This window comes from Pseudoalteromonas sp. CO342X, assembly GCF_004208915.1.
Classification (GTDB): Bacteria; Pseudomonadota; Gammaproteobacteria; order Enterobacterales; family Alteromonadaceae; genus Pseudoalteromonas; species Pseudoalteromonas maricaloris.
Genome location: NZ_SGPH01000007.1, coordinates 1 through 56,976, shown reverse-complemented (window position 1 = coordinate 56,976; position 56,976 = coordinate 1). Strand labels below are relative to the sequence as shown.

The window sequence follows — 56,976 nt, the reverse complement described above, 5'->3', positions numbered from 1 at the left end:
ATCAAGAATTTTAGCTGCTAGCTTAGATTTATTCCCCGCATAGCTGTCCGAATTAATTTGGATATTTGGTCCTATCCCTTTGCTCTTTCCAGGCTTATGCTGCATCGCTGGATTGAGCAACTGATTTAATTGCCCGATTTTCATGGTATGCCCTCCAATATATTAGTTAGATTATCGGCATATTTGCGCAAAGCTAAAGTATAATGATTAAAAAAACAGCAAACCAGACGCATCAGTGATGCTAGACTGGACAAATTAGCAACGCTCCCTAAAATAGCGCCTCTTAATTCAACATAGATGGTTTTAGCATGGCAGTAATAAAAATTGATGATTCAGCATACGAGCAACAGTTAGCAGATAAAGCTGAGCGTATCACAACACAATTTGCACAGTTTGATGCACCTGCACTTGAAGTGTATGAATCTGCAACTCGCCATTACCGCCAGCGCTGTGAATTTAGAGTATGGCATGAGGGTGAAGATCTGTTTCACATCATGTTTGACCAGCAAACAAAAGAAAAGATCCGTGTTGATAGCTTTGATCCTGGTGCGCCGCTTGTCAATGAAATGATGCAGGTGATGATACATCAGCTGAAAGGCAACGAGATATTGCGTCGTAAACTGTTTCAGATCGACTATCTCACGACGCTGAGCGGTGAAATACTGATCAGCTTACTTTATCACAAGCAGTTAGATGAAGCGTGGCAAACTGCCATGCAGACATTAAGAGCCGAATTGCAACAAACCTATAAAGTTGATTTTATCGGTCGTGCTAGAAAACAAAAGGTTGTGTTTGGCAACGACTATGTAACTGAAAAACTAAGCGTTAACGGTAAAGAATATATTTATCAGCAGGTTGAGAACAGCTTTACGCAACCGAATGCGGAAGTGAATCAGAAAATGCTAGCTTGGGCGCAGTCCATTAGTGAACCGCTAAGCAACGACCTATTAGAGCTTTATTGTGGTAACGGTAACTTTTCAATCGCATTGGCAGGCTCATTCAATAAAGTGCTGGCTACTGAGATCTCTAAATCATCAGTAAAGTCTGCACAATTTAATATTGCAGCAAATAAAGTCGATAACTTAGATATTATTCGCATGTCGAGTGAAGAGTTTACACAAGCCATGAAAGGGCAGAAGTTTTCTCGATTAGATGGTATTGATTTACAGTCCTATGATTGCCAAACGATCCTTGTCGACCCGCCTCGTGCTGGCATGGATGAATTGACTTGTCGCTTAGTCAGCAACTACGACAACATTATTTATATCTCATGTAATCCAGACACGTTAGAGCGTGACTTAGCCTTGTTATGTGAAACACATAAAATCGCACGTATGGCGATTTTCGATCAGTTCCCTTATACCCATCATATTGAATCTGGCGTTTACTTAGTGAGAAAGTGATCTCTAACGATTAACGACTGGCTGCCATCGCTGTGATAAGTGCTGGCAGCTGAGTTTCGCTAAATACTTGAATACCGGATTGCTGTAATAAAGACGCAGTCAGCCCCTGCCCTACTATTTTTTTACCGGTATGACTACCATCGTAAATCAGATTGCTGCCGCAAGACGGACTGGACTCTTTTAACAACGCAAACTTTATATCGTGCTGAAGGCAAGCCGCTAGCGCTTTTTTAGCACCGAGTTCAAACGCGGTGGTAAAATCATCCCCTTGTTTACTCAAAACTTTACCATCTGCTATTTCAGCCGATGGGCGAGGTGTTGGTAAACCACCAGATACTTCGGGGCATAGCGGTAAGACCCAATTTTTTTGCCGCCAATACTGTAATGTATTGTCTTGAAGGCTTTGTGAAGAGGCGTCATACCTCACCGGATAGCCCAATAAACAGCTAGAAACTAAAATTTTAAACATAAAAAAGCCCCGCAATAATTGCAGGGCTAGTCTAATACAAATTAGATTTTATTTCTTTGCTAAATAATTCACCAAAGCAGCAATTTGCTCAGGCTTAGTCGTACCAGACTCACGAAGTAATAGCTTGTATTTACCGTTCACCACGAACATTGGTACCCCTGTTAGCGCGCCTTTATCAGAAAGAGTCTTCTGCATACGTTGCATTTTTGAAGCTTTAGTACGAACAGAGAAACTGGCATAAAGTTTATCAAACTTCTCTTCTTCAACACCTTGCGCAATAAAGATATCTTTTACATCAGCAAGTTCATTGATTTTTGCACGCTTGCCATGGATATGATTAAACATGGCTGCAACTATCTTGTCTTTTTGTGGCAGCACTTCAGCAGTTGCAAGTGCTTGTGCCAACACCTGTTGGATCTCAGGCTCTCTTGGACCAACAAAATCTATATGGCTTTTTTTAAACTTAACGCCCTCGTCCAACTTTGGTTTAACGTCAACGATTAAATTTTCCATTGCGTTACAGGCTGGACAATAAAAAGAAAAATACTCCATTACCTCAGGCTTTTTCGTGCCACGCTCAGCAATAACTTCATAATGTACACCTTCTTCAAATGGCGCAGCCTGAGCAAGAAGAGGAAGCATTAGTGCAACCGCTAAGCCTTTTAATACTTTCAACATACTAACTTTCTCCAGTCCTTATTTTTTTAATAGATATGCGATCAATTCATCAAGCTGCTCTTGACTCTTGATACCTTTCATTTCGATTCTGTATTTGTCGTTTACGATAAAAGTTGGAACGCCTGTAAGCGCACCCGCTTCAGAAAACTTTTCTTGTGCTTTAAGCATGTTATTTTCCGCACTCACTACTGGCATGCTCGTTACAGCCTGATCAAACTTTTCAGCAGAAATCCCATTTAACTCCATTAGCGTTTTCAAATCTTTAATGTCTAACAGTTTGTTTCTTTCAACATGAATAGCATTAAAAATCTTCTCGGCAATCACATCCGCTTTGCCTGCTTGATCAGCAATAATATAGGCATAGCTTAGGTTGCTCTGCGTTTCTGTAGGAACGCCTCGCAGGAAGTTCACATGGCTTTTTTCAAAGTACGCCCCCTCAGGTAAGTTCTTTTCAATCGCTTTTGCAATTGGCTCAAAGCGGAAACAGTGAGGACAGTAAAAAGAGAAAAACTCAGTAACTTTCTCTGAGTTACTCTGTTCGGTTGTTAAGGTTGTGTAGTGTTCACCTTCGGTAAAGTCTGAAGCCATCGCAGCAATGGGCAAAAGTAATGCAATAAGTGCGATTTTTAATTTTTTTAGCATGTTACTCTCTCTAATTTTAAGGAAATAGGCTCAAACTTGGTTCATCTAATGCAGCAAATTGCTCTTTTAACGCTAGGATCTGTTGTTCCCAGTATTTGTCTGTCGCAAACCAAGAAAAGTTCCGCTCGAATGCAGGATCCTGCCAGCGCTGTGCCAACCAAGCCATATAATTCACCATTCTCATGGCACGTAGCGGCTCAATTAACGCAAGCTCTTTTGAATCAAACGGCATAAATTCTTCGTAACCCATAAGCAGGGTGTCTAACTGTACCAATTGCTCGTTGCGGTCGCCATTTAACATCATCCACAAGTCTTGTATTGCAGGGCCTTGCTGACAATCGTCAAGATCCACCAACATCAATTGATCTCTAGACCACAATAGATTTCCAGCATGACAATCCCCATGAAGCCGAAGTGTTTTGGCAACTTGATACTTTGAGGTTGCTTTGTTAATAACTTGCTCAAGAATAGTAACAAATGGAGTGTGTAGATGACTAGGCACTAACTGGCTTTTTAGCAGTGTTTGTTGCGCATCAACCAAAAAACGCTGGGTATTGAGCTGTGGTCTATGCTCGAATGCTCGCTCAGCCGACAGACAATGCAAGCGCCCTAGGTAGCGACCTAAAATTTCTAAGTGATCTAGATTATCGAGCTCGAACTGGCGTCCACCAACGCTTGGAAACAACGTATAGCGATAACCTTCATAAAAATGCAGACTACGCCCAGCAATAAGTAAAGGTGCTACAACAGGCACTTCAGCTTCTTTCGCTGCCAGTGCGAATTCATGCTCTTCTAGAATTTGTTCATCCGTCCAACGCGCTGGGCGGTAAAACTTCACCACATAACGCTTGCCGTCCTCAGCACCAAATTGATAAACACGGTTTTCATAGCTGTTTAAGGCCAATAATCCCGTTGTCGGATATATCTCAAGTGCCTCAATCGCATCTAAAATTAGATCCGGTGTCAACGCGTTAAAACTAAAATCGTTCATAATGTTTATAAAAAAGCGAGGTTTTATACCTCGCTTTTACCTTGTTATCTTCCTTTGAAGAAATTGGTCGGCTGCGCCAGCCGTTCTTCAGGATCGTCTTGGTTAATAAGCACAAACTCAAATTCAGTGACTGGCTTTTTCAAATCATATGGATCAATCACAACAGAGAGTGGCACATCTAATGTCGTGCCTGCTGCTAAGTGCACCTCTTGCTTACCGATCACCTGATAATTACTTAGACCTGTTATTGCAATAGAAAATTTCTGCTCAACTTGCGCTTTGTTTATCACTTTCAAGGTATAGGTATTTTCTACCAATCCCTCAATATTGACACGATAAAGCTGATTTCTATCCCGAATAATATCAAGATCCATCGGCTTACGCATCGCAATGTTCGCAACTAATGCACCAGTGATAACGACCAGAATCATTAAATAACCGATTAATTTACCACGTACTGGTTTGGTCTTTTCGCTGGATGATTCTAAATTGCGCTCTGTAGTGTAAGCAATCAATCCGCGCGGGTAGTTCATCTTATCCATAACACCATCGCAGGCATCAATACACGCACCACAGTTGATGCATTCATATTGCAAGCCATTACGAATATCGATACCGGTAGGACACACCTGAACGCACAGGTTGCAATCGATACAATCTCCAAGCCCTAGCGCTTTTGGATCTTGCTTGCGTCCTCGAGGACCTCGACTTTCACCTCGTTCGCTATCATAGGCGACGGTAAATGTGTCCTTATCAAACATGGCTGATTGGAAACGAGAGTAAGGACAGATGTGTAAACACATGATTTCCCTCATCCAACCGGCATTACCATAAGTACAAATGGTAAACACGATAATGCTAATGACGGAATAAAATCCTGCAGAAAAAGTAAGTAAATCAGGGATCAACGAGCGGATTGGGGTAAAGTAACCAACAAAAGTGATTGCGGTATACAGTGAAAAGAGTATCCAGCTACCATGTTTTGCCGTTTTTCGCCAAAACTTGTCAAAATCCATCGCTCTCTGATCTAGCTTTTTCCGTTGGTTTGCCGTTCCTTCAAACTTTTCTTCAAACCAAATAAAGATAAACGTCCAAACGGTTTGCGGGCAGGTGTAGCCGCACCATACTCGGCCATAGAAGGTGGTCACCAAGAACAGAGCAAATGCCGCTATCATCAGAATAAAAGCAAAGATAGTCAGATCTTGTGGCCATAGTGTCATGCCAAAAATATTAAACTTCTGCTCAAAAATATCGAACAACACCGCTTGATGGCCGTGAAAATTTAACCAAGGTAAAGCCATAAATGCCAACATACCAATAAAGCCGATACGCCTTCTTAGCAGTTGATGTAGGCCAGACACCGCCCGGACATATATGCGATTACGAGGATTAAAACGATCGGGCGTAGAGCTATTGAGCGATTTCCCTTCAGTGCCACCTATTGGCTTTTGAATTTTTACTTCAGACGGTATGTTTTTAACCTTGATTCTTTCGTTCTCCATGGAAGCTCCTTAGTGCTTTGGAACGAGATGCACTTGCTACAGTGACCTTGAAAAATACAGGCTAAACTATTGCAATGTGCCCCATGACATAGTTTAGCGCTTACTATTATACGCTTTGAAACTCTATGATTAATAGTAAGTTGAGCTAAAACCCACCATAAATGATGAGAGACTTGTTGCGACCTGACAGACAAGTTTATTACACTAGGAACAAGATTTTTGTTAGCTAGATCAAATCAGCGTCAGATTATGAAAAAATTCTTAGTATTAGCCATTATAGTCGTTGCTCTGTTTACTGTGGATCATCCATTGATTAAAGAGCCAAGAGATAGATTACTCGGTCAAGGCGTTGAAGTGCTAAGCGAGTCCAGCAAAGTACAACGCAGTACGGCCGCAAGGATCGCCAGAGCCAACGTCGTAAAAGCAATTACCATGACAGATGACGAAAAGCGCTATATTGACGAAGCCTTGGCAACAGATGAAAAAGTAAGGCTTTTCCACCTCAAGTATTGTAAAGAAAACGACTATAACTTGTATTTTTACGGCCCCGATCTCGTCAAAATCTGTGAAATTGCAGAGCAAGCCATTCATGAAGCGAAGGGATTATAATGGACTTTAGTCAATTAAATAAAAAGTCGGCAAAATCCTTTAATGATCAAAAAGCACTCATCAAAAAGCTTAGCCAGGGACGTGTTGTCAATTGCCCAAGCTGTCAGCAACCCATTGTACTCAGTTTAAGCCAATCGACATCAAATAGAGCTGTAGCACAATGCCAACAGGGTTGCACATTTATCGAATTAGATCTCGCGTAAAGCATTTTCGATTAATCAAATAGTCCGCTATTCACTGCGGCAACTTCGACTAACTCAGCGTAGGAAGCAGCAAACTCATCAGCTAATTGCGCTTGAGTTAGTTGAAACTCGGTCAGTGACTGTCCCACTTTGTCACAGTAAATCGTTAACTGTTGCTCACCAAGTGCAAAAAGCCCCAGTTGTTCTGTGCTCACTTGCAAAGCTTGTTTAATATCGTCGGCGAGCGGACTGGACATCAATTGCTCATAAAAGGGCGTCGCCGCCATTAAAAACCCTTCGGCCCAATTAATTTTTTGCTCAAGTGGTGTTTCACCATTCCAAGGCAATTGAAATTCAGTTTCGTATACCTGCTCAGAAATCTCATGATGTAAAGCCATCAATGCAAATGCAATACTCTCATCTAGTTCGGGATCTGCGTTGGTTAAAGTCTTAAGCCACTTATCTACCTCGATACCGTTTGGGTCTATACAGGTAGCAAATAAATATCCTTGTAAAAAAGCAATATCAATAGAAAGTTTGCGCGCAGAAAAGTAGTTTTCTAAATTCAGCTGATCAGCTGCAGTAAAAGAGAAGTCGTGCATAGTGTTGCCTTGAACTTAGGCGCCGTATCAGCGCCTACAAAAATGCTTTTATATTAATAACTAACCTGAGATTAGATTAATACCAATTAGTCTTAATACTTGCTCAATTTGAAGGAGCAAATCTGACGCTAACTGCGTTAAAAATTTCTCATTTAGAACCACTAAATAGCAAAGTTTTCGCCTTGTTATCGACAAGATTTTCTCGCCTCAAAATAGGTCACTTAATTAAGCAAATTGGTATAACTAAAGTCTGATGTGACAGAAGTATATTATAAATTTACTGGGTAGCGACCTTCGCCATCCGGTCTCCCCAAAAACTTAACCGCATCGTGTACTTCTTTCGGTAGACTTGCATCTGGTTTGATATTACCAGATACGCGAAACTGGAAGTTGGCAGCAAGTGTCGCATCAGCCTGTAAGCCCAAGCGGTTTTCAGGGTCAACAACCACGGCAATATCTCCTGATTTACAATCGAGCTGACCACTAAGGTCGCCGATACTAAACCAGCCATTCATGCCTTTAACATCAATATTTGGACTACTTATCTCACCATTTAGCCCTTCGCAATACGGTGCACCACTTTGGTACTCCTTCACATTAACAATAACGCGCCCTTTGGCATCAACCGGCAATGGCAGAGTTACTTGGTCCATAGCCTGTTCAACACTGAAACGAAGTGAGGCATTATTTACCGTCATGGATTTACTTACTAAATTCGATGAGAAATTAGCTTTTCCTGAGATCTCATTTTTATCTCTCGCATTACCAAACTGTACATTGCCTGCCAACTCACCGAGTAGTAATGACGACGGTTCAAGCTCCCACTTAACCTGATTCAATTGAATGTTATTGAATCTCACACCGCTCACTTGACCATGCCAAACAGAACCATTTACTGCACCTAGCTGCAAATTAGCTGGTAATTGGCCTTTAAAAACTTGCAGCAACACCGCTGCTGGCATAGTAAAAGCACTAAAAATAATAAATGCGAGTAAAAATATAATGAGTAGAGATAGTGTTTTTTTCATAATTATTTCTCTAAAACCAAGCGACTAACACGCACAAAGCCAGGTAAATTCCCTTGTGTAAGGTCTAGGTTTTCTACTTTTACTCCATGCTTATTTGTCAGTTCATCTATCCAAGCAACAAGTTTATTAAATTCCACATCATCGATGGTTAAACGCAAGCTTTCGCCACTAGGTTGCATTTTGCTGATATCAATTTGAAAACGGCCACGGGTGTTATTGACTATCTGGCTGATATTACCGCCGCTGATCACCTGTGCGGGACTGCTAGATTTCAGCTTACTCACGCTTTGACCAACCCAATTTACGAGTTCGTGATTACGTTTTAGCTTAGCTTCGGCATCGCTGACAGCCTGATTCAAAGGTTTGAATATACCCATTATTAGAACAAAAACGATAAAAATAACGCCAGCAACAATCAACAGTTTTTGTTCTTGCTCTTTTAAACCACGCCAATAGTTCACTACTTGCTGCTTCATGCTGCACCTCGAATGCGAATTTCACCCACCACAAAGTCACCATCATTGTTCAGGGCGCCCTGTTCAACACTTACACCGCGTTGCTCTAAAATTGCTTTGACCTGACCAAATACCTGAAACTCTTTTGCGCGTGCTCTAATTCTAAGCTCATTCCTACGTTTATCATAACGCAGCGTTTCAGGAGCGAAAGCATCGATCTCTTCATAAATGGCCACAAAGTGATTAGTTAATTCGAGCAAACCACCTTGTTCCGTGCCAGATAACGCATCAAGCTCATTTTGGATCTGTTTTTTCAATAAGTGCGGACGCACTACTTTATTTGGAAATGCCTGTTGATACATAGCGACTGCTTGGGTTTCTAGCTGATTAGCTTGATGGCTTATCACATACAGCTGAGTGCCTTTAATTGCGATAAAGCTCACTACTGCCACGCTCGCCGCTATTAGGCCACTGCGCCAGTCACGCCACCATTGCGGCTGCTTTTTCTTCGCAGCGAATCGACCTTGACGCAAATTAAAATCAATATTTGATAGTGATTTCGCGAAGATGGCTAAAGGTAAATCGTAATCTTGTTGTTGCGCAGTAAGCGTTATCGTTTCCGAGAAATCGCTTGCCGGGCTAAAATGCGCCAGCTGCTTAACACCCGCAATGGTGAGGTACTCGTTGACCCAGCTAAGTTCTGCTGTGCCAACTTGCCAAGCATTGTGTTTGAATAGCCATTGCTGGCCTAACTGCACGGCACTAGTCATCTCTTCATGAAGCGGCAAACATAAAGCATCCGGTAGCGCTTTATTTACACTGATCCCTGCATCATCGAAGGCACTAAACCAGCTTTGTAGCCAACTGCTATCACAAATCGCAACATCGATAGTATGTGTGTCGGCTTTCATGCCCGGCTTACCAATTGCGATAAATAGCGCATCGATGTCGGTCGCGACATTTTCCTCAAGCATAAACGGTAAGGCTTGCTCTAGTTTCCTATTCCATTTTGCTGGTAATTCTAGCGTGCGTAATTGCACCGCAGTCGCTGGTAGTAACAAAATAACCGGTCTCGTTTGCGCTTTTTCGGCAAGGCTACTAAGCTGTTCACTCCCTTCTAGTTCACCACTGGCAATAATTTGTTGTTGTTCTGTTGACCACACTAACCAGTGTATTGTCGCCTGGTGTGACTGATCCACACGGACCAATAATTGTTCTGTCACTCTACGCCTCCAAATTTACGAGCAAGCACGTACGCTTTACCATCTTTTGTTTCTATAATTGATGTGAGAGAAAAGCGTCGCTCATCAAACACAGCTGTTGCTCGCAACTGAAAATAATTGCTGTTAATCGTAAAAATTTTGGAAGTCTTGTTAGGGTCTTTGACCCCTTGATTCGCGACTTCCGTGTAAAATTCATTAATATCGGTAAAACCTTTTTTTGGTCTTGCTGAAATAATAGCTTCAGCACCTGACTTCGATAAACCAGGTATAAGCGCACTGAGTAGAAGCGCTTGTTCTGGCAATATCGTATTGACGTTTACCGCGAGTTCCTCACTTCCGGGGATCACGCAAACATAAGGCTTAATCTTTTCCATCACCAGCGGGTTAAAGCCCTTAATCACGCGTAGCTCACTGACAGACGCCATCAAATTATTAGCCGTTAAATAAGGCGTCTGATTAGACATATACTCGTCTTCTTCTGCCCCTGAGCGGTAAGTAATGCTGTCTTCGTCAAGCCAATCGTAGACACTATCAGCAAGGGCTTCCTCGCTTTCGTTACTCGGCAAATCCTCAATATTCTTCAAAAGTTCCAATAGCGCAGCATGGGCTGGGTTTGTATTCTTTCCACCAATCTGCCGGCCACCTTGGTCATTTCCATTTGTTTGTGACTTTGCTCTCAAGGCATTCAGGTTTAGGCATGCCTGTAAGTCTGTCACTTTACCGCTCAACGTACCATGATCGACAGGGTAAGGCACTTCTTCACGAGCCCAAGGCTGGTCTAGATTAACGCTATCAGGATCATCTTTTTTCGCTTGTATCAACGCTCTTTTGACTAATTCCTCAGCACCATAGCTATACCACTTGGCTTGTTGCTGAGTTTGAATATTCGAGGCCTTTTGTACCTGCACCATTAAACTACTCGCCATTTCAGCGGCAATTGTCGCTGCCAACGCAACGATGAAAAGTACGATAACAAGCGCCGCACCTTGCTGCTTCATGGCTGTTGCCCCTTATCATCAGCGACACCACTGCCTGGCGTCAAAAATAAACGGCTTATTGGATCCGAGTCTTTTCTTTGCAACGTCACTTTGACCGCTTTAGGTAACGATTTCGATTTCCAATCAGCTTGCCATTTTAGTTTGTCGTCCAAAAATTCAAACTTTAACTCTTCTACATCTTCCAAGATGACCTGCGCTCGGGGCTCTGTACCATCAAGCTGGTCAACATATACTCGATAAATACGCTCCAGCTTGTCATCGATAACTCGATAGCCCACAGCCTGCAGTTCAGAACGTGGCAATAAACTAATAGGGTTAGTCCAACCATCACGAACAAAAGCGATACCATCATATTGGCTCTCAAGCTCATAACGGCCATGGATGATATAAGTTGGGCTAAAATCCCCAGCTTCATTTCTGACTTCTCGCTTAGTGATCTGATTAAAATCCTGATCCATCAAGCGGAAAGTCGTTTGTAGACCTTCAATTTCGGCAATTTTTTCCGCTGAAGCCGCTTGGGCCTTCAACGTTGAATCTAAAATTTGATGAGTCGCCGTCACCACCACCGCTAAAATAGCCAGTGCCAACAATACTTCTATTAGCGTGAAACCACGCTGAGGTGTATGCACTGTCACTACTTACTCCGGTACATAAAAGTGGTGATGTCATACACTGAGTTTTTGAGTTCAGGTTCGCGGAAAACGTGTACGGTGAGCTTTACAAAGCTAGGATCTGCGGTTTGTTGGATATGCTGTTGCCAATACCAAGTGACCCCGGCCATTTCCTCTTCGCCTTTGTTACCATTCTTCCCATGCCAGTCATCGCCTTGCGCGCGCAAAAATACCAAGCGATTTTCTGCCACCCACGACGCATAGGTCTGCTCTTCAAGTGAGCTGATATGATTTATATGTTCGCTTGTTGCTTGCATTGCAGCAATACCAGCGACAGCACAAATACTTAGCGCAACCATGACTTCAAGTAAGGTAAAGCCTACGCTTTTTCTAGCGTTCATTCTTCAGGTTCCCGCTTCAGCCCTACCGGCGCCATAAATTCGCCTTCGACAAAATAAATTGGCTCTTGCAGTTCTTTATTTTCCACACTTAATCTAAATGCGCTGACTTCACCGGAAGATAAAATAAGTACTTGCGGGATCTTGAGCTTTTTAAGTTCAAGTAAATTGTCGTCGTCGCCGCCACTCATCAACTCTCGCCAATTTGCTTGCTCAAGTAAGTTATCTTGAGACCACGGCAGATCTTCTAAGATCAATTCCACTTTGTACTGCTCAGGCAGCTCAATAGGTTTGTAGATATCGTCGGCTTCGAAAGTTCGCCACTTCTCACCGTCAAAAACCAAAAACTCAATCACACCTTTATCTAAGTGAAAACCAAGTTCAACCTGATTTAGTACTGCAAATTCTGACGCAAGATTAATCGTCCCCTGCACACGCATAGCCATGGTTTCGAGCTCTTCTTCATCACTATCACTGACGGTATAAGTAATGAGGTTTACTGAAAAGGCAATGATCACCAAGACAATAAGGACTTCAAGTAAACTGAAGCCCTTTACCTTAGCTAATGCCGGTTTATGCAGAGGTGCTAACATAGATTAACGTTCGTCTTCCGTATCCCAGTTACCGATATCATCATCAGTGCCAACTTCGCCATCCGGACCCATTGAAAAGATATCGATTTGGCTCATTTCGCCAGGGCTTACTAATTGGTAAGGATTACCCCATGGATCTTCTGGAAGCTTAGAAATAAAGCCACCTTCAGGGAAACGTTTTGGTACCGGATCAATATTGGTTTGCGTTACCAAAGCTTCTAAGCCTTGTTCTGTGGTTGGATAGCGTTTGTTTTTTAGCTTGTACATCTTCATTGCGTCTTCAATCTGACGAATATCTAGACGTGCCTTTTCTTTTGCTGCTTCTTCTTGTTGACCCATCACGTTAGGCGCAACGATAGATAAGATCATACCGATGATAACAAGTACCACCATCACTTCTAGTAGTGAGAAACCTGATTGTTTTTTCACAATGTTTACCTCAATGCTGTTATTGATGACCATGCAAAAACATGCGATGGCCTTTCCTTTTTGACTACAATCCTACGGCTTTGTTCATCGCCATAATCGGCTGAAGAATCGCCATAACTATAAACAGTACAATAATTGCCATCGTCGCTATCATCGCAGGTTCTAGCAACTTCAGCGAGACATTTACCATACTTTCAAATTCTCTTTCTTGGTTATTCGCTGCACGTTCAAGCATCTGTTCTAATTCACCCGACTTTTCACCGCTGGCAATCATGTGCAGCATCATAGGTGGGAACATTTTAGTCTGCTGCAACGACGCTCTAAGGCTTGCACCTTCACTCACCCGAGTCGCGGCTTCTGCAACGGAGGCTTTGATTTTTTCGTTCTCAAGTACTTGACCTGAGATTTTCATGCCCTCAAGTAGCGGAACCGAACTCGATGAGAGAATACTTAAGGTACGCGCAAATCGTGCAGTATTCACGCTGCGAGTTACCTTACCAAGCCCCGGTAAACTCAGCAGCTTGCTATCATACCAAAAGCGGATCTTAGGATTTTGTAATGCTTTTTTAATCGCGTAGGTGCCAATGACAACCACTGCCAACGTGATCATCCAGTAGTTTTGTACAAAATTACTGGCAGCCATAACCCACTCTGTTGTCCAAGGCAGTGCTTGCTTAGACTTCTCAAAGGTCTTCAAGATCTTTGGTACTACCGTTCCCAATAGAATGGAAACAATCGCGATAGCAAAGATAACCAAAATAATGGGATACACCATCGCTTGCGTAATTTGGCTACGCATATGTTGGCGCTGCTCAGTGTAATCGGCCAAGCGATTTAGTACTTCATCTAAGTGCCCTGACTTTTCTCCAGCGGCAACCATTGAGCGGTACAAGTGATCAAATACATGAGGAAACTCCGACATACCATCTGCAAGTGTATAACCTTCAACGACTTTTGATCTTACCGCCATCAGCATACGCTTTAATCTTGGCTTTTCACATTGCTCAGCCACAGCCATCACCGCAGCCTCAACAGGTAAAGAAGATTGGATCAAGGTCGCCAACTGGCGCGTGATCAAGGCAAGGTCTGATACCGAGGGACGGTAGCCTTTAAAAAGCGTAAAACCACCACTACTTTGGTTTTTATCTTTCTCAGCAGCAGGCAAAACTTCAAGTGGCATCATGGCTTTTTCTCTCAGCATTTGCCTAACTTGCTTCGCCGTATCCGCCTCTAAAATTCCTTTCTTCTCTTTGCCTTTACCATCTAAGGCGCGGTATTCAAACGCTGCCATTAGCCTTCCTCACGCGTTACACGCATTACTTCTTCTAAGGTTGTTTGGCCAGCAAGTACTCGCGAACAGCCATCTTGTCGGATGCTTGGCGTACGCTTACGAATATACTTCTCTACCGCTTGCTCACCTTTACCGTTATGAATAAGTTCACGGATAGGCTCATCAACGATGAGAAGCTCATGAATACCTGTACGGCCTTTGTAACCATTGAAGTTACACTCTTCACAGCCGACTGCACGGAATATTTGCGTGCCACTGTCTTTAGCCACACCCAATAGTTCACATTCTCGTTCATCCGCCAAATGCGCTTCTTTACAGTTAGGGCAAAGCGTTCTTACCAATCGCTGTGACAACACGCCTAGCAGTGATGAACTCAAAAGAAACGGCTCAACCCCCATGTCTTCCATACGCGTGATAGCACCGGCGGCCGTATTCGTGTGTAGTGTGGATAATACCAAGTGGCCGGTCAAAGATGCTTGAACACCAATTTGCGCGGTTTCTAAATCTCGGATCTCACCAACCATCACCACATCGGGATCTTGACGTAGGATCGCACGTAAACCTCGAGCGAATGTCATATCCACTTTTGGATTTACTTGTGTTTGGCCAATGCCTGGGATCTCATATTCAATCGGATCTTCAACCGTTAAAATATTACGGTCCCTTGAATTGATTTGTGTCATGCCGGCGTACAAAGTCGTACTCTTACCTGAGCCCGTTGGACCGGTAACCAGTATGATGCCGTGAGGCTTAGCAATGATCTCTGCAAACGCATCGCGGTTTGCTTGGGTCATACCCAAATCTTCGAGATCTAATCGCGCATTATTTTTGTCTAGTAGACGCAGCACCACTCGTTCACCAAAGCTTGATGGCATCGTCGATACACGCACATCCACGGCTCGCCCCGCAATCCGCAGACTAATACGGCCATCTTGCGGTACACGTTTTTCTGCGATGTCGAGCTTAGCCATTACTTTGATACGAGACACTAATAATGAAGACAGCTTACGATTTGGCTTCAATACTTCTTTCAGTACGCCATCAACCCTAAAGCGAATAACCAGTTCTTGCTCAAATGTTTCGATATGGATATCCGACGCACCTTCTTTTATCGCTTCACTCAACATGGCGTTAATGAGCTTGATGATAGGCGCATCATCATCCGCGGCAAGCAGATCTTCTGTTTGTGGCAACTCTTCAGCAAGCGAGAACAAGTCCATCTCGTTGCCGATATCTTCCATCATCTGTTGTGTTTCAGAGCTATCTCTTTGATAAGACGCTTCAAGCATATGCTCAAAGCGTTCTTCATCTAGCGCTTCAAGATGTAATGTTTTGCCTGCAACGCGGCGTACTTCCATCAGCGTTTCAAGATCAAGCGTGCCTTTGTGAAAGAGCTTAGCCTGATCCCCATCTGGGCTGAGTAACACCCCTTTTCGACGTGCAAACGAAAATGGTAAACGCAATGAAATCGTCGGTACAACAGGCATTTCAGCCACTTCGCCTAGTATTGGCTCAGCGCTTTGTAGCTGCGCTGCCATCTCTTCAGCTTCAGCTCCTAAATCTGGCGTGACTTTTTCATCAATCATTTTCACGCTCTTTTCTGTTTTGTTCTTTCAAGAACTCTTCATACGTCGGTGGCAAAGTAAGCTTGTCGTCCCACTTAGGAAGGATTGGCGTATCTTCAAATGGCATTAACTCGATACCATCTTCTCTTTGTTTATGCTGCTCACCACGGATAAAGTTATATTTTGAATGGCTAATCTCGTTCATACTGCGGCTATCACGTACAATAGTCGGACGGATAAAGACGAGTAAGTTACGCTTTTCCTTCTTAGTTCCTGTTGATCTAAATAGGTGACCTAACACTGGAATATCACCTAATAGTGGTACTTTAGAAACACTTTCTTGAACGGTTTCGTCAATCAAACCACCTAAGATAACCATGCCGCCATCATCAGCGATAACCGTGGTATTGATAGCACGTTTAGCCACTCGAATATCCACCGACGTCGCACCTTTCACGCTTGATACTTCTTGTTCTATCGTCAGTTGAACCGCTGTACCATCGTTAATCTGAGGGGTTACTTTTAATTTGATACCCACTTCTTGGCGGTCTACCGTTTGGAATGGGTTTGAGTTATTGTCATTTGCAGTAGAACCAGTCACGATCGGTACTTCTTCACCGACGATCATGGACGCTTCTTCGTTATCCATAGTGGTAACAGACGGTGTAGCTAGAATATTTGAGTTGGTATCCGTAGTTACCGCTTGAATGATTGCCCCCCAATCATTCTTCACAATACCAGCCGCCAGACCATTTATATTTTTCAGTAGGCCTGCCAAACCGCTATAATCTCCGCGCTCGGTAGTAGTGGTATTAGATACATCATTATCGTCTGTTCCAACGATAGTTCCTTTAATCTCTCTATCACGTGCTTGTTCAGCAGCAACAGCTAGTGAACCGATCGGAACAGTGTTGCCATCATTAAACTGCAGCATCCCGCCTTTTTCAGAGATCCATTGTAAGCCAAGGTTAATACCATCGGCTTCAGAAACCTCAACAACGATCGCTTCAACCAGTACTTGAGCTCGACGAATATCTAACTTTTTAATCACCTGAGTTAATGAGCGCATTGTATCTGGCTGTGCGGTAATCACCAGCGAGTTTGAGTCTTCATGCGCCTCAATACTGGTTTCATTTTTGCTACTACTGCGAGTTCTTGCTTGCTGACCTGCGGCTTGCTCTTCTTCAATTGATTTACTCACGCCTTGAAGAACCTTAACCAAATCTTCCGCTTTTGCGTAATTCAGATAGAAAACCTGAGTATTGCCTTGAGATTGTAGTTCATCATCTAAACGCTTGATGAGTTCAGCCGCGCGGCTACGGGCCTGTGACTCGCCACTAACAATGACGCTGTTAGTACGAGTATCTGACACAATTTTCGGGATAAGGAAGTCTGGTACACCGCCTTTCCCTGAGTCTTGGAAAATCTTTTCAACGACTTTAACAACATCTTCAGCAGTAGCATGCTTCAGCTTAACGATATCAACACGCTTATCGCCCGCTTGGTCAACCGTTTTGATAATATCAACAAGGCGATTCACCGAGGATGCATGGCCGGTTAGCATCATCACGTTTGCTGAATTTAGATTGGTTACGTGACCACCATCTTTTTGGTCACTGAATTGACGAATAAGTGGACCAAGTTCTTGCACACTAACGTTCTTCACGCGAACAACGCGTGTTACCATTACGTCACCATTCCCTAGCTCTTCACCAGATACCAAAGGCACGTTCGACTTTTTACCATCAGAACTACGAACCACCTTAAGCACACCGCTATCCATTTCGATAACTGAATAACCATATACTTCAAGCACGTTTAAAAAGAACTGATAATAAAGTTTTTCATCCATCAGCTCATAACTGCGAACATTGATATTTCCGCGCACGTTAGGGTCTATGATGATAGTTTTATTCAGCTTATCACTAACGATATTAATGAATTCATTAATATCGGTACCTTTGAAGTTCGCGGCATATTCAACCGCAGAAACAGAAAGTGAAATACCAGCAGCAATCAAGAGCGTTGCATACTTAGCTAACCCTTTTTTGGTTTTTGTGAGGTGTAGCTTTTTACCCATTATTCTAAAACTCCAAAATTAGTAACTTTACAGGCTAAACTGCACATCCATCACCTGACCGTCTCGCTCGATCGTGATGTTTGCATCTGTGCTCGTTCTAAGTTCATTTATAGCTGACATAGCCTGTTTCATATCCGTGAGCTGAAACCCATTAATTGCGATTGCTAAATCATTCGCTTTAAGCCCCACCTGTTCGAACAATTCAGGATCCTTTCCAGGTGAGAGGCGATAGCCAATAACTTCGCCGTTACGCTGTTCCGGAGCAATCTTAATATAATCAAATAATTTACCTGGATCGCTGAGCAATTCCTGGCGACGATTAGCTAATTCATTTCGAGGTGGGGTAGGTGAAGTTGTGCTGTTGACGATTTTCTTTGGCTTAGTTGGCATCGCCACAGTGCGACTAAACTCTATGCCATCTAACATAAGCGTTTCAAAACGCCCACTAACATCTAAAATCACACGATCAGGTAATACCCGAGCAAGCTTTGCGCGAGTGCCTGTGATTGGCGCGTCAACAGAATAGGTTTCTTGACGCCCCTGAGATTCAATAATAGCAAGGCCTGCACCATCATCTTGGCTGACAGCCACGATACCAGTTAGCCTAACGTTAAGCGTTGTTTCCGGTGCATCAGAAACCACAGGCTGTGGTTTGGTATCGGGCTTAGCATTTGCCTCACCAAACAAATTTTGAGCGACGATTCCTTGGCTTGTGATACCGCTACTTGATTGACTATACAGTTGTGATGCAGGGAGCAAGGGTTGAGTTTGTGGCACAGGCCATAACAACCAAAATAATTGCGAAAAGAGAAACGCAACGTAAACAACCGACAGGACAACAATGATACGACTCAATTTTGCATGAGGCAAACCAAGCCAAAACTTCTGAAGCTGTTGTAACTGTAATTCCATATAATACTTTTCTTATTCTCTTGAACGCCCCAGTGTACCGCCTCGAAATTTTTTCAACAAGCGTGCATTTGTTAAACTTTTAATTAAATAGGTACACCGTAGGCCAATTAACTGAATCTAAACTTAACCTTGGAACATAGACACACATATTAGTTCATTTTTTAGGTAAAGTGCGATTAACTCACAAGTTTAGTGCCTGTCATCTACTTTGTTTGCATAACGAAATATGCTAAATTTGTTAGGTTAAATTTCACACTAGCAAATAGTTAACGAATTGTGACAAAACTCCAACAGGAAAACAACCAATCTGAACAGAAAGTTCGTATTGATAAGTGGTTATGGGCAGCTCGCTTTTACAAAACACGAGCGCTTGCTCGCGATATGGTCCAAGGTGGCAAAGTACATTACAACGGTCAACGCTGTAAACCAAGTAAAACGGTTGAAGTCGGCGCGGTAGTGAAATTAGCCCAAGGATATGAAGAGAAAGAAGTAACCATACTCAAAATCATGGAAAAGCGACAAGCGGCTCCAATTGCTCAAACTCTTTATGAAGAGTCTGAAGCAAGTATTGAAAAACGAACGCAAAACGCGTTGGCGCGCCAAAACAATAGTTTGTTTGCGCCTCGTCCTGCCACTAAGCCGGACAAGAAACAACGCCGTGAATTACTTAAATTGAAATCAAACTAGGATTTTCATTGATGCAGACTGATTTACTTCATCGTTATATTTTCGACAAGTTAGATGTACGTGGTGAGCTTGTACAAATAGAACAAACTTTTACTGACATCATTAGCGGTCACAACTACCCAGAGCCTGTGCAACAGCTATTAGGCGAGTTATTGGTTGCGACGAGTTTGCTTACCGCTACGTTAAAATTTGAAGGTGACATTGCGGTTCAGCTTCAAGGTGATGGTCCAGTAAAATATGCGGTGATCAATGGTAATCACAAACAACAGATGCGCGGCGTGGCAAGGCTGCAATCTGAGGTTTCAGGATCATCTGTACCTGAGCTCATGGGCAAAGGGTATATGGTTATCACCATTACGCCGACAAAAGGCGAACGCTATCAAGGCATAGTTCCTCTTTCTAAAGCATCACTTGCCGAATGTTTAGAAGAGTACTTCGAGCAATCAGAGCAATTGAAAACCCGTTTATGGTTCGCAACAAGCCTAGTTGGCGATAAAGTGAAAGCGGCAGGTCTGTTTTTACAAGTACTGCCTGTCAATAAAGAAAAGTCTGTTGCCGATTTCCAACATCTTGAAGCACTAAGCGACACGATTAAAGATAGAGAGCTACTAGATTTAGACGCCAATACCGTACTAACAAGACTGTATCACGAAGACAATCCTCAACTTTTTGAACCACAAGCTATCTCGTTTGTATGTGGATGTAGCCGTGAAAAAACCGAGAATGCGCTGGCCAATGTCGGACTAGAAGCCTTGATGGAAGACTTGCAAAAACACGGAGAAGTCAATATTAGCTGTCATTACTGCTTGAAAAACTACGTTTTTAACGAGCAAGATATTAAATCGTTATTTAATTAAGTTGCGCTTTAGCCCTTAATTACAAAATGAAACCGCCATTTTTGGCGGTTTTTTTATGGCTATTGGGTGATACCGGTGTCATAAAACATATAAAAGTTATGACACCGGTATCATTGAAATTATTCAAGTTTTTTGACGTTTTTATGTAATTTTAAGCACTCTAAAGGCTCGAATATCTCAATTTCATCTGTTACTATAAATTTAGCTAAGGGCAAGAGTACCCCAGAGCTATCCCGTTCAACTCTCACTTTTTAGGTATAAACATGACTTCAAGCGCTACTCGTTTTGTCGATTTAACCGCAGCTGAACTTGTCGAACACGCTATCCGTCGTGGCGAGGGCACTTTAGCCGCAAATGGAGCTTTTGTTGCAAAAACTGGTCGTCGTACTGGACGTTCACCAAACGACCGTTTCATCGTAAAAGAATCAAGCACAGAAAATGACATCCAATGGGGTAACGTAAACCGCCCATTCGAAGGTGCTAAGTTTGATGCTTTATGGGCTCGCGTAGAAGCGCACGTTCTTGAAAATGACCACTTCGTCTCTCACTTAGAAGTCGGTGCGGATCCAGAGCACTATTTACCAGTCGTTGTAACGACTGAAACTGCTTGGCATCACATTTTCGCTAAAAACATGTTTATCGAACCTAACTCTTATAACAAAACTGATTTACCTGAATGGCAGGTGATGAACGTTCCTTCTTTTGTTTGTGATCCTGAGCGTGATGGCACAAATAGCGATGGTACCGTTATCATCAACTTTGCACAGCGCAAAGTGCTAATCGCAGGTATGCATTACGCCGGTGAAATGAAGAAGTCGATGTTCTCTGTACAAAACTTCTTACTACCAGCAAAAGGCGTGCTACCTATGCACTGTAGTGCAAACGTAGGTGAAGCTGGCGACACAACGTTATTCTTTGGTCTATCAGGAACAGGTAAAACTACGCTTTCTGCGGATCCTAAGCGTTTTCTTATCGGTGATGATGAGCACGGTTGGGCGCCAGGTAGCGTATTCAACATTGAAGGCGGTTGTTATGCGAAATGTATCGACCTGTCACAAAAGAACGAGCCAGTTATTTGGGATGCAATCCGTTTTGGTACTATTTTAGAAAACGTCGTGCTAGATGAAACGCGTACTCCTGACTATACCGATTCAAGCTTAACGCAAAATACGCGTGCAGCTTACCCTCTTGAGCATGTTGAAAAGCGTAAAGTTGAAAACCGCGCGGGCGAGCCTCGTGCAGTTGTATTCTTAACTTGTGACGTGAGCGGCGTATTACCTCCAGTTTCAATCCTAAGTGAAGAAGCTGCGGCTTATCACTTCCTTAGTGGTTACACGGCGAAAGTAGGCTCAACTGAGATTGGTTCAACCTCTGATATCGAATCAACTTTCTCAACTTGTTTTGGTGCTCCTTTCTTCCCGCGTCCAGCAGGCGTGTACGCTGAGCTACTAATGAAACGCGTGCGTGAGTTTGGCGCTAAAGTTTACCTAGTAAACACAGGTTGGACTGGTGGTCCTTATGGCATTGGTAAGCGTTTTGACATTCCAACAACTCGCGCCGTGATTGATGCAATCGTAAACGATACATTAGAGGGCGTTGAGACACAGCACATTGAGGCACTAAATTTAGATGTACCAGTGGCAGTGGAAGGTGTTGATAGCAAGCTACTTAATCCGGTAAATACATGGCAAGATCAGGCTAAGTATGCGGAATATGCAGCTAAACTTGCGACTGACTTCAAAGAAAACTTCGCTAAATACGATGTTTCTGAAGCAATCAAAGCAGCAGGTCCTCGCGGCTAACCTAAGAAAGATTCCTTTATCAAAAGCGCCCCTTGTTTGGGCGTTTTTTTGATCCAAAAACCCACTTCAAGTGGGTTTATTGTTTTACGCTAAAGCTTTTTAATCAATTACATAGCCGTTGCTCAGAAGGAAAGCGTCCTCTTTGGCCTTTATAGGTTTTATAAAGCTTAGTCTTTGAGTATGCCTCAATTCGAAACTCAACAGGGTATATATAATTAAAATCAATATCATGGTATACGTAAGTCAAGATACGACATTGTGAAGTGATATTAGCGACTTCGTCCGTGTCTATAATATACCGAAAGTACTGCTTAAACTCTGGAATAGACATAGATGCAGTGCCAATATCTCCATTAGCACTAATTTCGCCAAACTCACCAACTGTCACATTTTTTTCATTGGCATGTGCTTGATTGCTCATAGTTAAAGTTGCCACAAGTAAAGCAACTGCGGGTAATAGCTTATTCATACAATTTTCCTTTTATATTAAGTTAACTATCACCCAAAAGACTTACATAAATAAAACATTAAATCAACACATTGAAAACAATAAAACGTTGCTTGGGAAATCGAACTTACTCTTCAGTAGTGCACAATAGGAACTGAATTCAGCTTAGTAAATATTAAGGAAAAAGTAGATATATCATAAAGTTAAACCAGCTTAATCGGCTAAGACCTTTTGACAGACTTAGAAGCAATAACACATATCTAGCGACGGTACTTATCCTCGCCCTAACACACCAGATACTCTACTCGATAATATTTTCTTTAGTGTTAAGATAAATTGTGTAAGCGAAATAGGAATGATAACAACAAGCGCAATTCCCTTATCAAAGTCAGGATTAACACTGCAGTAAAGTGCAATCTCAGTTTTGCTGCTTTCTCTAAAGCGTGCGATTTCAGCCTCGCTGTAATTGGTTTTGCGTCCAACAGCCTTCAAACACCTTAGGCCATTATGAGGGCTTACCAAACCACTCGGGTTAATGGTGTCATAGAGCGTTGCTATCGCACTATTTTGAGGTAAGTTATTTGGATAAACTTCGGCGATATTTTTTGCCATCGCCCTGAACATAGCGGGGCTGAGCATAGTATCTGCATATAAAAGTTTTCTACGTGGGTTACGTATATAACGTTTTAATACTTCTATAAGAGAAAACCTAAAGGTGCTGTTTTTCCCTCTAAAGTCAGGTAAAAATGCAGCTGAAGCGCCAACAATACAAACATCCTTGTTGCTATCATCAAAGGTCAATAAGCAATAGCCGACAATGTCACCGCCTGATAAAAACAACCGAAGTCTGCGCTTTGTACTTTCACCTTTTTCAAAGTACAGTGCAAAGTAATGCTCTACCTCTACATTGGAAAAGCTTGTTGCAATGATGCACTTTAATTGAACCAACTGAGCATTTGTTAAAACATTTTGGGTATAGGTCAAATCACGATATGGCACCTTCTTCGATATGCTTCGCATCAATTATCCACACCCTGCGCAACTATCTGAATACTCGCGATATTATCTCTCGATAGGATCACTGAACGATTTTTAGATTTTTCATAGAGAAAAACATAGCGTTCAGACTCCAGTATGATTTGCATATCTTGAAAATGACGCCTTTTTTGTTGATCAAGGCTAATCGAGTTAATTAAATCGAAGTTGTATAGCTTACCATTACCTTCTTTTATACTCTCAGCGTTCCAAGAGCCCAATAGTCCAATAGTCCAATAGTCCAGCGTATGCATTTGGATAAATAAGCATAGCTACAACAACTAAACTATAGAAAGGATTGAGTCGATATAAAATACGGTGGCTCAAGAGCCAGCTTTTCCACCCCTTAAGCTCTTTAACCTGAGCCCGCTTTCTATCGAATTTACTCACTACATAAGCCACTCCTCCTCCCACTGCAATTGCGCAAGATGTTGCAAAAAGAATATCTGGCTCTGCCAAGAATGACATCAATAAGTCGCTAAGTTCCATATATTTGATGATCTCGATAGAAAAAGCATTGAATAAAGAAGTAAGATACACGAAGCCTGCCAAATTTAGTGTCAGATATCCCAAAGTAATAAGAACACCAGGTTGTTCATAAATAAATTTTGCGGTCTTTTTACTTACTTCATCGAACCAAGCGTAATATTCAGCGTCATTGGTAATTTTTTTCATTTCCCTCCCCCTGAAGCCGAGAGTGTAGTAATGCTACCTAAATTCGCATCGGGAATGGCCACCGCCTTTTTTGTTTCAGGGTGATATATAAAAGTATATCGTGAAGTCGACAACACAATTACAACTGAAGGAATTGCCATTACTTGTTCGCCAAACCAATCTATCGGATAACTTAAATAAATATCAGTGTTTCCACGCTGCAAAGCCTTTACGTCTCTTACAGCACTTTTTGCTGCGTAATCAGCCGCATATGTAGACAAAATAAGCGTAGTAATAATCGTTGTGGAAAGTGGAAAATTATAGAGTGGCTGGTTAACTATATAGTTCAACTTATCAACGCCAAGAAACTTAACCTGAACAAGCTTTTTATCTTGCCTGATTATCGTGAGTAAGCTGAAGACAACGAAAGTAAATGCCGGTAGAAATAAAAAATTAGTCATGATCACGGTTAAAAAGTCACTTATCCCTATGTGCTTCAGTGCAGAAAACCCAAACGAATTAAGCAAACGAGCAACATAAAACAGAGCGATACCACTGACGGCCAGATAGAGCATAAAGGGAATGAGCGTTGGGTGGAGTTTGGCAAACTTTTTGACAGCGACAATACGCCTCAAAACAGGGATCAATCGTGCGCTGGATACTTCTATAGCCACAATAGCATTCCTTACTATTACTTAACGGCCCGGAAAAACCAGTGTTATACCTCAAGCCGTTAAAGTTTATTAATTGTTATTTTCCTCAAGTTTACCACGGTAAGCTGGCAAAGAAACCTCCGCGATCAGACCACCGCCATCTCGATTTCGTAGTCTTACTTTACCGCCGTGTGTGGTCACGATACGTTTGATAATGGCAAGCCCTAAGCCACTTCCCTCACTCCCTCTAGCCTGATCTCCCTGTTTAAATGGTTCAAATACAGACTCTAACTCTGACTCAGGGATACCGGGCCCTCTGTCCATTACTTTTACGATAACAGCACGGTGCTTGGGGCTGTACTCTGTCGTCACCTCAATATCTTGTTCAGAGTAACGGATCGCATTTTCAATCATGTTAGTGAACACCCGCTTTAACGCAACAGCATTCATCATCACCGCAGGTAAGTATTCCTCTGCTTGCAAGTGAATTGGTCGCTGATGCTGCTGCTCTGCATGAACGACTTCTTCAATAACCGTGTTAACGTCGTCAGCCGACATTTCTGCACCGTTGTGATGACGGAGATATTCGATGAATTGGTCTATAATCGCATTCATATCTTCAATATCGTCGATTATTCCCTCGCGCAGGTAGTCTTCTTCATCCGACATCATTTCAGTTGCTAGACGAATTCGGGTTAAGGGTGTACGTAAATCGTGCGACACACCAGCCATTAACAGTCGCCTATCACTTTCTAGGTCTGCGATCCCCTTAGACATTTTGTTAAACGCCCGAGTCACCTCTATGACTTCCGTGGACCCTTCTTCGACAAGACGTGTTGAAAAATCTCCGACGCCTACTCGACTAGCTGCAATTTGTAGCGATTTTAGCGGTTTGTTGAGATGCCTAGCAAAAAGCCACCCCCCTAACACACTTAAAAAGCCAATACTGGAGAGGTAAAAAACTAAAAACTCCATTTTTGTTTCACTGAGTCCACTAAGCGGTACTCTTACCCAATACCCTGGCGCTTGCGGTGCTTCGACCCAATAAACAACCGGATCTCCTTGGCTTATCCTGACTCGCGCAGAACCATTAAGTTGCTCCGACATACTACGAGACAGCAATGTATATTCTTTGGCCTGCCCCAGCCCATTTACATAGGCCTCTCTTTGTGTCATCACCTCAATACCCGTTATCTCGAAGAATTTGCGAGATACACTGTTATCAACTTCAACACCATTCTCCCAATCAATGAAAACCGTTTTAACCTGCTTAGCAAGCATCAGATTCACTTGTTCAAAAGTTGGTTTGAAGACGTATAAGGTAACGGTAATGTAAGACACGACTTGATTTATCAATAGTAACGCGCCGACAAAGAAGACGGTTTGCCCGAATGCACTACGAGGTAACATGCTGGCTACTTCACGCCGTCAGGCACAAATACGTACCCAAGACCCCAAACCGTTTGTATATAGCGAGGATTAGAGGCGTCATCTTCAATCATACGACGCAAGCGCGAAACCTGAACGTCAATGCTACGCTCAAGTGCGCTATAATCACGCCCTCTAGCAAGGTTCATTAACTTATCTCGACTAAGCGGCTCTCGAGGGTGACTCACCAGTGCTTTAAGTACCGCAAACTCACCTGAGGTAAGTGAAATTGTCGCTTCCCCATGTTGCATCTCTCGCGTCGCTAAATTAAGGGTAAAGTTACCAAAGCTCACTTCATTTTCTTCTGCCGCAGGCGCACCTGGTACTTCTTTGGCACGACGACGAAGAATGGCTTTTATTCGCGCCAACAGTTCTCTTGGGTTGAAAGGCTTTGGAATGTAATCATCCGCGCCAAGCTCAAGACCAATAATACGGTCAACTTCGTCACCTTTCGCCGTCAACATGACAATTGGGATCTCATTCTCTTTTTGTCTTAAACGACGACAGATGGAAAGGCCATCTTCTCCAGGAAGCATCAAATCTAACACCATCAAGTGAAAATTTTCGCGTTCAAGTAGTCTATCCATTTGTTCAGAATTGGCTGCGCTGCGGACGATAAATCCCTGCTCTACGAGATAACGCTCTAAAAGACTGCGCAAACGCATATCGTCGTCAACTACGAGCACTTTGGTGGTTTCATTTCCCATTTATATTTCTTCTATTTATTAATTTACTAAAGCTTGCTGATCTGAGGCATTTCGTGCACAAATCATCATCCTGTTCATTTAACGCTCATGGCGATAATGGACCATGATATTATTATGCTTAAATATAATTGAATTTGGTGCTTTTCGACACCATACATTGATACTAGATTGTTACCGAACATTACAAGGGTTTAACCCAAAATACCTGAGAAACATGAAAACGAATTTGATCACGCCCGAAGGATACCGCCAACTGCAGCAAGAACATGACCACCTGTGGTTTGAAAAGCGCCCAGAGATCACCAAAATTGTGAATTGGGCAGCGAGTTTAGGCGATCGCTCCGAAAATGCCGACTACACCTTCAATAAACGTTTATTAAGGCAAATAGATAGACGGGTACGCTTTTTACGAAAGCGTATGCCCGAACTAAAAGTCGTGGAATATAGTCCCGAACAAGAAGGTAAAGTATTTTTTGGCGCTTGGGTAGAAGTGGAAAGCGAAGAAGGCGAGGTTCGTGCATTTCGAATTGTTGGACCTGATGAAATATACGAACGCAATGACTATATCTCCATCGATGCGCCAATGGCTAGGGCTTTACTAAGCAAACAAGTCGATGATGAAATTACGGTCACCACACCGCATGGCCGAAGACTTTGGTATATCAACCAAATCGAATATCGCAGAAACACCGAACAATGATAACATTGAGCTAAATTTTGTTTGCCAAAGATGAGTATTGTCTAGGCAACACAGACCGATTAAGAAGAGTATAAGGATTTTGCATGAGCAATATCACACAACGTTTAGCAACGGAGCTTAACGCCAGAGAACAGCAAGTTAATGCTGCTATTAGTTTGCTAGACGAAGGGGCAACCGTTCCATTTATTGCACGTTACCGTAAAGAGGTAACGGGTGGCTTAGATGACACTCAACTGCGTTTGCTTGAGCAAAGGTTAGGTTACTTACGAGAGCTTGATGAACGTCGCGAGTTTATTTTAAAAACCATCGATGAACAGGGTAAACTCACTGCCGAGTTAAATGCAGAAATACAAGCCGCTGACAGCAAAACCGTACTCGAAGATTTATATCTCCCATACAAACCAAAGCGCAGAACAAAAGGCCAAATCGCGATAGAAGCAGGTTTGGAACCCCTAGCGGACGCTTTATTTGCAGATCCAACGTTAGACCCAGAACAACAAGCGACTCCTTTCATTGATGAGAGCAAAGGCGTTGCAGACAGCAAAGCGGCTTTAGATGGCGCTAAGTTCATTCTCATGGAGCGTTTTGCAGAAGACGCAAAGCTACTTGCTAAACTCCGTGCACACCTTAAAGACAACGCGCAAATCGAAGCAAGAGTCATTGCAGGTAAAGAAGAGGCCGGAAGTAAATACCGTGACTACTTTGAACATAATGAGCTGCTAAATAAAATTCCATCACACCGCGCGCTGGCGATGCTAAGAGCACGTAACGAAGGCTTTTTGCAACTATCTATCAACCCGGAACCAAGCGCAGAAGACGCCGCTCAATTTTGTGCACAGATTATTGCTGATCATTACCGCCTAGCCGTCTCTGGTAAAGCTGCCAGTGATTGGTTAATGGGTGTGGTCCAGTGGGCATGGAAGATTAAAATCGCCCTGCACTTGGAAAACGAATTCTTAGGGTCAATGCGTGAAAAGTCAGAGCTAGACGCTATCGAAGTTTTCGCGAAAAACCTAAAAGATCTACTGATGGCTGCGCCTGCTGGTGCTAAAGTGACAATGGGTATCGATCCGGGATTACGTACCGGGTGTAAAGTCGCCATTGTCGATGCCACAGGCAAACTGATTGCAACCAGTACTATCCACCCTCATGCCCCTCAAAACCAGTGGGATAAGTCGCTGAAGACACTAGAGCAAATGTGCCGCCAATACAAAGTTGAGCTTATTGCTATCGGTAACGGAACCGCGTCTCGCGAAACCGACAAACTGGCCGCAGAACTGCTAAAAGGCGCTACCGAATTAAAGCTCAACAAAATCATGGTGAGTGAAGCTGGCGCATCGGTGTACTCAGCCTCTGAATTTGCCGCAAACGAATTTCCAGATCTTGATGTATCTCTACGTGGTGCCGTTTCTATCGCAAGAAGATTACAAGATCCGCTAGCAGAGCTTGTGAAAATCGAACCAAAATCAATCGGTGTTGGCCAATATCAGCACGATGTTTCTCAAAGCCAGCTAGGGCAAACGCTAACTGCTGTGGTCGAAGACTGCGTAAACTCAGTAGGTGTCGATGTGAACACGGCATCGATACCATTATTAACGCGCGTCTCGGGTTTGAATAAAACATTAGCCAGCAACATCGTAAAATACCGCGACGAAAATGGCTCTTTCACGGATCGCAAAGCGCTTAAAAAAGTTGAGCGATTAGGACCTAAAGCATTTGAACAAGCAGCTGGTTTCTTACGTATCGCCAATGGCGACGATCCACTGGATGCATCGGCAGTGCACCCAGAAGCTTACCCTGTTGTCAAAGCGATTTGTAAAAAACAAAATCTAGAAGTGAATACCCTTATCGGTAATCGCGAAGTCTTGAATGGCCTTGTGGCAAACGACTATGTAGATGATAAGTTTGGGGTACCAACGGTCACTGATATTATCAAAGAGTTAGATAAGCCAGGCCGAGATCCTCGCCCAGAATTTAAAACGGCGCAGTTTAAAGCTGGTGTTGAAACAATCACAGATCTTAAAGTCGGTATGATTTTAGAAGGTGTGGTCTCTAACGTTGCCAATTTTGGGGCTTTTGTGGATGTAGGTGTACATCAAGATGGACTTGTTCACATTTCAGCACTCACGGATAAGTTTATTTCCGATCCGCGTGAAGTCGTTAAAGCGGGAGATATCGTTAAGGTCAAAGTGATTGAGGTTGATGTGCCTCGTAAACGCATTAGCTTTACCATGCGCTTAAACGATGAAATATCTCAAGCTCCAGCACAAAAACAAAACGCGAAGCCGCACAAAGGGAAACCAGCGTCTAAGTCTTCTAAGCCAAAGTCACGAGATGCAGGTAACGCCGCGATGGGTAATGCGTTTGCTGAAGCCTTCGCAAAGCTGAAGAAGTAACTTCAACAGTGCAACTAACAAAGAAAAGCGCGGCCTTGGTCGCGCTTTTCGTTTGTCGGGGGTTTTAACTCGTTTTCACTGCAATGACCCGCGGAGGAGAAGGCCAATACCTACGGTTAAATTTGCACTGATAGCGATGCGGGTTGATTAGGCATCGCTACATGTTGATAAAAATTTGAGATCCTGAGCGATCTTGCTTGGATTTCAGGGTCAGCTTCAATTGGCATCGCAACAGCGTAAGGATCTGCATCCTGCTTCAGCTTGGCTTGCTCTTCTTCACTCTCTGCTTTTGCCTGCTCACCACTCAAGCGGCGAGTTTGAATGTTTTGCACCCGCTTGCTATCACTTTGCTCTTCACCACTGATAGAAGCTTTCGCCAACTCAGCCTGCGCCGCCGAGAGTTTTTGAGTCGCATCTGCTGCGATGGCTCTATCAGCGCCAGATGGTTCTGCAGGTGCTAATGCTGCCGCTCTCACTGTTTGCATTTTTTCAATCGTGCCCTGCGGGTCACCTTCAAGCGGCGCAACGTCGATCATCACCTCACCGCCAATAGCGTAGTTATTGCCATCAGGACCGCGCTGATATTCATAACTCGGTGATCCGGCATATTGCCCGCCTACTCTGGCATGAGCCTGCTCATGTAATCTGACTTCTCTATCTCGAGATTTTAATTCTTGAACGACCTGCTCATCTTGCTCTGTTTGTTGCTGCTCTTGTTCATTCTTTTCTTTTTCTTGGCCTTCGCCTTTTTCACCTTGCTCTTTGCCTTGAATGGCTTTGCTTTGCTCTGTTTTACCATCAGAACCGTAAACTTTTGCATCGTCTACATTAGAAGAGCGGCCTTTTTCAGAATCTGAAAGGTTGCGGTTTTCTGTAAATGAAGGATTAGTTGGTGCAGGTTTTGGGATCGCTTCACGCAGCTGATTATCGCGTACAACCGTTTCGGTGTACACGTTGGCAGTGTTTAAATTCATCGCCGGTGGTGGCGTTACTATGTTCATTACACTTTAATATCAATCAACGTACCTAGCACTTCATCTGCAGTGCGAATAGTTTGCACATTGGCTTTCGCGTTAAATTCTTCAACTTTTAAGGCTACCACGGATTCGGTCAAGCTTGGGGTTTCGCTCACAGGAGCCGTCACAGCTTCACCGGCGCTGGCACCCTGCAACTGCCGCCCAGATGCACGTTCAGAATCACTTTGTTGATCGATGGCAGCGCGGTTAATATCAGCACTTGCTTGGGCAATCCCCTGAGCAGCGCGGTTATAACCGTCGATTCCATTATTTAACACATCACCTATTGGCATATTCGCACCTAGATAAACCTTTTCTTACTGACTAATTATTGCGCAAAATATCAACAAAGAAAAGTAAAAGCGGCAATTTTTTGCCGCTTTATTATTCCAAATATCTAAACAATTGATTTAAGGAGTGATAAAAAGGCTTCTTTATGAGAGATAAAAGGCGCATGAGAGGCCTTTGCAAGCGTATGAGCCTTAAAATTTGGATTGAGTACCTGCATTTTCTCTACAGCCGCTTGTGGAACAAGAGAATCTAAACGGCCGAATATGCCTATTATGGGGAGTTGCAGCCGTGAAAATTCATCACGTAAGTCCTGCGATTTCAATATCTCCAGTCCACCAGCTAGTGCTTTCGCCTCCGCTTCCGGCAGTGTGCCTAGTAGCGCTTTGAGTTGTTTGATGTCTTCTCTGGCATGTTCACTGCCCATCGCTTGAATAGCTAAAAACCTTTCTATCGTTTTTGCGCTATTGGTTTGCAGTTGAGTCTCAAAGTTGTTTAGCACCTTAGGGGCTATTCCGGGCCAATCAGCTTGCTCACAAAAAAATGGCGTTGAAGCGACCAAAATAACCTTGCTAACTTTGTCTGGAAAATGAGCAGCTAAATACAATGCAAATAAGCCCCCCAAAGACCAGCCTATCAACACGCTTTGTGGCATCAGCTGCTCAGCAATAAGTAAAGCGTTACGCTCAAGAGAATAATCGCCCTCGGCGCTTGGTGTACCACCAAACCCAGGAAGATTGACCGCTTTAATTGCTGTTGTAGGTGCTAAGGCTTCCTCGCATAACTGCCACACCGCTTTGTTCATCCCCCAACCATGGAGCAGCACAACTTCATTTTGCATTTATCTGTTCTCTATACCAAACTTGACGCCATGATAGCTAACCCGGGATGGAAAGCAATGATCCAACTTAATCGGTTATTACCTAAAAAGTGGTGTCAGCCTTGTGTATGTTGTGAACAACGCACAACAGAAGCCTTGCTTTGTCCACACTGCTTACAAGCGTGCTTAGACTTTATGGATCAAGAGATTAATCTACTTAATTACCCCAATATTCAACGCATGGTTAGCCTTGAAGACTGCGATGGGTTAACCGTGGCGAGTTGGTACCGTACGCCTATAAACACATGGTTGCAAGGAGTAAAGTTTAACCATAGCAAAGCGTATCAATGTGCCTTGAACCTGCTGGCTCAAACACTATGGCAGCGCTTCAGTGAAGAGGATGCTTTCCCCGTAGACCTTGTTTGTTGTATGCCACTACACCGAAGACGGTTAATCCGACGAGGTTACAACCAAGTTGAGCAAATTTGGCAAGGGCTACCACTCACCCAGACGATACTGAAAAGAACAAAGCACACCAAGCCGCAATCTGAGCTGACCAAGGCTAAACGAAAACGTAACTTAAACAATGCCTTTGCGCTCAGCCAATCTGTTGAGGGGAAAAATATCGTATTGCTTGAGGATGTGATCACAACAGGCGCGACCATGAATGCAGCGGCAAAAGTGTGTAAACAAAACGGGGCGAAAATGGTGTGGGCGATGGCTATCAGCCTCACACCATTCGACGCTTAAAAGCGTATTATTTGCTTGATATCACGACAATAGATATCAATCAAATCACTAAAAATCTCGCTGTACAGATAAACCGTTCTGGACCTTATATGCCGTGTGCAAAGAACAACGCGTTATTTAGCAGTCGGCTAGAACCGAACCAAAAGCCACGAAATACCGGATTGTCAGTCATTCCTACAGCCACTCCACGTCCAGACTTTGACGCAATCAAGACAGAAGAACCTGCGATCTGTTCAACGTTAATATTATCAGCATACCCTGCCAATAAAGGCTTTTTAGTATACGTCAACGACTCGATAAATGGTTTATTATTACGATGCATCACCCAAGTGCTATTTTTAAAGACAGGTAATTCCTGGTTCTCAAAGCCAAAAGACAAAGGATGGCTTAAATCCAAACGCGCATCAAAAATTGCGCCGGCAATCCGCTGTTTTGCCGAAAGGCTATCTTGATCTGCAAAGGTGAGATTTTTGCTGTCAAACTGGGCTCGCATTTCTTTGCTTGAAACCATTTCAGCGTCTAGTAGCTGCTGTTCGATTAGCCACTGCGCACCACGCTTTTGCCCCCAAATCACACCGCCTTTAGCAACCCAACTCAAGAGCTTAGCTTTGCTCTTGTCACTTAAATCTCCATATTTACCATCAGCCAATAAAATGTGGGTATAGCGCGTAAGATCGAGTTTCTCGATATGCTGCTTTTCCACAATCGACGGGGCAAGTTTTAAATGCCTATCCAAATGATACCAAAGCTCACCCGCTTCATATTGACTTACACCCGCACCACCTATGATGAGCACTTCTGGCTTTTGCAGCTGCAGCATCTGTCTTGAACCAAAATCGACGCCACTTTGGGTAAGGCCTGTAGTCACACTATATACTGGAAGTGAAAGCTCTCTGGCGATTGTTTCAAGCTGAGTAAACCAGTCCGCTTGCTGCTGAATACCACTTGTAATCACCAATGTCCCGGCCTGAAAGTCATGAGAGCCTGAGGTGGTTGACGCTGAAAATGGTGACATTGCAGCTGCTACTTTCACTCCAGCCTGTAAGAGTCGATTTGCTAATTGTGGCGCCAGGTAATGATGCCACTCTATGGTGTAGGCATAACTTCCTGCAACGGGAGCCAATAGATTTGAGTCAGTGCTCGATTCACCTTGAAGCTTTAAACCCCAGCCACTTTTTACTGCGGCAAAATCTAAATCATAAGCATACGGCATCGTCCAACCTGAAACATCATAGAACGTGTTGTCCTTAAAATGTGTCTGTGTGCTAAATAGTGCTTTTATCAAGCGATATTGCGGCTGGGCTAGTGGAATGTATAAATCCCCTTGCTGATATTCGGTGTTATCAACCTCTTTGGCTTTTGAGAGGTATTTCACCTCAATCTGATGCTGCTTCAATAAATCCACAACCGCTTGAAAACGGTAGTTATCTTTGCCACGAGCAACAACGTAACCGTTGATTTCATCTTTACTCGCAAGCTCGTTCACTTGTTGATAAAACTGCTGCTGATAATCAAGTAAAGCGCGTCGATGCGTCGTGCTGGCTTGAAATGTCGAGAGACTCGTCGTGACCTGATTTTTAATCGTTTCAGGAAAACTCAACACGCCATACTGAGTTTCTTGTGCATGCCCTCTACTACTCGCTTGTTCGAATAAAATGCCAACCGCACCATTTACGTCGGGGTACGTAGAACCTTTGCCATAATAAAAGTCATCAAAACTCTCTTGAGTAAAATATAACTCCCCTTGCGCATCAAGAGCTTTGGCATGAAACTTACCAATCTCGTTGGTTAGCACTACGTTTTGTAATGGGGTAATTGGGTGAGTCCTTGATGGGATCCCTGGTTGGAAAAAATACGTACTATTTGGTCCCATTTCATGAAAATCGGTCAGTACGTTAGGTTTCCAACGATGGAACGCTTTGATCCGTGCTTTTGATTCAGGATGCTGTAGTAGTAACCAATCACGATTGAGGTCAAACCAATAATGGTTAGTGCGACTAGAAGGCCAAGACTCATTATGCTCACGATGTGCAGGATCGGTTGATAGAGACATGCTCTTATTGGCGTTTGCCCATGTAGCAAAACGTGATAAGCCATCAGGGTTCAAAGCTGGATCTAACAATATCACCGCATTATCAAGGAGCTGCGTAACTGACTCGCCCTGCGCCGCAGCTAAATAATATGCCATGAGTACCGCGGCATTGCTTCCTGAAGACTCATTACCGTGCACGCTATAGCCCATCCACATCACAACAGGCTGGTCTGAACGGTTTTGGCTACTGCTCAATGAAGCAATATGATCTTGCTGAATACGTGCCAAGTTTTGTTGGTTTTGTGGCGAGCTCGCTTTTAGGAGTAACAAAGGACGTCGCTCATGGCTAAACCCGATTGTTTCGACACTCAACCTTGGGCTTTCACTTGCAAGGGTATGTAGATAATTAACGATTTGATCGTGGCGCAAATGCCACTGCCCAACTTCATATCCAAATGCTTGTTTTGGCGTAGTTATTGTAGGATCAAATTTTACTTCATCGCCAAAATAATAGGCAATGGGCTTGGCCTGCAAGCTAAAGCTCAACAGCACGATAATACAGCTTATTAACCGCATGATAATGTCCTTTAATTCCGATTACTTTTCAAGCTAACAAGCGCACCGTCGATTGCCAAATTTTTACGCCGAACACTAGCGACAACACGACGAGGAGAGTATGATACGTATTAACCGAGTAATTTAGTCAAGTATAGAGCGAATTATGATCCATATTTCAGATTCTGCCCAAAGCCATTTCGCGAAACTATTAGCCGATCAGGCTGAAGGCACTAATATTAGAGTTTTCGTGGTTAATCCAGGCACCTCTCAAGCTGAGTGTGGCGTGTCATATTGCCCAGCAGATGCCGTTGAACAAAGCGATATCCGCTTACCGTTTAATGGTTTTGAAGCCATCGTTGATGAAGAAAGCGCACCATTTTTAGAAGAAGCCGATATCGACTTCGTTACCGATAAAATGGGGAGTCAGTTGACGCTTAAGGCACCAAATGCCAAAGCTAAACGATTACGTGATGATGCGAGCCTTGCTGAGCGCGTAGAGCACATGCTTGTGACAGAAGTAAATCCACAACTGGCCAATCACGGTGGTCAAGTTAGCCTAGTAGAAATTACCGCAGATGGTATTGCTGTACTTCAATTCGGCGGTGGTTGTAACGGCTGCTCAATGATTGATGTCACATTAAAAGAAGGCATCGAAAAAGAGATGATCGCTAAGTTTGAAGAAATCAACGGCGTACGTGACATCACGGAGCACGCTCGCGGCGAGCACTCTTACTATTAATGAGCAAAACCCTCATTTATCGCTTAGGGTCTCACCCTAAGCGAAGCCTCAAATTTTTCCTTTTTGGCCTTGTTATTGTGTTACTCGCTGGTGCTTTTATCGCACTGGGTTACTATCAAGATCATCGCTTTCAAATCGCAGGTTTAGTGCTTTTAGTTCCTGGTTTGTGCTGTGCCTTTTACGGTTATATTGGTATTTTTGCTAATCGCTTTTCTCAAGTTATCGAAGCTAGAGAAAAACGCCGCCAAACTCTAAAAGATAACGACCCATTTGCTTAACATAGCCCCATTATTCGAGTAAAGCAGCCTGTCGAGTGAGCTGATGATATTTATATGCCAAGGTTAATCCACGCAACCCCATAAAACAACTCATTGCAAGCCAGAGTGCATGGTTACCGAGTGGCAAAGCAATCAAAAACGGCAAGAAGAAACCGAATACCGCAGAAACTAACATGCTGTTTCGCATTTCTTTAGCACGAGTAAGCCCAACAAAGATACCGTCAAACAAAAAGCAACTCATGGCAATCAAAGGTAATAGCACCAACCAAGGTAAGTAAGTACCTGCCAATGTTATCACTTCGGGGATATTGGTTAATAAGCTAATGATCCAGCCACCAGCTAGATAAAAAATAGCGCTGTATAAAAGCGCAAATGCAGCCCCCCAAAACAGGCTTACTTTTACCCATAATTGCAATTGCCCCAACGAGCATTGTCCTTTTGCTCTGCCGACTTTTGCCTCCGCAGCATAAGCAATACCGTCCATCGCAAAGCTGACTAACATCAAAAAATTCAGCAATACGGCGTTAGCCGCTAGCGTGATTTCACCAAGCCTTGCGCCATAGAAAGTCATGAAACTAAAGCAGAGTTGTAAAATCAAGGAACGAATAAAAATATCACGATTCAAGGTGAGTAAACTGAGCCACTCGGCGCGCTTTGGTAGAGTGAACTTCAATGCAATACCGTGACGCCTTGCGACCAATGCGCTCAAAAACAAGGATAAGCCTAATGCCGAATAGTCTGCAATCAGTGAAGCCCAAGCTGCGCCTGCGACTCCCCACTCAAATCCGACAACAAATAAAATGTCCAAAGCTATATTCACTATGTTTGTGAACAACACCAGATAGAATGGTCCTCGTCCGTAATGCATCCCAAGCATAAAGCCCAGCAACACAAGATTTAACATTGCTGCAGGCGCACTAAATACACGGATCTGAAAATATAATTTTGCTTGCTCAAATACTTCACTAGAAGCATTTGAAAGCTGAGCAATAACTTGGATCAGCATAGGAGATAACACAATCAAACTCATGGCGAAGAGCAACGCAATGAGCATACTGGTATATAGTGAACGTATTAGCTTGTCATGGTCTTGCTGGCCGCTTGATTGAGCGATCACTCCTGTTGTACTCATTCGCAGAAAACTTGCAAGCCAAAATAGTACCGAGATAGCGCTAGAGCCAAGCGCAATCCCAGCCAAAAAATGCGCATCCCCCATATGACCAATTACTGCCGTATCGACTAATCCTAACAGTGGCACCGTAATATTTGATAGTATCATCGGACCTGCAAGTAGTAAGAGGCTCAGATGTTGCGCTTTATGGCATTTAAGAAATTGATACAACATATTATTTTTGGTTTGGCCCTATTCTCAGCAAATAGTTGGAGTGCGGTTATCTTACAGTATCATCACGTGAGTGAGAAACTCCCAGCGGTCACCAGCGTGAGTGAAGAAACCTTTAAATCTCATCTTAACCACATTAAAGAACATGGTTTTTCGGTGATACCTTTACCACATTTGTTAGATAGCCTGAAGTCCGGTAAGTCTCTAGCAGAAAAAACGTTAGCTATCACCTTTGATGATGGCTATGAAAACAATATCACTGCGGCCGCCCCGATCCTGGAATCTTTTGGCTTTCCCTATACTATTTTCGTCAACCCTCAACTTATTGACGAAAAGAAAAGCTATGTCATGACGTGGGATGAACTGAGAGCATTAGCAAAACGTGGAGCTATTATCGCAAATCATAGTGCTAAGCACGATTACCTCCACCTCAAACTAAAAGATGAAACAGCGGCGCAGTGGCGTGCGCGTGTTGAGCACGATATCAGATGGTCACAGCAGCGAATTAAAGAAGAGATTGGCCACGATTACCCCTACCTCGCATACCCGTACGGCGAATTTAATCATGAATTACAAAAGCTAGTAGCAGAGATTGGACTTATTGGTATTGGGCAACACTCTGGTGCGGTTGGTATTTCTTCAGATTTTACACGTATCGCTCGCTTTCCTGCATCGGGAAACTACAGCAACTTAGAAACATTAAAAACTAAGCTCGAGACCAAAGCGTTCTCTCTACAAAAATTAGAGTACCTTGATAGCGTCACGAACAATAAAACCCCAGCAATCACGTTGCATTTTAACAATAAGGATTTTCATCAGAGTCAATTTGCATGCTACGTTTCAGGTGTTGGGCAAGCTGAGCTGACGTGGCTATCAGAAACCAGCGTACGTATCCAAACCCCGAAAGCACTATCCATAGGACGGTCACGATATAACTGTACTGCACCTTCAATCAAAGACACAGGACGATATTATTGGTTTTCACAACCTTGGGTTATTGAAAAATAACAGCTTTGGGTAGGAGCAAACTAGCTCCTATCCTTACTTTTTAACCGCGCTCAGCATGGTTTCAGTCACTTTACTCAAAGGTACTAGGCTTTGCACTGCACCAAGCTCGTACGCAGCTCTAGGCATTCCCCATACCACACAGCTAAGTTCATCTTGTGCAAATGTTTTAGCACCTGCAGCTTTCAAAGCTAGCATTGCTTTTGCTCCATCACTGCCCATTCCCGTGAGCATAGCAGCACAAACATGCTTACCCATTGGCACAAGGGAGTTAAATAACACTTCAACGGAAGGTTTATGACGATTAACAGGCTCAGTATCATCTAATCGGCAGACATATCCGGTTGCTGTGTGTGCCACCTTAAGATGTTTGTCTCCCGGTGCTATGAATACATGACCTGGTAATAAAACATCTCCCTCTTCCGCTTCTTTGACTGATACCGCACAGGTGCGATCCATTCTTTGTGCGAATGAGGTACTGAAAACTGGTGGGATATGTTGTGTGATAACAACAGGAGGCGCGTGTGTTGGTAATCGCATAAGCACCTCTCTGATAGCTTCAGTTCCCCCTGTTGAGGCGCCTATGGCTAAAATAGTATTACGCGAAAATGTATAATTACGGCCAATTTCTAATTCGCTTTCCTGTTTTGGTGCTTTAAAAGCCCTCACTCGTGCACCGGCCGCTACTCTAATCTTCTTAACCAGTAAATCGGAATAAGACATTAAGGTATCAGCAACATTGCTGGTGGGCTTAGAAATAAAATCAACGGCACCTAATTCTAGTGCTTCTATCGTGGCGGGAGATCCCTCTTGGGTCAACGTAGAGATCATCACAACAGGCATAGGCCTTAAGCGCATTAAATTTTTAAGAAAATTAATGCCATTCATTTTTGGCATTTCTATATCCAAAGTTAATACGTCAGGTGAAGTAGACTTAATGAGCTCTCTAGCTTCATAAGGGTCTTCCGCGGTGCCAACGACTTTAATACCATCCGCCTGACCTAAAATTTCTTTTAACAACCCACGAATTAACGGCGAGTCGTCAACAATCAGAACTTTGATCATATTTCACACCTAAAATAGCTCAATATCCGTTTTATTGTCTTGAGCCTCAATGTCATGTAAGTAACGCACTTCACGTTGTTCAATTGTGTTATTGTGCATGGTTCGTAACTTTTTCACTTGCGCTTTGCCACTTTGAGGATGAAAGATAACTTTTCTTGGCCAGGGGCCGCCTACATCTTGTGAAATTAAATTCAAACTTTCCTCTTCCACATAGGCTTGAGCAAACCTGATGTTCCCTTCCCCAATATCAGTCATTGCGCTAATAATTTTTCCACCGCCAAAAAGTTTGATTTTTAAATTGCTTCTAGACGCCCCATTTTTGAGTACTTCATTTATCAGATACTCCATCGCCCAGTTACCATAACGACAATTTAGGTCATCCGCATGTACTTCTTTTAGTGCCTTCGCTCCGGGTAACATAAAGTGATTCATGCCACCAATCCCCAGCTTCTCGTCATATACACAGGCGGCAATACAGGAACCTAGTACAGTCGAAATCAATTCGTCCTGCTTGGATACATAAAATTCCCCCGGAAGTACTTTTGCGACGACTTTGGCACGCCCTGAATCCCAAAAGCGTTTTACATGCTCGAAGCCTCTGAGAACGGGTCTAAACTCTCTCATTCAACTGGCCTTTTTGATAAATGGTTTTACCTAGATTTTTAAATTCTAGGTGCTCTTTTCCCATCGTTTCGGAGTGCCCGATAAGTAAGTAACCATTGGGAACTAACATGTCATGATATTGCTCAAAGAGTTTATCTTTGGTTTCTTTATCAAAATAAATCAAAACATTACGACAGAAAATAACATCAAAGGGTCCTTTCATTGGCCATGGTTCTAGAAGATTAAGTCGTTTAAAATGGATGAAAGATTGCAATTTAGGCTTCACTTTATACATTGCTCCATCTGCACTTCTAAGAAACCATTTTTTGAGCTTATCTTCATCTAAACCCGTGACGTTATTTGCCGTATATTCTCCGAGACTCGCTTTGCCCAAGACGTTGGAATCTAGATCTGTTGCTAGCACTTTGACGTCCCAACCACTTGGAAAAGCATTCGCAATGGTCATCGCGATGCTATAAGGCTCTTCACCTGTAGAGCATCCAGCAGACCAGATCCGAACTCTTCTGTCGTGTTTATGTCGGGCAATAATTTCAGGAACTATTCTTTTCGTTAAGAACTCGAAGTGATGATTTTCTCGAAAGAAAGAAGTTAAGTTAGTTGTTATTGCATTAATAAAATGACTAAACTCAACATCTTGATTTTCTTCCAAAAAAGATAAATACGCCTCAAATGAATTTAGCCCGTTGGCTCTTATGCGTCTTGCCAACCTGGAATAAACCATTTCCCTTTTATGCGGCCCGAGTACTATGCCGCATGTGTCATAGACCCGAGCCGAAATTTCGGAAAAATCCTTATCGGTCAACAGAAACTCTCGCATCGTCGTATTCCTTCAGCCAACCCCCACTAAGGAATTGATCTATTACCTAACCCTAAAACTCTTCCCACTCTTCCGAGTCATCTGCAAACTGATTACTTCTCGTGTTTTGCTGGGGAGGCTTATTGGAGTTCATTGTCCGTTTTGGTAATTGTTTTTCTGGCGCCTTATAGTTCTTCGGTGACTCAGATATTTCTAAACTACGATGTGAAGATTCATCAAGTGTGAAGAAGTTTAATAATCTTCTCATATCATTTGCTTGCTCAGCCATCGACTCCCCAGCGGCCGATGCTTCTTCAACTAAGGCAGCATTTTGCTGCGTCATTTCATCCATTTGTGACACTGCTTTATTAACCTGCTCAATACCTGAACTCTGCTCAATAGAAGCTTCGGCAATGTCGGAAATCATGTTCGTTACTCGCTTAACTGACTCAACTATTTCTTTTAGTGTTTCACCAGATTCATTAACCAGTAACGTGCCATCTTCGACTTTACTTACACTATCTCTGATTAGATCTTTAATCTCTTTCGCTGCTGCTGCAGAACGCTGAGCGAGATTGCGCACTTCACCAGCAACCACAGCAAAGCCTCGACCTTGCTCTCCGGCCCGAGCAGCTTCAACGGCTGCGTTTAATGCCAAAAGGTTTGTCTGGAAAGCGATTTCATCAATAACACCTATAATGTCAGCAATTTTCTTACTTGAATCATTAATTTCAGACATGCTTTCAACTGCGCGTGTGACTACTTCGCCGCCTTTGGTCGCCTTGTCACAAGTATCTTCGGCCAACTCATTAGCTACTTTCGCGTTATCTGCATTTTGTCTAACTGTGCTCGTCATTTCTTCCATGCTAGAAGCAGTTTCTTCTAGTGAGGAGGCTTGCTCTTCGGTTCGCTGACTCAAATCCGCGTTACCCTGGGAAATTTCATCAGCACCACTGGCAACTAAATTTGCAGAAGTACGGATCCGACCTAACACCTCAGTTAACTTCTCAGCTGTAGTATTTGCGTCTTTTTTCAGCTTTTCATAAGCCCCACGATAATCGCCTTCAATACGTCTGGTTAAATTACCAGTTGCTAAGGCGTCTAACATGTCCCCCATATCTGTAACCGTTTCATCAACTGTAGACACTAAACTATTTAACCCTTTGGTTAGTCGTAAGTAGAAGCCATCTTTCCCATCTTCTGATAAACGAACACTAAGATTACCGGCATTAGCCGACTGAACTAGGCCATTCACCTCTTTCTCGATCGTGACTTCTTTGGTTCTATCTTCCCATTCGACAACGGTGCCCACGCGTTCGTTATTACCATCAAATATCGGATTCGCGACTAGGCCAAAGGTTCTTCCGCCGACAACAATTTCCGTTTTATACTCGGTTTCAAGCCGAGAGAGCATACTGCGTTGGTGACTTGGGTTACGGTGGAATACATCAATATTCGCCCCCAAAAGATGGTTACTATCAAAATTAGGCAGGTCACGCCTTAAATCACTCTCAGCATTTCTCATCATATCTTTCACTGCACGATTCAAGTAAACGATCTCAAACTGCTCATTTGCTATCATCGTATTCGTTGAAACGTTGTCTAATGCTCTTCGGACGCGCAAGTTTTCAGCTGCGGCAGTTTTTTCTTCCTCTTCACGAACTAAACGCTCTGTTTTGTCGTCCCACTCAACGACAGTACCAATCCGCTTTTTCTCATCATCAAACACAGGGGTCGCAATTAAACCAAAGGTGAAGCCAGCGACTTTGATATCTGTGCTGTATACATCGCTCAGTTTCTCAAGCAGGTTTCTTTGATGGCTGGGGTTTGCATGAAATACATCAATACATTGCCCTACAAGTGTATCCACATCAAAGTTCGGTAATGATTTTCTAAGCTGCGTTTGATTGTCTCTCAGCATTCGCACAACCGAATCATTAACATAAATAATATTCAACCCTTCGTCCGCTAGCATTACGTTTGCCTGACAAACGTCCAGCGCGCTCGATATACGAGCATTGTGGCTCGCCAAATCCGCCTGCTTTTTCTCTAACGCTAATTCTCTTGTAAGGTCTTTCCACTCAACTAAAGTCGCGATCCTTTGTCCTTCATCATCGAAAACAGGCGTGGCAATAAGATCAAAGGTCAAACCTGCCACTTTGATTTGTGTGACATATGGACGGGTCAAATTAGCGAGTATGCCTCTCTGATGGCTAGGGTTTTTATGGAACGTATCAATGTTGGCACCAATCAAGCTATCAACATTAAAACCAGGTAACTCTTGCTGTAACTTAGCCTGATTTTTACGCAGCATACTGGTTACTGAATCGTTCAAATACACAATGTTGAGAGAGGCATCTGCAAGCATAACATTGGCCTGACAGACCTTTAAAGCTAGCAACAAACTATGGCTATGGTCTTGACCATCTACTGCGTCACCATTTAATAAATTAGCAACCGCTTTGTATAAAGATGATTGGCGTGATGCATTACTCGCATTGAGTAAGCTAACATCTTTACTCTCTATCGCGGGAACAATTTCCTCAACATCCTGTAACTTAGAAAGCAGAATGTTTGCGCTTTGCTTAAGTAGTAAAATTGCCAGCACCACACTGACAGCTGCTATAACCATCGCCACATAGGCTTGTGTAGACATATTAATATTCAACATTTGAACACTAATTGCCAAGCCCACAAATATTATGGCACCCGCAATCAGAACTCTATTGTTGAGTTGACTTGCTAATGCTTGATCGCTCATGTTATCCCCCGACAACCAATTGCTCATTCTGCTTTACTTCAAGATCTAATATCTTCTTCAAATTTAAAAGTACGACCATTTTTTCACCAACATTTACAAGTCCTTGTACAAATTGACTATTTTCCGAGTCTTGAAAATCTGGAACATCCTTCGCTGTTTCTTCGTTGATGCTGTATACGTCAGACACCGCATCAACAACTAACCCCATAATTTTTGTTGCCTCTTTTATTACAACGGAGACAACGATAACCACGGTTAGCGCTCCATATTCGATTTGTGGTAAGCCGAATCGAACCCTTAAATCTATGATTGGCACTATCGTGCCACGTAAATTAATCGCACCGTTTACATACATAGGAGCATTTGGAATTGCAGTGACTTCTTCCCACCCTCTTATTTCCTGTACGGCCAGAATATCCATGCCATACTCTTCGCCCGCCATCATAAAGGTGAGAAATTGTGTATCGTCATCTCTGTCTGCAAGCATGACTTGTTCATTAATCGAGGCTTTTTCAGTGATCATGACACCACCTCATCTAACTCTTGTTCTACTAATAACTCTTGAGTTCCTGGACGCTTTAAGCCACTCAGTTTGATAAGACCACTAATATCGACAATTAAAGAGACTCTGCCATCACCTAAAATTGTCGCCCCTGAGATCCCATTTACTTTCTGATAATTCGCTTCGAGACTTTTAATAACGACCTGTTGTTGCGCCAGTAAATCATCCACCAACAATCCCACTTTGTGATTATCACTCTCTACAACTACTAACAGTGTTTTATCCAACTCTTCTATTGCACCACCATGGTTAAATAGTTGATATAGCCTTAGTATTGGTATGTATTCATCTCGTAACCGAAGCACCTCTAAGCCATTACCTACTTTGCTCACTTTTTTAATATCTATTTGTAAAGACTCAACAATAGAAATAAGTGGAATGATGTAGGTATGCTTTGCAACTTTAACCAGTTGACCATCAAGAATGGCCAGCGTTAATGGCAACCTAATTGTAAACGTTGAGCCAACCCCTTTTGCAGAAGTCACTTCAACGCTGCCGTTTAATGCTTGAATATTTCGTCGAACAACATCCATACCCACGCCGCGACCAGAGATATCACTCACTTCATCGGCTGTTGAAAACCCAGGCCTAAAAATAAGTTCATTAACCTCTTCAATAGTCAGCTCATCAGTTGCTTGAATAAGGCCATTGGCAATCGCTTTACTTTTTATTTTTTCGGTATTCAAGCCTCTGCCATCATCCATGATTTCAATCACAATATTTCCACCTTGGTGGAAAGCATTCAGTGTCACCGTACCCACGGGATCTTTTCCGGCTTTAATTCTGTCTTCCGGTGTTTCTAAGCCGTGATCCAAAGAGTTTCTTACTAAATGAACCATAGGATCGGAAATCTTTTCCATCACGGTTTTATCTAATTCTGTTTGCTCTCCTAGCAGCTTTAGTTCAACCTGTTTATTCAACTTCTGTGACGTATCTCTTACTAAGCGAGGAAATCGGCTGAAGACAAAACTAATAGGTAACATCCTGATTCGCATTACATTTTCTTGCAAATCTCGCGTATTATGGGCTAATTGAGCGAGGCCTTCTTGCATCGCAGCAAGTGTATTTTCGGTCGGTTCTTGCTCGCCTAATTGAGTCAACATAGCTTGGGTAATAACCAACTCCCCTACCATATTGATAAGCGAATCTACTTTATCAATCCCAACACGGATCGAAGTCGACTCTGCTGATTTCTTGCTAGCCTCAGGCTTAGCCTTTGTCGCTGTCGCTGAGGGTGTTTTTGGTACATCAATATTTTGAGTGTCGTTGCTCGACGTTTCTTTCTTCTCACTCTCTGGTTCTGGCGTTGTGGAGACACTCACATCATCTTCAAATAAACCACCACATAAGGTAATAGAAATTTCAGCATCATCCTCAACCCACTCAAATACTTCTTTAATCGCCGACTCTGGATGACTGGTTGTTAAGTATAACCGCCAACTGAGGTAGCAATCCTCTGGATTGAAGTCATCAATTTCAGGTATTGCATCACAAAACGCATGAGTTTCTAAATCCCCCAATTCCGATAGCTCGCTTAACATATAGAGCGGTTCGTTACCGGTTTTAAACAAGTGGGGGAGCGGTTTAAAGTCTATTTGATAGGTTTGAGATTCTTGCCCTTGAGGTATGCTATCGGCAGTATCTGAGCTAACACTCTCTTTACCACCTAAAATCTCTTCAAATTTAACTTTCAACTCATTCGCATTGGAAAGATCTGGCTCTTCTTCGGCTTGTAATGCGGTTAGTAAGGCCCTTAAACAATCAACAGATTGGAGCAGCAAATTGACATGTTCAGCGGTCAACTGTCGACGCCCATCCCTGATCTGATCGAGTAAGGTTTCCAACACATGCGTGAAGTTAGCGACAGAAGTAAAACCAAATGTTCCACTGCCACCTTTGATGCTGTGTGCTGCGCGAAATATAGTATTGATCGTTTCTGAGTCTTCATGGCCTGGCTGTAAATTCAGCAGCTCAGCTTCCATTATGTCTAGACCTTCAAAGCTCTCTTCAAAAAAGACATCAAAAAATTGGCTTAAATCAATACTCATATCGACGCCTCTCTGTATCTATCTTATGACTTTTTTCAATACCGCTAGCAATTGTTCAGGGTTGAATGGTTTCACTATCCAACCAGTTGCTCCCGCCGCTTTACCTTCTGTTTTTTTATCCAATCCAGACTCGGTGGTCAGCATTAGTAAAGGGGTGAACTTATAGTTGGGTAGGCTACGCAGCTCCTTAATAAGTGTGATCCCATCCATTACAGGCATGTTTACATCAGAGATCACGGCATCGAACCCTTGTTGCTTGGCAATAGATAGTGCTTCACTGCCATCTTTGGCTTCCGTGACATCAAAACCTGCTTTTTTCAAAGTAAAGCCAACCATTTGGCGCATTGACGCCGAATCATCCACAGCTAAAATCTTTTTCATATTCACCTCTTAATTTTCAATACTATGGAATAAATAATGGGTTAATCCCAACTCATTTACCGCCTGCGCTAAAGCGTCACTTTCACCATGCCATACAATTTTATGTTCTAACGAGAGCAAGTGTTTTTGCACGGCACAGAGCAGTTGTATAGATGCTGTGTCGGCTCTTTGCACTTCACTAATATCAATCGTGATGTCTGATGTTTCCATAGAGTCCTGGAAAATCTGATGGTACAGGCTTTCCACATGGTTAATCGCCATTTCAGGTGGAAGTTTCAACATGAGCTGAAGACTATCCTTGTAAAAATGAGTAATAAAATTAGCTTAGACCGTGATGGTAAAAATGCCACAAAGATTGATTAAAAATCCGCAAATAATTAAAGCGTTAGAGGTAAGATAGTACAACGACACTGGGGTCGACCAGTGTCGATATAAGACTAATTGATGATCTCCTCTAGGTCAGCGAGAAGTAGTTTGTCATCGATTGTAGGGACAGCTCCAGCTGTATGTGTAGGTTTGAAAATAGCCTCAAGCTGACCTTTTGGGTTAATTAATGCTACAGACGCACTATGATCAACATAATACTCTTCTGTCTGTTCCTGATTTATTGCGTAGATTAAACCGAGATCTCTCACAAAAGGAAATAAAGCCGAATGCTCGGCAGATACCGCTTTAAAATCAGGATCAAAGTGCTTGATGTAGGCCAAACGCTTCTCTTCAGTATCTCGGTTAGGATCGACCGATACAAACCATACTTGTAAGTCACCTTTGCTTTTTACGGATTGATATACGTGAGTTAATTTCAACAACGTCATTGGACACACGTCGGGACAGCTGGTGTAACCCAAAAACAGCAAATTCCATTTACCGGTAAAGTCTTGGTTTGAGACAACCTCACCGTATTGATCCCTTAATTCAAACGCATTCACGTCCTTAGGCTTTGGATACCAAACCACTTTTTCAGAGACATCTGGTGCAGGCCCACAACCAAACAGAATTAACATAGAGATAATTAAGATAAATTTTTTCATATAAATGCTTTATCCACAAAGAGTGCAATGAACACTATCAAAAGATGCCAGATAGAGAAATAAAATACCCTCATAGCATACTCTAAACTATTTGTTCTCATAAGCTTGGTGGCTTTGTAAATAAAAGCGACATTTGCCATGCCAGAGACCAACAAGTAGATCCAACCAGACATTCCCACTAGGTAAGGTAGCAAACAGACTAAAGTTAAAATGATGGTATAAAATAGCACACAGAGTTTTGTAAATTCGTTTCCATGCGTTACTGGTAACATGGGGACTTCGGCTTTTTCGTAGTCTCGTTTACGAGCAATAGCTAATGCCCAAAAGTGGGGAGGTGTCCAAGCAAAAATGATCATTACTAACAACCAAGGTTCTGCACCAAGCTGACCAGTCTCACTGACCCAACCTAGCAAGGGTGGCATCGCTCCTGCTAACCCCCCAATTACTATGTTTTGAGGTGTTGCGCGCTTTAACAATAACGTATAAACCACGGCATAACCGAATAGCGCGGCTAAGGTAAGTAGCGCACATAACTGATTGGCGAAAATAGTTAATAGAGCATACCCAGAAATAGCGAGGCCCGTCGCAAAGATTAACGCTGATGATACAGAAACAGAGTCTGTCGCTAACGGTCGGTTTCGTGTTCGCGCCATCTTTTTATCTATTTCTCTATCCACGATATGATTTACAGCTGCTGCACTACTTGAAAGTAAACCAATGCCAAACAAACTCATTAATTGTGCCAATAATGTTTTATCACTTTGTGGTGCTAACATCATCCCGACCCAAGCAGTAATAACCAACATACATACCACTTTGAACTTACACATGCCAAAGTAGGCTTTGAATAAAGTAGTTGCTTTTTGAAGCTCTGAAAAACTAGTTAATTGAAGCATATTTTACTCCTACTTTTTGCGTCAGGCTGATAAAGAAACACAATTTCACCATTGCTAATAACACCATTGCTGCCATGAAGTTATGGAATAAGGTTAACAGCAGAGGAAATTGGAAGTGTACGATTGCCCCCCCCACCAAAACCTGTATCGCAACCAAAGTTAACACAACAAGTGCTGAGCGTCGGAGTAAGCGGTTTTGACCAGCTCTAAGGAGTGGCCAACATGCAGCAAGTAGCGTTAAAACGGTAATAACTGCCCATATCCGATGGATAAAGTGAATAGATACTCTAGATTCGAATGGCAAAACACCAAACTCATAAGTCGCTGAAGCTTCAGGAAGTGTGAATAAACTCTGCCAAGAGAAAAGTTGAAGATTGTCACATAGCGGCAACCCTGTACAATGTGGAGCAGCATAATTGGCTGCAAGCCATCCACCTAGCGCAATTTGTATAATCAACACACCAAGAGCCACATAACATAAACGACAGGTAAGGCTAGTTACACTAGCAGTAATAGTGGTGTATTTCAGCCTTAAAACCAATAACACCAGCAATGCAAGAATACTAAACCCACCTAGTAAATGACCCATCACAATGACTGGCTGTAAATTCATCGTCACGGTCCACATCCCAAGTGCCCCTTGAAATAACACAAGCAATAGCAGTAAGTAGTAGTGACGATTAGGGCTTTTTGTTTTTTGCTTCTTGAACAGCCTTATGCATGCAAGTGCCAAAATAAGTAACCCGAGGAAACTGGCAAAATAGCGATGGATCATTTCAATCCATGCTTTTTCTGCTTCTATTTCTAAATGTGGAAAACTGTCTTTAGCCGCAGATAGTTCATGAGTCTCATTTGGTACTGTTAAAAAGCCGTAACACCCAGGCCAATCTGGACATCCAAGTCCCGCATCACTTAAACGTGTGAAGGCGCCAAGTGTCACTACCGTTATTGCGACGAAACAGGCAAATATTGCGATTTTTATTCTTACCTTGGACATATTTACCTCCTAACTTGAACGAGAGTAGTTCAATAATTTCTTCAGATCACTCAGTAGCCCTTTTTGTACATTTCGCATTTCTTCTAAGCTTGCTACTGGTGCATACTTAAGTACAAATAACCCCTTTTTATCAACCAGGTAGAGATAGTTGTCATCTAACTGGTTGAGGTATATCGGCAAAGAAGTAGCGTACTCAATACCTTTTTCATTTCGCTCTTGTAATACCACGAGCGATACTTTCTGCTGGTTTTTCCCCAGCGCTAAATACAAATTAGGTAAGCTATCTAGTAGTAAAGAACATTGCTTATTACACTGCTTTGGTCGCTGATAAACGATACTCCACTCAGTATCTAAAACCAGCTCTGATTGGCGAACCTCCTGACTTAAAAATTCACCGTGATTAGTCGTGCTATGTGGTATCCAGCCGACCTTCAAGGCAACAAATGCCAATAGTAAGGGGAATATAAACAGCCCTATAAACCATGCCGCGCTTTTAGACATCTTTATTCTCCTTTTTTGAAAGTTTCCAGCCAATTACTACCGCGGCCAAGGCAATAAGCAACCACTGTAAAGCATAAGCTTCATGTTTTTGCGGTGACATTACGACCGGTTGATAATGGGGCTCAGTCCCTGCAAATCTGTTTTTAGTCATGTAGGCAATTAGAGGTAAAAGAGGTTTACCTGACTCCGCAGATAAGTAATCAACATCAATATACTGAATCACAGATTGTTTTGTTGCCTCCTCAGCCGCAGACTTAGCTAAGGTGAACCGCTTACTAGCACTAGATTTGATATAGACAGGTAGAGAAACGGTGTCACTTGGAAGAGAAAAAACGGTAGGCACGCGACTAGCCTGCTGTGGCACAAAACCTAAATTAACAGCTAGATACTCATCAGTTTCGGAAATTTTTATAATACCAATTACATCAAAACCGACTCGGCCTTTCACAACTTGATTATCTAGATACCAAACCGCATCGCCTACAAAATTCCCTGTAATCGACACTTCAGCATTAACATATTGCGTGAGCGGCTGGGATGTTACTGGCTGCTCATTAGCTAAGCCTAGCGATTTTTCAATCTCAACTTTATGCTGCAACACATGTTTTTGCTGCGCTCTTTGCCACTGCCAATAAGAGAGCGAGCCACATAAAAGAACAACGATTAATGCTGCCAATATGGGGGGTTTTGATCTACCTTTAAAAAGTGCACCTAAATCCATCGGACACCCCTTATGATTAAAATTATTATTGTTGTACTGCTACTACTCGTTTTTCTAAATCTATTTAGAGCTATGCTAGTCATGCTCAAGTCAGAGCAACAAGAGTCGATGGCGAGGCTATTGCAACAAAGAGTTTATGCATCAATAGCTGTCGTACTTCTAATCTGTCTTGCTGCTCAATTTGGCTTTATAAAACTACACTCTTCACCCGTTGTTACAACACATAAACAAATACAAACAGGCACAACCAAACAACATCAACAAAATGCCAATACCAAGCCCCAGCTTGAAAAGCAAAGTGATTCTTAGCGGTAAAGTGACCCTTCAACACCCTGATCCATATAACGAAAAGAATAACCGCACCAAGTGTGACATGGAAGCCATGAAATCCTGTCAGTAAAAAGAATGTATTACCGTAAACCCCCGACTGGAGAGTTAGCCCCAGATCTTGATAAGCGTGAATATACTCTTCCACTTGCAAGGTTAAGAATGCGACGCCAAGTAGTACTGTTAATCCTAAGAATGCCTTCACTTTCGCCCTTTGCTCTTTTTCTAAAGCTACGTGAGCAAAGCTAAGCGTTACTGATGATGCTAATAGAATAATCGTATTGATCAGCGGAAGTCCCTGCCAACCCATAGCTTGAGTGACAGTTCCATCTGGAGTTGTGAGCAATGGCCATACAGCTTCAAATTGAGGCCATAAAACCTCGTTGGTGCTGGCGTTATTACTTGCACCGCCTAACCACGGCACAGCTATCATTCGTGCATAAAAAAGTGCACCAAAAAAAGCAGCAAAAAACATAATTTCGGAAAAGATAAACCATCCCATTCCTTGCTTGAACGAACGATCCATTTGGGCAGAATATAATCCAGTTTGAGATTCTTGGATCACATTCCTGAACCAACCAAAAATCATATAGATCAGCACAGCAATACCCACGAGCAGTAGCATTACTCCACTATTACTGGTTGATTTAAGTTGAATAATCGTTAAGCCAGCGCCAACAGCGATAAAGAAAAGTGCAAAAGCCCCGACGATTGGCCATGGACTTTGCTCAGGCACATAATATTTTTCTTGTTCATGGTTCATATTTGAACTCCTCTCGAGCGGCTAGCATATTCAGTCCATCACTGTTTTGTTTGCTAACTCGCTCTGTAATATCAAACAACGTATATGAAAGCGTGAGTTCCTCAACATCACTTGGGAGCTCCGTATCTACATAGAACCTCAAGACAAACTCAACTTCTTCTTTGCCTTTCATTGGTTGCTGATCAAAACAAAAGCAGGCCATTTTGTGTAAATACTTTGCCGCTTTCCCTGGAGACACTGAAGGGATCGCTTGCAACACACGCTCACTATCACTCAAGTTTTTTGCAATGAATTTGACATCGGTTAGCTTACCGGGTTGAACTCTAACCGAGTGCTCGACTGCATCGACCTTAAATGGCGCCTGGCTTTGACTGTGCGTTGTGAAGCTCACATCTACTTGTCGACTTTGCGCAATTGACTCGCTCTGCTTTGCGATTTCCATGGATGGCTTACCATTTAGGCCTGTGACATCACAAAAAACGTCATATAGAGGAACCAGTGCAAAGGCAAAAGCAAACATACCTAGCGTCAACAAAATAAGCTTCTTAAGCAGGCGTCCATGTTGCATTACTTAATCTCCGGTGGCGTTGAAAAGGTATGATAAGGAGCCGGAGATGGTACTTGCCACTCTAATCCCTCTGCCCCATCCCATACTTTCCCAGAGGCCTGCTCTCCACCTTTTATACATTTATAAACCACTGCAACAAACAACAGTTGAGAAAGACCGAATGCAAACCCTCCGATACTAATGATCGCGTTGAAATCAGCGAACTGTAGAGCATAATCAGGGATCCGCCTTGGCATGCCAGCAAGACCAACAAAGTGCATTGGGAAGAACAGTACGTTCACACTAACCAAGGAGAGCCAAAAGTGAAATTTAGCCAATTTGATATCAAACATGTACCCTGTCCACTTTGGTAACCAATAATATGCGGCGGCCATTATTGAGAATATAGCTCCCGTAACTAACACGTAATGGAAATGCGCGACAACGAAGTAGGTATCGTGATATTGGAAATCTGCAGGCGTAATTGCTAACATCAAACCGGAAAATCCGCCAATTGTGAAAAGTACGATAAACGCAATGGCAAAAAGCATGGGCACCTCAAAACTAATGGCACCTCGCCACATTGTAGCTACCCAATTAAAAACCTTAACGCCAGTAGGCACTGATATGAGCATAGTTGCATACATAAAAAACAACTCACCAGCTAAAGGCATGCCCGTAGTAAACATATGATGAGCCCAAACGACGAACGACAACAGAGCAATTGAAGCGGTTGCATAAACCATTGATGCATAGCCAAACAGTTTCTTTCTTGAAAATGTCGGTACTATCGTAGAGATTATGCCGAAGGCAGGTAATATCATGATGTACACTTCAGGATGACCAAAGAACCAGAATATATGCTGGAACATAACAGGATCACCACCACCTGCTGCATCAAAAAAGCTCGTTCCAAAGAACTTATCAGTCAATACCATAGTCACAGCGCCAGCGAGTACGGGCATAACAGCAATCAGAAGAAATGCAGTTATCAGCCAAGTCCAGACAAATAAAGGCAACTTCATCCATGTCATACCTGGAGCTCTAAGATTGACGATGGTCACGATAACGTTGATAGCACCCATAATAGAGCTAATGCCCATTATATGGATCGCAAAAACAAAAAATGCAGTATTGTCATTGCTGTACGTTGTAGATAGTGGCGCATAAAAAGTCCAACCGAAAGCAGGCCCGCCGCCTTCCAAAAATAACGACATCAGTAAAATTGCAAATGCAAAGGGTAGTATCCAAAAACTCCAGTTATTCATTCTCGGTAACGCCATATCAGGAGCACCAATCATCATTGGGATCATCCAGTTGGCAAGACCAGTAAATGCGGGCATTACTGCGCCAAATACCATTATTAGTCCATGTACTGTCGTCATTTGATTAAAAAAATGCGGTTCTACAAGCTGTAACCCTGGTTGGAAAAGCTCGGCTCGGATCACCATAGCCATAGCACCACCAATTAAAAACATGGTTAGTGAGAACAATAAATACAGAGTTCCAATGTCTTTATGATTAGTGGTAAACAGCCAGCGCTTTAAGCCTTTTGGAGCTGTATGGTGTGAATGTTCTTCTACGATGGCACTCATTACTTACCCTCCTCTAATGCATCTATCTCACGCTGTATTTGGCTTGGCTGAATAACATCGCCGGTGTCATTACCCCAACTATTTCTTTTATAGGTGATAACCCCCGCTATCTGCTTGATTGTTAATTGCTTTGCGAAAGATTGCATCGCAGTTCCTGGGCGACCTAAAAGTAGAATATCTATATGAGCTTTAATATCTCCAGTGACGACTTTACTCCCTTTCATTGCAGGGAAGACACCTGGTAGCCCAAGCCCGGTTGGTTGATGGCAAGCTGCGCAATAAGCCATGTAAGTTTGTTCACCAACCTCCATTAACTCTTCTTTCGAAAGGGTTTGTTGGGCAACAGCTTGTGACTCAGCCTCTGCTTTTGCTTTTTCAGCTTTAGCATCGTTGAGCCAACTATCAAATTTATCGGGACTTACGGCCTCGACAACGACAGGCATAAAGCCATGATCTTTGCCACATAATTCAGCACATTGGCCTCTGTAAATTCCTTCATCGTTTACCTTTGTCCATGCCTCATTTATAAAGCCTGGATTGGCATCCTTCTTCACCGCAAAATCGGGCACCCACCAAGAATGGATGACATCATCTGAGGTCATCAAAAAGCGAACTTTCCTATCGGTGGGAATAACTAAATGCTTATCAACTTCAAGCAGGTAATTTTCATTTTTTTCTTTGAGATCACTAATTTCATCTTTCGGAGTAGAGAGCAAAGAATAGAATTCAACATCATGCCCCATATACTCATAGTGCCATTTCCACTGAGAGCCTGTGACCTTAATGGTCAGATCAGCTTTACTCGTGTCTTCCATAGCAATAAGCGTTTTTGTGGCTGGTATTGCCATACCAATGAGTATCAGGAAAGGAATTGCTGTCCAAAGTATTTCCACTTTGGTGCTTTCATGAAATTGCGCTGCAACAACGCCTTTTGACTTTCTGTGTTTTATAAGCGCCCAAAACATAATCCCGAATACAATAACCCCAATGACACAACATATTAGAAATATGGTCATGTGAAGCTCATACACTTGATGACTAATGTCTGTAACACCTTGCCTCATATTGTAAGCGCTGTTAGCAAGTGAGGGCATGGCGATTAGCACTGCGATGAATGCTACAACTAATCGACAAATTTTCATTTGACGTCTCCTTCAAGACAACTCGTGGTTGTCTTTTGTTATTATTGGATGACTGTCATATTGTCTATTTGTACATAGACTTACTGCACGACTATTAACCAATTAGTCAAAAAACAAACAAATTGCAAGATTTTCGAGAAGACCGACTTTAGAATCAAAACTGGGGACTATAGGGGGTAAAACAAAGAATGATGAAAAATAGTGTATAAAGATCAGAAAACTAAAAATATTACTAAATGATTAAAGTCACTATAATCATCCTACTTTCACATAGTTAGAAAAGTTAATTATCACTTTTTAAACAAAATATAGTTAAAGCAAGCGCAACTTTATATTTAACGCTACACTCGCTCTCATAAACTACATCCAGTCAGCACTTCGGATAACGCCGACAGCTAACCCTTCAATGGAGAAATTTTGATGCTCTAGATCCACTTCAATCGCTTTAAATTCTTCATTCTCAGCATGCAATAAAACTTTCTTCCCTTTCTTTTCAAAGCGTTTAACTGTCACGTCCTCTTCTACGCGAGCCACTATCACTTGGCCATTTTCAGCCACCTGAGTGCTGTGAACAGCTAGTAGATCACCATCCATAATGCCAATATCCTTCATGCTCATACCATTAACTCTTAAAAGGTAATCAGCATTAGGTTTAAAAAAACTCGCATCTACATTACAGTGGCTCTCTACATGTTGCTCTGCCAGAATAGGCTCACCAGCAGCAACACGGCCAATAATAGGTAAACCAAGTTGTTCGGATTCATCCTCTACAAGTCGAATCCCTCGGCTTGCGCCTGGGACCATTTCGATAACTCCCTTTTTCGCAAGCGCCTTAAGATGCTCTTCCGCTGCATTTGCACTCTTAAAACCCAAAGCATCAGCTATTTCAGCACGAGTTGGAGGCATGCCAGTATCTTTTATGAATACTTTTATTAATTCAAAGATTTGTTCTTGTCGTTTTGTTAGAGGACGCATTAACTGGTGTTCCATACAGTGGTTTATTTACTGTAAGTATATACAGCTCAAAAAAAATCGCAAATGTTTCTTTATTCGACATATTTTAAGTGTATCTGCTGATAGCATTAATTAGTGCAGCATTAAACAAGAAGCGAAGTCTGTGCCTCAAAAAATAACCTACGGCCCTACGCAATAAGAAATAGATTATTAAGGTTTAGGGCTGATAAACCACCTCTTACCATGTGCATTGTGCTTATGTGTGGTGGGAGCGAGTTTACCTCGCGAGGTTTTCTATATCCCAAACAGCAAAAAACCCGTCGCATTACTGCAACGGGTTTTTATGTACATGGTTTTTGCCGGAACTTCATTGCAACCTATCGGCGGGTAAACCACCTCCTAACATGTT

General features: G+C 42.8%; 62 protein-coding genes (1 of these 62 only partly in view). 13 read left to right on the top strand and 49 right to left on the bottom strand.

Annotated features, from left to right (window positions below; genetic code table 11):
• Positions 1-144, bottom strand: partial view of a DUF5610 domain-containing protein gene (locus EXT47_RS01710; protein ID WP_130125780.1) — the 5' portion only. Its footprint begins 984 nt before the window's first position; the window shows 144 of its 1,128 coding nt (coding positions 1-144); its start codon is at positions 142-144; the stop codon falls past the left edge of the window.
• A gap of 164 nt (positions 145-308) precedes the next feature.
• Here EXT47_RS01710 and trmA point away from each other — a divergent pair, with 164 nt between their 5' ends.
• Positions 309-1,403 carry a tRNA (uridine(54)-C5)-methyltransferase TrmA gene (trmA, locus tag EXT47_RS01705; RefSeq protein ID WP_130125779.1) on the top strand — a complete coding sequence of 365 codons (1,095 nt, stop codon included), beginning with the start codon at positions 309-311 and terminating at the stop codon, positions 1,401-1,403.
• A gap of 10 nt (positions 1,404-1,413) precedes the next feature.
• Here trmA and EXT47_RS01700 read toward each other — a convergent pair whose 3' ends face one another.
• Genes EXT47_RS01700 through ccoG form a run of 5 tightly spaced genes read right to left on the bottom strand, consistent with a single transcriptional unit; the run spans position 1,414 to position 5,685 of the window.
• On the bottom strand, positions 1,414-1,872 hold the full coding sequence (locus EXT47_RS01700) for a DUF523 domain-containing protein (protein WP_069023300.1): 459 nt from the start codon (positions 1,870-1,872) through the stop codon (positions 1,414-1,416).
• A gap of 48 nt (positions 1,873-1,920) precedes the next feature.
• Positions 1,921-2,550, bottom strand: a complete 630-nt coding sequence (locus tag EXT47_RS01695; protein ID WP_010604382.1) for a thiol:disulfide interchange protein DsbA/DsbL — start codon at positions 2,548-2,550, stop codon at positions 1,921-1,923.
• Between the two features lie 18 nt (positions 2,551-2,568).
• Positions 2,569-3,192 carry a thiol:disulfide interchange protein DsbA/DsbL gene (locus tag EXT47_RS01690; protein WP_045988286.1) on the bottom strand — a complete coding sequence of 208 codons (624 nt, stop codon included), beginning with the start codon at positions 3,190-3,192 and terminating at the stop codon, positions 2,569-2,571.
• Positions 3,193-3,208: 16 nt separating this feature from the next.
• Positions 3,209-4,183 carry a serine/threonine protein kinase gene (locus EXT47_RS01685; protein ID WP_045962799.1) on the bottom strand — a complete coding sequence of 325 codons (975 nt, stop codon included), beginning with the start codon at positions 4,181-4,183 and terminating at the stop codon, positions 3,209-3,211.
• Positions 4,184-4,227: 44 nt separating this feature from the next.
• Entirely contained in the window at positions 4,228-5,685 is a 1,458-nt protein-coding gene (ccoG, locus tag EXT47_RS01680) for a cytochrome c oxidase accessory protein CcoG (protein WP_039490925.1), read from the bottom strand.
• 249 nt (positions 5,686-5,934) lie between these two features.
• Here ccoG and EXT47_RS01675 point away from each other — a divergent pair, with 249 nt between their 5' ends.
• The gene (locus tag EXT47_RS01675; protein WP_026001103.1) at positions 5,935-6,294 is read left to right on the top strand and encodes a hypothetical protein; all 360 of its coding nucleotides are present in this window, start codon (positions 5,935-5,937) and stop codon (positions 6,292-6,294) included.
• On the top strand, positions 6,294-6,497 hold the full coding sequence (locus EXT47_RS01670; protein ID WP_069023305.1) for a hypothetical protein: 204 nt from the start codon (positions 6,294-6,296) through the stop codon (positions 6,495-6,497). The genes EXT47_RS01675 and EXT47_RS01670 overlap by 1 nt, the downstream gene beginning before the upstream one ends.
• A gap of 11 nt (positions 6,498-6,508) precedes the next feature.
• Here the strand turns inward: EXT47_RS01670 and EXT47_RS01665 are convergent, their stop codons facing one another.
• From EXT47_RS01665 to gspC, 13 genes are all read right to left on the bottom strand, one after another.
• Complete coding sequence (locus tag EXT47_RS01665; protein WP_045988282.1) at positions 6,509-7,078, bottom strand: UPF0149 family protein; 570 nt, start codon at positions 7,076-7,078, stop codon at positions 6,509-6,511.
• 269 nt (positions 7,079-7,347) lie between these two features.
• Complete coding sequence (locus EXT47_RS01660) at positions 7,348-8,106, bottom strand: type II secretion system protein N (RefSeq protein WP_039490918.1); 759 nt, start codon at positions 8,104-8,106, stop codon at positions 7,348-7,350.
• Positions 8,107-8,108: 2 nt separating this feature from the next.
• The gene (gene gspM, locus EXT47_RS01655) at positions 8,109-8,582 is read right to left on the bottom strand and encodes a type II secretion system protein GspM (protein ID WP_130125778.1); all 474 of its coding nucleotides are present in this window, start codon (positions 8,580-8,582) and stop codon (positions 8,109-8,111) included.
• Positions 8,579-9,784, bottom strand: coding sequence for a type II secretion system protein GspL (gene gspL, locus EXT47_RS01650; RefSeq protein WP_130125777.1), 1,206 nt, complete (start codon positions 9,782-9,784; stop codon positions 8,579-8,581). Before gspL ends, gspM begins: the two co-directional genes overlap by 4 nt.
• Positions 9,781-10,782, bottom strand: a complete 1,002-nt coding sequence (gene gspK, locus EXT47_RS01645; protein WP_130125776.1) for a type II secretion system minor pseudopilin GspK — start codon at positions 10,780-10,782, stop codon at positions 9,781-9,783. The genes gspL and gspK overlap by 4 nt, the downstream gene beginning before the upstream one ends.
• Positions 10,779-11,417 carry a type II secretion system minor pseudopilin GspJ gene (gspJ, locus tag EXT47_RS01640; RefSeq protein WP_010378515.1) on the bottom strand — a complete coding sequence of 213 codons (639 nt, stop codon included), beginning with the start codon at positions 11,415-11,417 and terminating at the stop codon, positions 10,779-10,781. The genes gspK and gspJ overlap by 4 nt, the downstream gene beginning before the upstream one ends.
• Positions 11,417-11,794, bottom strand: a complete 378-nt coding sequence (gene gspI / locus EXT47_RS01635; RefSeq protein WP_039490909.1) for a type II secretion system minor pseudopilin GspI — start codon at positions 11,792-11,794, stop codon at positions 11,417-11,419. Before gspI ends, gspJ begins: the two co-directional genes overlap by 1 nt.
• Positions 11,791-12,384 carry a prepilin-type N-terminal cleavage/methylation domain-containing protein gene (locus EXT47_RS01630; protein WP_039490907.1) on the bottom strand — a complete coding sequence of 198 codons (594 nt, stop codon included), beginning with the start codon at positions 12,382-12,384 and terminating at the stop codon, positions 11,791-11,793. Before EXT47_RS01630 ends, gspI begins: the two co-directional genes overlap by 4 nt.
• A gap of 3 nt (positions 12,385-12,387) precedes the next feature.
• The gene (gspG, locus tag EXT47_RS01625) at positions 12,388-12,813 is read right to left on the bottom strand and encodes a type II secretion system major pseudopilin GspG (protein WP_026001105.1); all 426 of its coding nucleotides are present in this window, start codon (positions 12,811-12,813) and stop codon (positions 12,388-12,390) included.
• A gap of 64 nt (positions 12,814-12,877) precedes the next feature.
• Positions 12,878-14,104 (bottom strand): type II secretion system inner membrane protein GspF, encoded by a 1,227-nt coding sequence (gspF, locus tag EXT47_RS01620; protein ID WP_130125775.1) that lies wholly within the window; start codon positions 14,102-14,104, stop codon positions 12,878-12,880.
• Positions 14,104-15,591: a type II secretion system ATPase GspE gene (gene gspE / locus EXT47_RS01615; protein ID WP_176474647.1), complete on the bottom strand. Its 1,488-nt coding sequence runs from the start codon at positions 15,589-15,591 to the stop codon at positions 14,104-14,106. Before gspE ends, gspF begins: the two co-directional genes overlap by 1 nt.
• 91 nt (positions 15,592-15,682) lie before the next feature.
• Positions 15,683-17,749, bottom strand: a complete 2,067-nt coding sequence (gspD, locus tag EXT47_RS01610) for a type II secretion system secretin GspD (RefSeq protein WP_039490902.1) — start codon at positions 17,747-17,749, stop codon at positions 15,683-15,685.
• A 27-nt stretch (positions 17,750-17,776) separates the two neighbouring features.
• Entirely contained in the window at positions 17,777-18,661 is an 885-nt protein-coding gene (gene gspC / locus EXT47_RS01605; protein WP_039490900.1) for a type II secretion system protein GspC, read from the bottom strand.
• A 276-nt stretch (positions 18,662-18,937) separates the two neighbouring features.
• On the opposite strand from gspC, the gene hslR reads away from it, so the two are divergent.
• The 3 genes from hslR to EXT47_RS01590 all read left to right on the top strand — a co-directional run bounded on the left by hslR (position 18,938) and on the right by EXT47_RS01590 (position 22,007).
• Positions 18,938-19,348, top strand: coding sequence for a ribosome-associated heat shock protein Hsp15 (gene hslR / locus EXT47_RS01600; protein ID WP_010378496.1), 411 nt, complete (start codon positions 18,938-18,940; stop codon positions 19,346-19,348).
• Between the two features lie 11 nt (positions 19,349-19,359).
• Positions 19,360-20,205, top strand: coding sequence for an Hsp33 family molecular chaperone HslO (hslO, locus tag EXT47_RS01595; protein ID WP_039490898.1), 846 nt, complete (start codon positions 19,360-19,362; stop codon positions 20,203-20,205).
• A 263-nt stretch (positions 20,206-20,468) separates the two neighbouring features.
• Positions 20,469-22,007: a phosphoenolpyruvate carboxykinase gene (locus EXT47_RS01590; protein ID WP_130125773.1), complete on the top strand. Its 1,539-nt coding sequence runs from the start codon at positions 20,469-20,471 to the stop codon at positions 22,005-22,007.
• Between the two features lie 103 nt (positions 22,008-22,110).
• Here the strand turns inward: EXT47_RS01590 and EXT47_RS01585 are convergent, their stop codons facing one another.
• The 7 genes from EXT47_RS01585 to ompR form a co-directional block, all read right to left on the bottom strand.
• Entirely contained in the window at positions 22,111-22,476 is a 366-nt protein-coding gene (locus EXT47_RS01585; RefSeq protein WP_039490895.1) for a hypothetical protein, read from the bottom strand.
• A gap of 252 nt (positions 22,477-22,728) precedes the next feature.
• On the bottom strand, positions 22,729-23,475 hold the full coding sequence (locus EXT47_RS01580) for a hypothetical protein (protein WP_223193818.1): 747 nt from the start codon (positions 23,473-23,475) through the stop codon (positions 22,729-22,731).
• A complete protein-coding gene (locus EXT47_RS24175) occupies positions 23,475-23,600 on the bottom strand; it encodes a hypothetical protein (RefSeq protein ID WP_276319731.1) in 126 nt (41 codons plus the stop codon). Before EXT47_RS24175 ends, EXT47_RS01580 begins: the two co-directional genes overlap by 1 nt.
• Before the next feature lie 91 nt (positions 23,601-23,691).
• Positions 23,692-24,165 carry a hypothetical protein gene (locus EXT47_RS01575; protein WP_130125772.1) on the bottom strand — a complete coding sequence of 158 codons (474 nt, stop codon included), beginning with the start codon at positions 24,163-24,165 and terminating at the stop codon, positions 23,692-23,694.
• Entirely contained in the window at positions 24,162-24,818 is a 657-nt protein-coding gene (locus EXT47_RS01570; protein WP_130125771.1) for a hypothetical protein, read from the bottom strand. Before EXT47_RS01570 ends, EXT47_RS01575 begins: the two co-directional genes overlap by 4 nt.
• A gap of 69 nt (positions 24,819-24,887) precedes the next feature.
• Positions 24,888-26,207 carry a two-component system sensor histidine kinase EnvZ gene (envZ, locus tag EXT47_RS01565; protein ID WP_045988271.1) on the bottom strand — a complete coding sequence of 440 codons (1,320 nt, stop codon included), beginning with the start codon at positions 26,205-26,207 and terminating at the stop codon, positions 24,888-24,890.
• Positions 26,208-26,212: 5 nt separating this feature from the next.
• Positions 26,213-26,932 (bottom strand): two-component system response regulator OmpR, encoded by a 720-nt coding sequence (gene ompR / locus EXT47_RS01560; RefSeq protein WP_010378483.1) that lies wholly within the window; start codon positions 26,930-26,932, stop codon positions 26,213-26,215.
• A 214-nt stretch (positions 26,933-27,146) separates the two neighbouring features.
• Here ompR and greB point away from each other — a divergent pair, with 214 nt between their 5' ends.
• Positions 27,147-27,632 (top strand): transcription elongation factor GreB, encoded by a 486-nt coding sequence (greB, locus tag EXT47_RS01555; RefSeq protein WP_010378480.1) that lies wholly within the window; start codon positions 27,147-27,149, stop codon positions 27,630-27,632.
• Positions 27,633-27,715: 83 nt separating this feature from the next.
• Complete coding sequence (locus EXT47_RS01550) at positions 27,716-30,028, top strand: Tex family protein (protein ID WP_130125770.1); 2,313 nt, start codon at positions 27,716-27,718, stop codon at positions 30,026-30,028.
• Between the two features lie 116 nt (positions 30,029-30,144).
• On the opposite strand, the gene EXT47_RS01545 is transcribed toward EXT47_RS01550, so the two are convergent.
• The 3 genes from EXT47_RS01545 to bioH form a co-directional block, all read right to left on the bottom strand.
• Positions 30,145-31,029 carry a putative metalloprotease CJM1_0395 family protein gene (locus EXT47_RS01545; RefSeq protein ID WP_130125769.1) on the bottom strand — a complete coding sequence of 295 codons (885 nt, stop codon included), beginning with the start codon at positions 31,027-31,029 and terminating at the stop codon, positions 30,145-30,147.
• Positions 31,029-31,337, bottom strand: coding sequence for a hypothetical protein (locus EXT47_RS01540; RefSeq protein ID WP_010378475.1), 309 nt, complete (start codon positions 31,335-31,337; stop codon positions 31,029-31,031). Before EXT47_RS01540 ends, EXT47_RS01545 begins: the two co-directional genes overlap by 1 nt.
• Before the next feature lie 104 nt (positions 31,338-31,441).
• On the bottom strand, positions 31,442-32,173 hold the full coding sequence (gene bioH / locus EXT47_RS01535) for a pimeloyl-ACP methyl ester esterase BioH (RefSeq protein WP_130125768.1): 732 nt from the start codon (positions 32,171-32,173) through the stop codon (positions 31,442-31,444).
• Positions 32,174-32,230: 57 nt separating this feature from the next.
• On the opposite strand from bioH, the gene EXT47_RS01530 reads away from it, so the two are divergent.
• Complete coding sequence (locus EXT47_RS01530) at positions 32,231-32,902, top strand: ComF family protein (protein ID WP_130125767.1); 672 nt, start codon at positions 32,231-32,233, stop codon at positions 32,900-32,902.
• An 85-nt stretch (positions 32,903-32,987) separates the two neighbouring features.
• Here EXT47_RS01530 and EXT47_RS01525 read toward each other — a convergent pair whose 3' ends face one another.
• A complete protein-coding gene (locus EXT47_RS01525; RefSeq protein ID WP_130125766.1) occupies positions 32,988-35,510 on the bottom strand; it encodes a M14 metallopeptidase family protein in 2,523 nt (840 codons plus the stop codon).
• Between the two features lie 145 nt (positions 35,511-35,655).
• Here EXT47_RS01525 and nfuA point away from each other — a divergent pair, with 145 nt between their 5' ends.
• Positions 35,656-36,231: a Fe-S biogenesis protein NfuA gene (gene nfuA / locus EXT47_RS01520; RefSeq protein ID WP_010378467.1), complete on the top strand. Its 576-nt coding sequence runs from the start codon at positions 35,656-35,658 to the stop codon at positions 36,229-36,231.
• Positions 36,231-36,509, top strand: a complete 279-nt coding sequence (locus EXT47_RS01515; RefSeq protein WP_130125765.1) for a hypothetical protein — start codon at positions 36,231-36,233, stop codon at positions 36,507-36,509. Before nfuA ends, EXT47_RS01515 begins: the two co-directional genes overlap by 1 nt.
• 10 nt (positions 36,510-36,519) lie before the next feature.
• Here the strand turns inward: EXT47_RS01515 and EXT47_RS01510 are convergent, their stop codons facing one another.
• A complete protein-coding gene (locus tag EXT47_RS01510) occupies positions 36,520-37,788 on the bottom strand; it encodes an MATE family efflux transporter (RefSeq protein ID WP_130125764.1) in 1,269 nt (422 codons plus the stop codon).
• A gap of 27 nt (positions 37,789-37,815) precedes the next feature.
• On the opposite strand from EXT47_RS01510, the gene EXT47_RS01505 reads away from it, so the two are divergent.
• Entirely contained in the window at positions 37,816-38,859 is a 1,044-nt protein-coding gene (locus EXT47_RS01505) for a polysaccharide deacetylase family protein (protein ID WP_039490872.1), read from the top strand.
• 33 nt (positions 38,860-38,892) lie between these two features.
• Here the strand turns inward: EXT47_RS01505 and EXT47_RS01500 are convergent, their stop codons facing one another.
• The 13 genes from EXT47_RS01500 to EXT47_RS01440 form a co-directional block, all read right to left on the bottom strand.
• Positions 38,893-39,921: a chemotaxis response regulator protein-glutamate methylesterase gene (locus EXT47_RS01500; protein WP_039490870.1), complete on the bottom strand. Its 1,029-nt coding sequence runs from the start codon at positions 39,919-39,921 to the stop codon at positions 38,893-38,895.
• Between the two features lie 9 nt (positions 39,922-39,930).
• Positions 39,931-40,545, bottom strand: a complete 615-nt coding sequence (gene cheD / locus EXT47_RS01495) for a chemoreceptor glutamine deamidase CheD (protein ID WP_039490868.1) — start codon at positions 40,543-40,545, stop codon at positions 39,931-39,933.
• Positions 40,532-41,362: a protein-glutamate O-methyltransferase CheR gene (locus EXT47_RS01490; protein ID WP_039490866.1), complete on the bottom strand. Its 831-nt coding sequence runs from the start codon at positions 41,360-41,362 to the stop codon at positions 40,532-40,534. Before EXT47_RS01490 ends, cheD begins: the two co-directional genes overlap by 14 nt.
• Before the next feature lie 52 nt (positions 41,363-41,414).
• Positions 41,415-44,102 carry a methyl-accepting chemotaxis protein gene (locus EXT47_RS01485; RefSeq protein WP_039490864.1) on the bottom strand — a complete coding sequence of 896 codons (2,688 nt, stop codon included), beginning with the start codon at positions 44,100-44,102 and terminating at the stop codon, positions 41,415-41,417.
• A 1-nt stretch (position 44,103) separates the two neighbouring features.
• Positions 44,104-44,625: a chemotaxis protein CheW gene (locus tag EXT47_RS01480; RefSeq protein ID WP_039490862.1), complete on the bottom strand. Its 522-nt coding sequence runs from the start codon at positions 44,623-44,625 to the stop codon at positions 44,104-44,106.
• A complete protein-coding gene (locus EXT47_RS01475; RefSeq protein ID WP_039490860.1) occupies positions 44,622-46,712 on the bottom strand; it encodes a chemotaxis protein CheA in 2,091 nt (696 codons plus the stop codon). Before EXT47_RS01475 ends, EXT47_RS01480 begins: the two co-directional genes overlap by 4 nt.
• A gap of 18 nt (positions 46,713-46,730) precedes the next feature.
• Positions 46,731-47,093 (bottom strand): response regulator, encoded by a 363-nt coding sequence (locus EXT47_RS01470; protein WP_010378447.1) that lies wholly within the window; start codon positions 47,091-47,093, stop codon positions 46,731-46,733.
• A gap of 9 nt (positions 47,094-47,102) precedes the next feature.
• Complete coding sequence (locus tag EXT47_RS01465; protein WP_010604348.1) at positions 47,103-47,375, bottom strand: STAS domain-containing protein; 273 nt, start codon at positions 47,373-47,375, stop codon at positions 47,103-47,105.
• Positions 47,376-47,530: 155 nt separating this feature from the next.
• Complete coding sequence (locus EXT47_RS01460) at positions 47,531-48,124, bottom strand: SCO family protein (protein WP_039490854.1); 594 nt, start codon at positions 48,122-48,124, stop codon at positions 47,531-47,533.
• Positions 48,121-49,020, bottom strand: coding sequence for a heme o synthase (cyoE, locus tag EXT47_RS01455; RefSeq protein WP_039490852.1), 900 nt, complete (start codon positions 49,018-49,020; stop codon positions 48,121-48,123). Before cyoE ends, EXT47_RS01460 begins: the two co-directional genes overlap by 4 nt.
• Positions 49,004-50,017, bottom strand: coding sequence for a heme A synthase (locus EXT47_RS01450; RefSeq protein WP_130125763.1), 1,014 nt, complete (start codon positions 50,015-50,017; stop codon positions 49,004-49,006). The genes cyoE and EXT47_RS01450 overlap by 17 nt, the downstream gene beginning before the upstream one ends.
• A gap of 9 nt (positions 50,018-50,026) precedes the next feature.
• Positions 50,027-50,518, bottom strand: a complete 492-nt coding sequence (locus EXT47_RS01445) for a hypothetical protein (RefSeq protein ID WP_039490848.1) — start codon at positions 50,516-50,518, stop codon at positions 50,027-50,029.
• Positions 50,511-51,239, bottom strand: coding sequence for an SURF1 family protein (locus tag EXT47_RS01440; protein ID WP_039490846.1), 729 nt, complete (start codon positions 51,237-51,239; stop codon positions 50,511-50,513). Before EXT47_RS01440 ends, EXT47_RS01445 begins: the two co-directional genes overlap by 8 nt.
• 12 nt (positions 51,240-51,251) lie before the next feature.
• On the opposite strand from EXT47_RS01440, the gene EXT47_RS24280 reads away from it, so the two are divergent.
• Positions 51,252-51,548 carry a DUF2909 family protein gene (locus EXT47_RS24280; RefSeq protein ID WP_081629166.1) on the top strand — a complete coding sequence of 99 codons (297 nt, stop codon included), beginning with the start codon at positions 51,252-51,254 and terminating at the stop codon, positions 51,546-51,548.
• Here the strand turns inward: EXT47_RS24280 and EXT47_RS01430 are convergent.
• From EXT47_RS01430 to lexA, 5 genes are all read right to left on the bottom strand, one after another.
• Positions 51,454-52,329 (bottom strand): cytochrome c oxidase subunit 3, encoded by an 876-nt coding sequence (locus EXT47_RS01430; RefSeq protein ID WP_130125762.1) that lies wholly within the window; start codon positions 52,327-52,329, stop codon positions 51,454-51,456. The two genes, EXT47_RS24280 and EXT47_RS01430, sit on opposite strands and share 95 nt — an antisense overlap.
• The gene (locus EXT47_RS01425; protein WP_039490841.1) at positions 52,319-52,897 is read right to left on the bottom strand and encodes a cytochrome c oxidase assembly protein; all 579 of its coding nucleotides are present in this window, start codon (positions 52,895-52,897) and stop codon (positions 52,319-52,321) included. Before EXT47_RS01425 ends, EXT47_RS01430 begins: the two co-directional genes overlap by 11 nt.
• Positions 52,897-54,471 carry a cytochrome c oxidase subunit I gene (ctaD, locus tag EXT47_RS01420; RefSeq protein WP_130125761.1) on the bottom strand — a complete coding sequence of 525 codons (1,575 nt, stop codon included), beginning with the start codon at positions 54,469-54,471 and terminating at the stop codon, positions 52,897-52,899. The genes EXT47_RS01425 and ctaD overlap by 1 nt, the downstream gene beginning before the upstream one ends.
• Positions 54,471-55,613, bottom strand: coding sequence for a cytochrome c oxidase subunit II (gene coxB / locus EXT47_RS01415; protein ID WP_130125760.1), 1,143 nt, complete (start codon positions 55,611-55,613; stop codon positions 54,471-54,473). Before coxB ends, ctaD begins: the two co-directional genes overlap by 1 nt.
• Before the next feature lie 360 nt (positions 55,614-55,973).
• Positions 55,974-56,588, bottom strand: a complete 615-nt coding sequence (lexA, locus tag EXT47_RS01410) for a transcriptional repressor LexA (RefSeq protein WP_039490834.1) — start codon at positions 56,586-56,588, stop codon at positions 55,974-55,976.
• Between the last annotated feature and the right edge of the window lie 388 nt (positions 56,589-56,976).

Excerpts from the sequence above, each read along its gene's own strand:
- trmA (WP_130125779.1), top strand. The coding sequence starts at position 309 with ATGGCAGTAATAAAAATTGATGATTCAGCATACGAGCAACAGTTAGCA.
- EXT47_RS01700 (WP_069023300.1), bottom strand. The coding sequence starts at position 1,872 with ATGTTTAAAATTTTAGTTTCTAGCTGTTTATTGGGCTATCCGGTGAGG.
- EXT47_RS01695 (WP_010604382.1), bottom strand. The coding sequence starts at position 2,550 with ATGTTGAAAGTATTAAAAGGCTTAGCGGTTGCACTAATGCTTCCTCTT.
- EXT47_RS01690 (WP_045988286.1), bottom strand. The coding sequence starts at position 3,192 with ATGCTAAAAAAATTAAAAATCGCACTTATTGCATTACTTTTGCCCATT.
- EXT47_RS01685 (WP_045962799.1), bottom strand. The coding sequence starts at position 4,183 with ATGAACGATTTTAGTTTTAACGCGTTGACACCGGATCTAATTTTAGAT.
- ccoG (WP_039490925.1), bottom strand. The coding sequence starts at position 5,685 with ATGGAGAACGAAAGAATCAAGGTTAAAAACATACCGTCTGAAGTAAAA.
- EXT47_RS01675 (WP_026001103.1), top strand. The coding sequence starts at position 5,935 with ATGAAAAAATTCTTAGTATTAGCCATTATAGTCGTTGCTCTGTTTACT.
- EXT47_RS01670 (WP_069023305.1), top strand. The coding sequence starts at position 6,294 with ATGGACTTTAGTCAATTAAATAAAAAGTCGGCAAAATCCTTTAATGAT.
- EXT47_RS01665 (WP_045988282.1), bottom strand. The coding sequence starts at position 7,078 with ATGCACGACTTCTCTTTTACTGCAGCTGATCAGCTGAATTTAGAAAAC.
- EXT47_RS01660 (WP_039490918.1), bottom strand. The coding sequence starts at position 8,106 with ATGAAAAAAACACTATCTCTACTCATTATATTTTTACTCGCATTTATT.
- gspM (WP_130125778.1), bottom strand. The coding sequence starts at position 8,582 with ATGAAGCAGCAAGTAGTGAACTATTGGCGTGGTTTAAAAGAGCAAGAA.
- gspK (WP_130125776.1), bottom strand. The coding sequence starts at position 10,782 with ATGAAGCAGCAAGGTGCGGCGCTTGTTATCGTACTTTTCATCGTTGCG.
- gspI (WP_039490909.1), bottom strand. The coding sequence starts at position 11,794 with ATGAACGCTAGAAAAAGCGTAGGCTTTACCTTACTTGAAGTCATGGTT.
- EXT47_RS01630 (WP_039490907.1), bottom strand. The coding sequence starts at position 12,384 with ATGTTAGCACCTCTGCATAAACCGGCATTAGCTAAGGTAAAGGGCTTC.
- gspF (WP_130125775.1), bottom strand. The coding sequence starts at position 14,104 with ATGGCAGCGTTTGAATACCGCGCCTTAGATGGTAAAGGCAAAGAGAAG.
- gspE (WP_176474647.1), bottom strand. The coding sequence starts at position 15,591 with ATGCCTGTTGTACCGACGATTTCATTGCGTTTACCATTTTCGTTTGCA.
- gspD (WP_039490902.1), bottom strand. The coding sequence starts at position 17,749 with ATGGGTAAAAAGCTACACCTCACAAAAACCAAAAAAGGGTTAGCTAAG.
- gspC (WP_039490900.1), bottom strand. The coding sequence starts at position 18,661 with ATGGAATTACAGTTACAACAGCTTCAGAAGTTTTGGCTTGGTTTGCCT.
- hslO (WP_039490898.1), top strand. The coding sequence starts at position 19,360 with ATGCAGACTGATTTACTTCATCGTTATATTTTCGACAAGTTAGATGTA.
- EXT47_RS01590 (WP_130125773.1), top strand. The coding sequence starts at position 20,469 with ATGACTTCAAGCGCTACTCGTTTTGTCGATTTAACCGCAGCTGAACTT.
- EXT47_RS01585 (WP_039490895.1), bottom strand. The coding sequence starts at position 22,476 with ATGAATAAGCTATTACCCGCAGTTGCTTTACTTGTGGCAACTTTAACT.
- EXT47_RS01580 (WP_223193818.1), bottom strand. The coding sequence starts at position 23,475 with ATGCGAAGCATATCGAAGAAGGTGCCATATCGTGATTTGACCTATACC.
- EXT47_RS24175 (WP_276319731.1), bottom strand. The coding sequence starts at position 23,600 with ATGCAAATCATACTGGAGTCTGAACGCTATGTTTTTCTCTATGAAAAA.
- EXT47_RS01575 (WP_130125772.1), bottom strand. The coding sequence starts at position 24,165 with ATGAAAAAAATTACCAATGACGCTGAATATTACGCTTGGTTCGATGAA.
- envZ (WP_045988271.1), bottom strand. The coding sequence starts at position 26,207 with ATGTTACCTCGTAGTGCATTCGGGCAAACCGTCTTCTTTGTCGGCGCG.
- ompR (WP_010378483.1), bottom strand. The coding sequence starts at position 26,932 with ATGGGAAATGAAACCACCAAAGTGCTCGTAGTTGACGACGATATGCGT.
- greB (WP_010378480.1), top strand. The coding sequence starts at position 27,147 with ATGAAAACGAATTTGATCACGCCCGAAGGATACCGCCAACTGCAGCAA.
- EXT47_RS01550 (WP_130125770.1), top strand. The coding sequence starts at position 27,716 with ATGAGCAATATCACACAACGTTTAGCAACGGAGCTTAACGCCAGAGAA.
- EXT47_RS01545 (WP_130125769.1), bottom strand. The coding sequence starts at position 31,029 with ATGAACATAGTAACGCCACCACCGGCGATGAATTTAAACACTGCCAAC.
- EXT47_RS01540 (WP_010378475.1), bottom strand. The coding sequence starts at position 31,337 with ATGCCAATAGGTGATGTGTTAAATAATGGAATCGACGGTTATAACCGC.
- bioH (WP_130125768.1), bottom strand. The coding sequence starts at position 32,173 with ATGCAAAATGAAGTTGTGCTGCTCCATGGTTGGGGGATGAACAAAGCG.
- EXT47_RS01530 (WP_130125767.1), top strand. The coding sequence starts at position 32,231 with ATGATCCAACTTAATCGGTTATTACCTAAAAAGTGGTGTCAGCCTTGT.
- EXT47_RS01525 (WP_130125766.1), bottom strand. The coding sequence starts at position 35,510 with ATGCGGTTAATAAGCTGTATTATCGTGCTGTTGAGCTTTAGCTTGCAG.
- nfuA (WP_010378467.1), top strand. The coding sequence starts at position 35,656 with ATGATCCATATTTCAGATTCTGCCCAAAGCCATTTCGCGAAACTATTA.
- EXT47_RS01515 (WP_130125765.1), top strand. The coding sequence starts at position 36,231 with ATGAGCAAAACCCTCATTTATCGCTTAGGGTCTCACCCTAAGCGAAGC.
- EXT47_RS01510 (WP_130125764.1), bottom strand. The coding sequence starts at position 37,788 with ATGATACTATCAAATATTACGGTGCCACTGTTAGGATTAGTCGATACG.
- EXT47_RS01505 (WP_039490872.1), top strand. The coding sequence starts at position 37,816 with ATGTTGCGCTTTATGGCATTTAAGAAATTGATACAACATATTATTTTT.
- EXT47_RS01500 (WP_039490870.1), bottom strand. The coding sequence starts at position 39,921 with ATGATCAAAGTTCTGATTGTTGACGACTCGCCGTTAATTCGTGGGTTG.
- cheD (WP_039490868.1), bottom strand. The coding sequence starts at position 40,545 with ATGAGAGAGTTTAGACCCGTTCTCAGAGGCTTCGAGCATGTAAAACGC.
- EXT47_RS01490 (WP_039490866.1), bottom strand. The coding sequence starts at position 41,362 with ATGCGAGAGTTTCTGTTGACCGATAAGGATTTTTCCGAAATTTCGGCT.
- EXT47_RS01485 (WP_039490864.1), bottom strand. The coding sequence starts at position 44,102 with ATGAGCGATCAAGCATTAGCAAGTCAACTCAACAATAGAGTTCTGATT.
- EXT47_RS01480 (WP_039490862.1), bottom strand. The coding sequence starts at position 44,625 with ATGATCACTGAAAAAGCCTCGATTAATGAACAAGTCATGCTTGCAGAC.
- EXT47_RS01475 (WP_039490860.1), bottom strand. The coding sequence starts at position 46,712 with ATGAGTATTGATTTAAGCCAATTTTTTGATGTCTTTTTTGAAGAGAGC.
- EXT47_RS01470 (WP_010378447.1), bottom strand. The coding sequence starts at position 47,093 with ATGAAAAAGATTTTAGCTGTGGATGATTCGGCGTCAATGCGCCAAATG.
- EXT47_RS01465 (WP_010604348.1), bottom strand. The coding sequence starts at position 47,375 with ATGTTGAAACTTCCACCTGAAATGGCGATTAACCATGTGGAAAGCCTG.
- EXT47_RS01460 (WP_039490854.1), bottom strand. The coding sequence starts at position 48,124 with ATGAAAAAATTTATCTTAATTATCTCTATGTTAATTCTGTTTGGTTGT.
- cyoE (WP_039490852.1), bottom strand. The coding sequence starts at position 49,020 with ATGCTTCAATTAACTAGTTTTTCAGAGCTTCAAAAAGCAACTACTTTA.
- EXT47_RS01450 (WP_130125763.1), bottom strand. The coding sequence starts at position 50,017 with ATGTCCAAGGTAAGAATAAAAATCGCAATATTTGCCTGTTTCGTCGCA.
- EXT47_RS01445 (WP_039490848.1), bottom strand. The coding sequence starts at position 50,518 with ATGTCTAAAAGCGCGGCATGGTTTATAGGGCTGTTTATATTCCCCTTA.
- EXT47_RS01440 (WP_039490846.1), bottom strand. The coding sequence starts at position 51,239 with ATGGATTTAGGTGCACTTTTTAAAGGTAGATCAAAACCCCCCATATTG.
- EXT47_RS24280 (WP_081629166.1), top strand. The coding sequence starts at position 51,252 with ATGATTAAAATTATTATTGTTGTACTGCTACTACTCGTTTTTCTAAAT.
- EXT47_RS01430 (WP_130125762.1), bottom strand. The coding sequence starts at position 52,329 with ATGAACCATGAACAAGAAAAATATTATGTGCCTGAGCAAAGTCCATGG.
- EXT47_RS01425 (WP_039490841.1), bottom strand. The coding sequence starts at position 52,897 with ATGCAACATGGACGCCTGCTTAAGAAGCTTATTTTGTTGACGCTAGGT.
- ctaD (WP_130125761.1), bottom strand. The coding sequence starts at position 54,471 with ATGAGTGCCATCGTAGAAGAACATTCACACCATACAGCTCCAAAAGGC.
- coxB (WP_130125760.1), bottom strand. The coding sequence starts at position 55,613 with ATGAAAATTTGTCGATTAGTTGTAGCATTCATCGCAGTGCTAATCGCC.
- lexA (WP_039490834.1), bottom strand. The coding sequence starts at position 56,588 with ATGCGTCCTCTAACAAAACGACAAGAACAAATCTTTGAATTAATAAAA.